The organism is Microbacterium forte (assembly GCF_031885415.1).
Taxonomy (GTDB): domain Bacteria; phylum Actinomycetota; class Actinomycetes; order Actinomycetales; family Microbacteriaceae; genus Microbacterium; species Microbacterium forte.
The window spans coordinates 3,241,637-3,299,026 of the sequence record NZ_CP116871.1; the positions used below are offsets into that span (position 1 = coordinate 3,241,637).

Sequence of the window (57,390 nt, forward strand, 5' to 3'; positions counted from 1 at the left end):
CGGTGCTCTGCCGGCGAAGCGCGTGCCGGCAGCCCGAGGCGGCGCGCTTCACGAGGCGTGGCACCGCGCGAGCGTGCTCGGCTCGAAGGACCGCACCCTCGGCGGCGCTGCTGCTCTCGCCGTGGGGGTGCCTGCGACGGCGCTCCTCGCTGCTCTGCGCCGCGGCCGCGCGTCCGGCGACGGCGGCACCTGGGCCGACGCGACGACCGACATCACCCTCGAGCCGAACCCGTTCCACGACTCGATCCGGCGCTGAGACACCGGCGGGCGATCGGGCTCAGGGGCGGAGCAGTGCGTCGACCTGCGCCCTCACGTCCTGGGCGATCTCATCGATGCTCGCCTCGGCATTGACGCTCGCCGCCATCGTGACGAACATCACCGCTGACACGATCCGGGCGAGTGCGGCAGCCCGATTGTCGTCGATGGTCGGATCGCGCCGCAGGATGTCCGCCAGCGCGTTCTCGGTGTCGCCCACGATGCGCAGAGCCTCGGCATGGTGCGAGTCGGTCGGATTGCCGAACACCATCTCGCGGAGATAGGTGCGGCCGTTCTCGATCTGGGCGCGATTGCACTCGATGATCGGGCGGAGGAGAGCCATCGCGGCGTCGAGCGTGTCCGGTGTCGCCTCGGCGGCCGCACGTCCGGCCTCGAGCGCGACAGCGTAGTGCGCGTTCTGCACGAGCAGCAGCAGCTCGCCCTTCGTCTTGGCGTACAGGAACAGCGTGCCCGTGCCGACATCTGCCTTCTCGGCGATCTGCTGGGTGGTGACGTCGTCGATGCCGTGCTGCGCGAACAGCTCAGTCGCGGCCGCGGTGATGCGCTCGAGCTTCTGCTGCTTGTTGCGCTCGCGGCGCCCGAGGGTCGGTGCTGGGGTCGACATCTCGTCCTCTCGGGAATATAAACTGATTGGGCTCAGTTATGACTGCAGTCGCTTACGTGCGAACTCAGCAGACACCACATTGTCCCAAACATCAAGGAGCATTCCATGCCTTCACTCGACGGCGCAGTCGTCCTCATCACCGGAGCGAACGGGGGCATCGGCACCCGTTTCGTCGAGGAGGCGCTCGCGCGCGGAGCGGCCAAGGTGTACGCCACGGCGCGGACGCCGCGCGAGTGGGCCGACGAGCGGGTGGTGCCCCTGCGACTCGACGTCACGGATGCGGAGTCGATCCGCGCCGTCGTCGAGGCGGCACCTGATGTGACGGTGCTCATCAACAACGCCGGCGCCTCTGTGCCGACCGCGGGGATCCTCACGCATACGGACGATGAGATCCGCCACAACGTCGAGACGAACTTCCTCGGACCGCTCTTCCTGACCAGGGCCTACGCCCCGCTGCAGTCGGGTCGCGACGGAGCGACGGTCATCGACATCCACTCCGCTCTCGCCTGGTTCGCCGTCGGCGGCATCTACAGCGCCACGAAGGCGGCGCTGTGGTCGGCCACCAACTCGCTCCGTCTCGAGCTGGCTCCGTCGGGCGTGCACGTCGTCGGCGTGCACGTCGGCTACGTCGACACGGCGATGGCAGAGCACGTGTCGGACCCCAAGACCGACCCCGCCGAGCTGGTGCGTGCGATCCTCGACGCGACCGAGCGCGGGGAGTACGAGGTGCTCGCCGACGAGATCTCCGTGCAGCTCAAGGCCGGGCTCAGCGCGCCGCTCGAGGCGGTCTACCCGCAGCTCCAGCCCGCGGCCGGCTGATCCCGGTCGAACGAGAACGAACAGGGGAAAGACGATGCGCGCAGTCGTGCTCACCAAGTACAAGCAGCCGCTGGAACTCATCGAGGTCGAAGAGCCGCAGGTGGGGGAGCGAGACGTCCTGGTCGCGGTCGAGGCCGTCGGCCTCAACCAGCTGGACGAGAAGATCCGGGCAGGCGAGTTCGCGCAGATCCTGCCGTACTCTCTGCCCGTCGTGATGGGCAACGACGTGGCGGGCACGGTCATCCGGGTCGGCCGCCTGGTCGAGTCCTTCCGTCCCGGTGACCGGGTGTTCGCCCGGCCGGATCAGAATCGGATGGGGGCGTTCGCGGAACGGATCGCGGTGGCGGAAGCGGATCTGGCACTGATTCCGGACGGCATCTCGATGGCTGAGGCGGCGTCGCTGCCCCTGGTGGCTCTCACGGCGTGGCAGGCGCTGGTGGAGAGAGGCCACGTCGGACCGGGGCAGAGGGTGCTGATCCACGCGGGGTCCGGCGGCGTGGGCTCGATCGCGATCCAGCTCGCGAAGCATCTCGGCGCGATCGTCGCCACCACCGCGAGCGCGGCGAACGCCGACTTCGTCCGCGAGCTGGGCGCCGACGTCGTGATCGACTACCGCGCGGAGGATTTCGAGAAGATCCTCTCGGAGTACGACTTCGTGCTCGACAGCCTCGGCGGCGAGAATCTCGAGAAGTCGCTGCGGGTCCTGAAGCCTGGCGGCCTCGCCGTCGGGATCTCGGGGCCGCCTGACCCGGCGTTCGCGAAGCGGATGGGGCTGGGCGTGATGGTGCGCCTCGCGATCGCCGTGTTGAGCCGACGGATCCGACGTCAGGCGAAGCGGCTCGGAGTCACTTACGAGTTCCTCTTCATGCGCGCGGATGGCGAGCAGCTGAGTCGCATCGCGGCCCTCGTCGACGGAGGTGCGCTCAGGCCCGTCGTCGCGAAGACCTATCCGTTCGGGCAGATACCCGCCGCGCTCGCGGATCTCGCGTCCGGGGGCAGCCGGGGAAAGATCGTCGCCACCCTCGAGCGCTGATCGCGCGACGTCCGCACCGCCCGCCCGGACATCGGGTCGGCGGTGCGGACGTGTCGCGTCAGCTGCTGCGACGGATAGCCCGTACTCCCACCACGAGTCCGACGACCGCCACCGCCAGCGCCGAGACCCACCCCCACAGCACGGTCGGATCGCCCAGGTCGCCCGCGAACAGCGCGCGCTCGGCCTGCACCACCCAGTTGACCGGGTTGACCGATGCGACCGCCCGCATCCAGGCGGGGCCGTCGTCGAGAGGCAGCAGCATGCCCGACAGGATCAGCAACGGGAAGATCAGCGACTGCTGCACTCCCCAGAACAGCCACTCGCGGTCTTTGGTGGCCAACGCCAGCGAGTACGACAGCGAACCGAGTCCGACGCCGAAGACCGCGAGCAGCGCGAGCCCGATGAACAGGCCCGGCAGGTTGATCGCGAACCCGAACGGCCACGCGATCAGCACGATGATCAGAGCCTGTACCACGATCGGCGCGATCTCCTTGAGCGCACGACCCACGAGCAGCGATGAGCGCGCGAGCGGTGCGACCAGCGTGCGCTCGTGCGAGCCGGTCATCATCTCGTACTGCAGGTTCGAGCCCGTGGCGCCGGTGCCGAACAGCACGATCATCACGAGCACGCCGGGCACGAACCAGGCGAGGGTCTCTCCGGCCGGTCGGCCGGACCCGCCGATGAGGAGCGGCGCGAACAGGCCGAGGAACACGAGCGGCTGCAGCAGGCTGAAGATCAGGGTGAACGGGTCGCGCAGCACCGGCTTGAGCTCGCGGGTCAACACGTTCCTGGTGTCGCGCATGAGATTCGCGCGCACGAGGGTGTCGGTCCTGGTGGTCATGAGCGGACTCCTGTCTTGTCGTTCTCGACCCCGGTTGCGGCATCGGACTCGGATGCATCGGCGGTGCCTTCGCCCGCTTCGCGCAGCGTGCGCCCGGTCAGAGCGAGGAAGACGTCGTCGAGGGTGGGTGGGACGCCGGTCGCCCGACGCACCAGGATGCCGGCGGCATCCAGCTCGCGCACGATCACCGGCAGCAGTCGGTCGCCGTCGGGCACGGCCAGCGTCAGCGAGTCGTCGTCGAGCGACACCTCGGCCCCGCTGAGGCGAGCGACGGCCGGGCGTGCGTTCGCGGCATCCGCATCGTTCGCGAAGCCGAAGGTGAGCACGTCGCCGGCGAGCGTCGCCTTCAGCGCTGCCGCGTCGTCGTCGGCGATGATGCGGCCCTTGTCCATGACCATCACCCGCTCGGCGTAGCGGTCGGCCTCTTCGAGATAGTGCGTGGTCAGGAAGACGGTCGTGCCGTGCTGGGTGCGCAGGTCGAGGATGTGCTCCCACAGATTGGCCCTGCTCTGCGGGTCGAGACCGGTCGACGGCTCGTCCAAGAAGATCAGCGGCGGCGCGTGCATGAGACCGAGCGCGATGTCGAGCCGGCGCTTCTGACCTCCGCTGAGCTGCTGCACCGTGCGGGCCGCGAACGAGGAGAGATCGAGGGACTCGATCAGCTCATCGGCGCGACGGATGCTGTCGCGCCGGCTCATGCCGTAGAACGCGCCCTGGCTGAGCAGCTCATCGCGCACCCGCTGCGAGAAGCTGCCGCTCGTGAGCTGACCGACGTAGCCGATGCGTGCGCGAACTCCGGCCGCATCCGTGCGGATGTCGTGGCCGACGACGCGGGCGGTCCCCGACGTCGGCGGGATGAGCGTCGTCAGCATCCGCAGGCTCGTCGACTTGCCCGCGCCGTTCGGGCCGAGGAACGCGACGAGCTCGCCGCGCACCGCAGTGAAGGAGAGGTCGGTGACCGCTTCGACCGACGTCTTCTTGACGGTGAAGACCTTGGTGAGGCCTTCGGTTTCGATGATGGATTCGTTCGACATGCCAGCAGGCTAGAACGCAATCAGGACAGATCCTGTCCGCAATTTCTGTCAATCTTGAGACATGTCCGACACCACCTCCAGAGCCCTCGCCCTGCTCAATCTGCTGCAGACGCACAGGCACTGGCCCGGCACGGAACTGGCGAGCAGGCTCGGCGTCACCGAGCGCACGGTGCGCCGCGACGTCGATCGGCTGCGAGAGCTCGGATACCGCGTGGAGTCGACGCCCGGAGCGGCCGGCGGATACCGCCTCGAGGCCGGCAGTGCCGTGCCCCCGCTGTTGCTCACCGATGACGAGGCGGTGACGATGGCGATCGGTCTTCGCGTCGCCGCGACGCAGCAGCTGGTGGGCGGTGCCGAGGTGACGCTGACGGCACTTGCGAAGCTCGAGCAGGTGCTGCCGTCGGCGCTGCGTCAGCGGGTCAATGCGCTCGCCGCCGCCGTGCAGCCACCGCGCATCGGCGACGCCCCGGTGGTCTCGCCCATCGTGCTGGGGGAGATCGCTCTCGCGACCCGAGACCACGAGCGTGTGCGGATGCGCTACGTCGACGGAGCGGGTGCCGAGAGCGTGCGTCGGGTCGAGCCGCACGCGCTCGCTCCCTCGGGCCGCAAATGGTTCCTGCTGTGCTGGGATCTCGACCGCGATGACTGGAGGACCTTCCGCGTCGACCGGATCGTCTCGGTCGAGCACACCAGGGTGCTGTTCACACGACGCGAGATCTCGACCGAGGAGATCGACGAGCGGGTGCTCATCGCCGCGTCGTGGTCGCCGCAGAAGATCGAGGCGGATGCCGTGATGCAGCTGCCGTTCCCCGAGATGCAGGACATGTTCGGGCCCTGGTCCGAGGGCGCGACTCCCGAGGGTGAGAATCGCACGCGCTGGCCCTTCGGCGGCTCGGACTGGCGCGAGGCGATGTACGCGCTGCTCTGGATCCCCCAGGGCGTCGAGTACACGACCAGCTTCCCCGAGCCGCATCGCGCCGAGCTGCGGGAGTCGGTGCAGCGGCTTCTGCGGGCGCTCGATGCGCCGGCTCCCGATCCGCGCGACTAAGGGCGGGGTGCGGCGATCGAAGGAGGGTTCGGGTCGTTCCACCGTTGAAATGTCTGCACCCACCAGAATGCCGCGAACAGGATCAGGGCGACCGCCTCGCCGATGAGTACGACGGGCGTCTCCCCGAAGGTCTGACGGAAGAGCACCGCGACCACGAGCAGCACGAGGTCGGCGATGAGCAGCCCCGCGATCCAGCGATAGACCGATCGTTGCCGGGGTGTGGGCGGAGTCTCGCCTGGCTCGAGTGGGCCGCCCGCGTAGAGGATCGGGACCGCCGCGAACACTCCGAAGAACAGCAGGGTCACTGCGAAGTGGATGCTGTTCACAGGCCAGAAGTTGAACGGGAAGTACTCGTCGAGCGCCGGGGCGAAGGCGAGTGCCGTGACGACAGCGGCCGTGACGAGCGCGAACAACGACACCAGCACGGCCGCCCGGTTCGGGGTGCGCGTGCGGCGGCGGATCACCGCCATCGTGATCACCACGGCCACCACCACCACGGCATAGACCGCGATCCCCGCCTTGGCGCTGCCGACGTATCCCGCGGGGATGCACTCCGTGGCGATCGGGCACGGAATGTGGCCGACCGCGCGAGTGTCGGCGAGCCCGGTCGGAACGATCGCGATGAGCGGCGCCAAGACGGCGCATACGTCGAGCAGCGTCGTCGCCCGGCTGCGTCCTGAGAGAGCCAGCAGGACGACGGATGTCGCGATCAGCGCTCCGGCGAAGACGTCGCGGGCCGGCGTGTAGATCGCGTGGCTGATCGAGTGGAGCGGATTCCAGCCGAACATCATCGGCTCCCACATCACCACGAAGCTCTGCAGCGCGACGCTCACGAGCAGGGCGAACACGATCAGCACCAGCGACAGACGGAGATAGCGGTGGGTCTTCTGCGGGGTCGTCGCGGGACTGTCTGCGGCTGCCATGTTCGAGACGCTACACCGCTCGGCGGACGCCGCCGTGTGACGCGGCGTGACGCCCCATGTCATGCGGGGACGCACTCTGTCAATCCCCGCAACGATCCTGGCCTTCCCGGTCGCAGCCGGGTAGCGTCATTCCCATCGCGGCGATCCGGGCGGTCCCGGGCCTCAGTTCATACCTGAAGGCGTGGCGGGTTCGACTCCCGCCGTCGCGTCCACTTGTTCGGGCTCTGCCCGCGACCCACCCGCGGTCAGCCCCCTGCGCGGCGACCGCGACGCAGACGCTCGAGGGTCTCGCCCGCTGCGACACCGACGAGAACCGTCGCCGTCGTGATCGACAGCGTGAGCGCGTCGACGGTGAAGCCCGCGAGCCGCACAACGGCGAGCAGAGCGAGAGCCACCAGACCGACGAGTTGCGCTCGCGCCCAGCGCCCTTCGAGCACGCGGCGGAACAGCACGGTGCCGGTGAGGAAGAGGAACGGCGCGCCGACGACCACGACGGCCGCGGCGAGGCCGCGCTGGTCGGGAAGCGCGAGCATCTCCTTGTCGCCCACGCTCATCAGCACGATGCCGGCGATGATCAGAAGATGCACCCATGTGTAGACGGTGCGAGCGAGCCGGGCCGGTTCGCCTGACGCCTCGATCGCCTCGGCGCCGATGCGTTCGCCGTGATCGAAGTAGATCCACCAGGTCGCCGCGGCGGCGACGAACGCCGTCACCAAGGCAGCGATGGATGCGACGGACGATTCCTTGTCGACGAACGCGAAGCCGGTGACCAGCAGGCCTTCACCGAGTGCGATGAGCACGAAGAGGGACGTGCGCTCGGCGATGTGCGGACCGGAGAGATCCCAGGTCTTCAGCTGCACCTTCCCCCGTCCGGGCACCGGAAAACCGAGCACGGTGCCCAGCAGTTCGAGAGCCAGCGCGGCGGCCCACAACGGCAGCTGCCACCCGAGGGGCAGCAGCGCGCCGACGATCCACAACACGCCGCCGGCGACCGCCCAGCAGAGGAGGAGGGAGAAATCGCGGGCCACCCGCCGGTCGTGACGGGCTGTCGCCCACACGATGAAGACCGTGCGTCCCACCTGGAGGACGACGTAGGCGATGGCGAACGCCCATGCGCGATCGCCGAACGCCTCAGCGATCGAGACGCTCATCACGAGCGCCACGAGGGCCAGTGCGATCACCGCCCCGCGCACGGGGAGCGTGACGGGGTCGAGCCAATTGGTGACCCAGGTGGTCGACACCCACGCCCACCACAGGGCGCACACCATGATGACGCCCTCCAGAGCGCCCAAAGGCGTCTGATTCTCGTAGAGGTAGGCAGACAGCTGGGTCAGCGCGAGGACGAACACGAGGTCGAAGAACAGCTCGACATAGGTCACTCGATCCGCGCGCGGAGAGTCTGTGGGGCGCAACACGTCGCGGGCCATCCCGAATGCCATGTCACCAGCTTGGCATCGCTTTTCGTCGGGGGGAGTGGACCCGCGCGCGGCAGGCGCTTCGCCGTGAGACCGCGCAGCTCCAGCGCGGGTCAGTCCGGCGACTCCGTGAGCGCCGCCTCGACCGGAGCCCACCCGTTCTCGAGAACGGTGAAACCGGCGTCGAGGATGCCGAGCTGGTCGTCGTTCTCGTTCACGAGCAGCTGCATCTGCAGCACGAAACGCGAGTAGACGCGGATCTCCGGGGTCGGCTCGGGGACTCCGAGCTCGTCGGCGATCGCATCCGACAGGGCATCCTCGTGGCGGAGCCACATCTTGGCGGCATAGTCGCGCAGTGCGGGCGTCTCGTTGAGAAAGGCGAGGAAGATCCGCGTCACGTCGTTGCCGTGCTCATCGATGTTGGCGCCGACCTCTGCGGTGTAGAAGTCGCGGATCGCCTGATTGATCGTGGTGCCGTCCGGTCGGTCTCGGACGGCGCCGACGAGCCGGTCGCGCTGCTCGTCGTCCTCGTCGAAGACCAGCGCCTCCTTCTGAGGAAAGTGCGCGAACACCGTCGTGGGCGAGACGTCGGCGGCGTCGGCGACCTCGCGGATGCTGACGTTGTCGAAGCCCCGCTCGAGGAACATCATCGTCGCGACATCGGAGATGTTCTTGCGGGTCGCCGCCTTCTTGCGTTCCCGGCGTCCGAGTGGCTCGGTATTCGTCATGCCTCCACCGTATCGCGCATTCGATCCAAAACTGGCTTGACACCAAAACTGGTATTGATACAGTTTCGGAGTGACTTCACTAACGAACCCGCTCGCGCGCAGCGACAAGCGCGCCTGGATCATGCTCATCGTGCTGACGATGCTCACCGTCATCGGGATGACCGTCGTGCTCCCCGTCCTTCCTTTCGTCGTGCTGCAATACGTCTCGCACGAGGGCGATCTCGCGATCTGGGTCGGTGTGCTCGAAGCCGTCAACGGCCTGTGCGCCTTCCTGGTAGCCCCCTTCCTCGGTCGCCTCTCCGACCGCTTCGGTCGACGCCCGGTGATCATCGCCGCCGCGTTCGGAGCGGCGTTCGCGATGACCCTCTTCGGCATCGGCGGTGCGATCTGGGTCCTGGTGCTCGCTCGCGTGATCCAGGGGGTGACCGCCGGTGACCTGCCGGCGCTCTTCGCCTACCTCGCAGACATCACCCCGCCCGAGAAGCGCGCGCAGCGATTCGGCCTGCTCGGCGCTCTCTCGGGGATCGGAATGATGATCGGCCCCGCCATCGGCGGACTCCTCGCGGCAGTGAGCCTGCAGCTGCCGGTCTTCCTCACCGCGGCCGTCGCCCTCACGATCGCGATCCTCAGCATCTTCCTGCTGCCCGAGAGCCTGAAGCCCGAGAACCGCATCGAGCGCATCTCGATCCGTGAGATCCAGCCGTTCGGTGTCTTCACCGAGGCGTTCGGCCGCAAGGAGCTGCGGGGTCTGATGATCGGATTCGGCCTGCTCGCGCTGCCGTTCGGCTTCTTCGTCAACAACTTCAGTGTGCTGGCGCTCGACTCGATCAGCTGGGGGCCGACCCAGATCGGTCTCCTCACCGCGGGCGTCGGCATCATCGACATCCTCATCCAGGGCGTGCTGCTCGGCATCCTGCTGCCTCGCATAGGCGAGCGCGGTGTGATCATCAGCGGCATCGTCGCGCAGACGATCGGACTCGTCGGCCTTGCGGTCGTCGCCTCGGTCTTCGCGCAGCCGTGGGTGTTCATCGTCGGTGCGTTGATGCTCGCCGCAGGGCAGGGAGCCGCCACAGCAGCGCTGGACGGTGCCATGTCGAACGCGGTCGGCGACGACGAGCAGGGCTGGCTCGGAGGGGCGACCCAATCGCTCAACGCCGCGATGAACACCGCGGCGCCGCTGATCGCGGGCGCGCTCTACGTCACCGTCAGCCACGCGGCGCCGTACTGGTTGGGAGCCGCGCTCATGGTCGTCGCTGCGATCGTGGTCGGCCGGGCGCACATCGCGAACATCGCGAAGAGGGATGCCGGAGAGCAGCCGTCAGCGGGCACCGCGAACCGCGTCCCGCTCGAGGCTGTGGACACCGTCGGCTGACACGCGCACCCCACGCCGGGGGGATGATGGATGCATGCCCACCCCTCATCGCCCCGGCCTGCGGGTCTCGGCGGGTCTCACGATCCCGGAGGCCGAGCTGTCGTGGCGCTTCTCCCGGTCGTCCGGCCCTGGTGGGCAGGGTGTGAACACCGCGGATTCCCGGGTGGAGCTGGTCTGGGATGCTGCCGGCAGCGCAGTGCTCTCGCCACACCAGCGCGAGCGTCTGCTCGACCGACTGAGCGGCCGTCTGGTGAACGGGGTGCTGACGATCGCCGCCTCCGAGCACCGCGCGCAGCTGCGCAACCGTGACGCGGCGCGGGAGCGGCTGGTGGCACTCGTCGGCGAGGCGCTGCGTCCGCCCGCACCTCCCCGCCGCGCCACCAAGCCGAGCCGCGGATCGAAAGAGCGTCGGTTGACCGCGAAGAAGCAGCGCACTGACGTCAAGAGACTGCGCAGACCGCCGCGCGACGGCTGACGGGCCGAATCAGTCCTTGCTGCCGCGCACCAGTTCGAGACCGGCGCCCGCGAACTGCCGCAGAGTGGCATCCGGCAGGAAGGCTCGTGTGAGGGCCGTGCCGATGGCCGCGAGATCGGCCTCATCGCGGAACAGCAGGTACATCGTCTCGTAGCGCGGGTGGAACTTCTGCTTGAAGCGGTGCAGCGACGCGAAGCCGTAGACGGGTTCGAGTGCTTCGGCGAGGCGGTCGCTGAGCACCGCGATCATGCCGGCATCCGGCGGATAGTCGTGGGCGAGCGGGGCCCCCGAGAGCGACATGATCTGGGCGCCTTCCTCCGAGAACTGCTTCGCAGACGATCCGATCAGGTACTCCATGACGGGCCCGAAGCCGCCATCCCGGCGCCGCATCAGATCGAGCGTCCATCCGCGCACGGAGCCGCCCTCGCCGTATACCGGCAGCCACGACAGGAATCCGTCGACGTCGCCGTTCTGGGCCAGCGCCAGAGCCAGTCGCACCTCGGGATCCTCGGCCTCGTCGAGCGTGCCGAGAGTGAACCGCATCTCGGGGAGGTCCTTGTCGCCGACCCAAGCCTCCGAGATCGCCCGCAGCTGCTGCCGCACCCCCCACGACTCGTCGCCGAGTCGGGTCAGCCGGAAGTTCATGTCCTCGCGTCCTGCTCGATTGAGCGAACTGCGCACCGAGTTCCAGCGCTTGCCGGTGAACTCCAGGCCCGGCAGGTCGACGATCGTGTCATCCGCGACCACGAGGCTGCGCCAGCCCGCCGGCACGGCATCCCGCGTCGCATCGTCGGCGCTGAAGAAACACGGTACGAGGCCCGCGAGCTCGGCGGTGCGGATGAATTCCGCGACAGCGTCTGCACGCGACGCCGACGGTCCGATCGGGTCGGCCAGCGCGAGCGCGACCCCGGCCCGGCGCTGGTACGCGACGATCCCTGCAGCGCTGCGGGCGTAGCTGTTGCCCTCCCACGTCGTCATCCAGGACAGCGTCCCGCCGCCGTGCGCGCGCAACTCGGTCTTGACCTCATCGACGGTCGGGGCGGGTTGGATTCCGAGCGGTGACCTGCGCTTCGCCCGGAACGCCCGACGCACCGCGACCAGGTAGACGAGCAGGATCACCCAGAGGAAGCCGTTGGCGAGGGCGAGCTCAGTCTCGCCATCCCAGCGCAGGTCGACCTGAGCCTGCGAGAACACGGTGATCAGGATGAGCACGAGCGCCGCGATCAGGATGTTGAAGGGTCCGAGCAGGATCACGAGCACCCACGACCAGCGGCGGCCTCGCAGCAGTCCGTTCACGAGCACGGCGATGACCACGAGGTCGATCGCCAGGTCGATGAATCCGCCCGACACGGGCTCCGTCGGACCGAACGGGCCGTCGGTCGCCACCAGGGTCGTGATGATCTCGACCGCTCCCAGAACCAGCAGGGAGATCACGGCGATCAGGCGCTGTTCCCGCACGGTGGTCCGCTGCACACGCAGGGTGCGGTCGACGACCAGGATCAGCAGCACGGCGAGCAGGTGCTCGAGATCCGCGACCGCGCCCCAGAACAGCATCGCGATGAACACGAATCCGAGCAGCACGAGCCAACCGCGCACCCGCCACGGCGGCCGGAACAGTCCGATCGCCGCGGCGATGCAGGCCATGGTGCCGCCCGAGGCGCCGACATCGAGCGCCTGAGCCTGCTCCTGCGCCCAGGCCCACGGCAGCTGCGAGGCGAAGAACAGCACGAGTGCGGTGGCCAGGATCGCGAAGAGCTGCCCGACCCAGTAATAGGCGAGCGCGACCCTGGTGCCGCGGCGGTACTCGAGGTACGCCATGCCCCAGAATCCCGAGATCGTGAAGACGTACACCCAGGGTGCGTTGACGAAGAACGTGCCGGTGAACGGCGTCCACCACATGCCCTGCGCGAGGTTGGGCAGACCGTACGCGACGGTGCCGAACAGGTCCGTCTTCTCGAACGGGCTCCACAGTCCCTGCCACACCACGCCGACGACGAGGATCACCGAGACCATCGTGAGAGTGGCGGGCATGCGTCGCAGCACGGCGAGAACAGGATGCGATGTGGGGGTTCGCGCCTCGGTCATGCGCTCAGCGTAGCGAGGGCGACGCATCTTCCGGAGTGAGACGCCGCGGGACATAGTGGCTCCATGCCCATCGGAATCCGACGCCGCCGACCGTCATGAACCCCGCGGCGAGAAGCAGGCCCGCGATGACCCCGACCGACGCGGCCCACGCGACGACGCCTGGATCGTCCCTGTCGCTCCGCGCGAAGAACGCGTTGGATGGACTCATGCCTGCGAATCGGATGCCGCGCCCCTCACCGACCCGGCCGCGCACCGCTGCCGCGCTCGCCGCCGCATGCGTCAGCGCAGTTCTCGTGCTGGCGTCCTGCGCCCCCGAACCGAACCCGGTGTCCGCGCCGGCATCCGAGTCGTTCGTCGACGAGCTGGAAGCACCCTGGTCGATCGCCTTCCACGGCGACGCCGCTCTGGTCAGCGAGCGCGACAGCGCCCGCGTGCTCGAGATCGGCGAGACCGGCGAGGTGCACGAGGTCGCTGTCATCGACGGCGTGGAACCCGGTGGCGAGGGCGGACTGCTCGGGCTCGCCGTGAGCGACGGCGAGCTCTTCACGTACTTCACGGCGCAGGGCGAGAACCGTGTCGAGCGGCGGACGATCGTCGGGGACGCAGGAGGACTGTCGCTGGGGCCCGCGACCGTGGTGATCGACGGCATTCCCGCAGCCGGCAACCACAACGGCGGGCGCATCGCGTTCGGGCCCGACGGGATGCTGTACGTCACGACGGGCGACGCGGGCGATCGTGACAGCGCTCAGGACCTCGACGCGCTGTCGGGCAAGATCCTGCGGCTCACACCCGAGGGAGAGATTCCCGCAGACAACCCCTTCGACGACTCACCCGTCTACAGCTACGGGCACCGCAATCCGCAGGGCATCGCCTGGGACGCGGAAGGCGGAATGTACGCGAGCGAGTTCGGGCAGGACACGTGGGATGAACTCAACGTCATCGAGCCCGGCGGCAACTACGGCTGGCCCGAGGTCGAGGGAATCGCCGACGACGGCGACTACATCGACCCCGTGCAGCAGTGGCGGCCGGAGACTGCGAGCCCGAGCGGCATCGCCGTGACGGGCTCGAGCATCGTGATCGCGAACCTCCGGGGCGAGCGCCTGCGCACGGTGCCGCTCGACGATCTGACGGCCGGCACCGAACAGCTCGTCGGCGAGTTCGGCCGCCTGCGCGATGTCGTGGTCGGGCCGGGAGGAGACGCCTGGATCCTCACGAACAACACCGACGGGCGCGGTGATCCGTCAGACGGAGACGACCGCATCCTCCGGCTCTCTCTCGACTGATCGGGCCGCGGCGGTCAGACTCAGGCGAAGGCGTCGACGCCTGTCGCGGCGACCGACAGCGCCCAGAGTCGCTCGGCGGCCTCAGGGTCGATCGCCCACTCCTTCACCCCGCCGGTGGTCATGTCGCTGTGGTCGGGCGCGACGATCCCCTTGATCGAGCAGTCCTCGCAATACGCACCGCTGCGCTCGACCAGCTCCGTGGCGGTCGCTGCCCAGAGCCCTGTCGACGCACCTTCAGCCGGTGTCTTGAACCGCGGGTTCGGGGTGCCGTCCTCATCGATCCAGCCGCGAGAGAGCAGCTCCTCACGGGGAACGTGCCGCTGCAGCTCGGTCATGATCCCGCCGGGATGCACCGAGAAGGCGAGGATGCCGCGCTCGGCGCCGCGTCGCGCAAGGCCCACCGCGAACAGAGCGTTCGCCGTCTTCGACTGCCCATATGCGACCCAGGGGTCGTAGGGCGTCGTCGCGAAGTCGATGTCGTCGAACCGCACGGGGGATCGGAAGTGCCCTCCGGATGAGTACGAGATGACGCGGGCGTGGTCTGACAGCAGGTCCGCCACCCCGCCCACCAGGGCGAAGTGACCCAGGTGGTTGGTGCCGAACTGCGACTCGAAGCCCTGCGCCGTGTGACCGAACGGGGTGGCCATGATGCCGGCGACGTTCAGCACGAGGTCGATCGGCTGACCGTCGCGGCGCACCGATTCCGTGAACGCCGCGACGGAGTCGAGGTCGCTGAGATCGGCGCCCCGTACCGCCGCCTCCGCGATCCCGTCGAGTGCCTGCTGCGCCGCATCCACACGCCGTGCCGGAACGACCACGCGCACTCCGGCATCCGCCAGCGCGCGCACCGTCTCGAGTCCCAGTCCGGAATAGCCGCCGGTGACGATCGCGGTCTTGCCGGCGAGGTCTGTGCCCGCGATCACCTCGGCCGCGGTGGAGCGGTAGCCGAACTCCGACGAGAGCGGCTGCTGGCGGGCGATCATGTCGAGAGGAGCTGTCATGATCCGACCGTACGATCTAGAGTGCACTCGAAGTCAAGGAGGAGTCCTCATGGTTGATGTGGTCGACACGACGCGCACGTTCAGCATCGGCGAGCTCGCTCGCCTGGCGGGCGTGAGCGTGCACACCCTGCGCTGGTACGAGGCCGAGGGGCTGTTCCCTCGTGATGTGCCCCGCACCTCCGGCGGGCGGCGCGTGTACGCCCACGATTCGCTCGTATGGCTCGCCCTGCTGGGGCGGCTCCGCGAGTCCGGGGCGCCGATCGCGCTGCTGCGCGAATACGCCGCCCTCGTGCGAGCGGGCAGCGGCAATGAGGCCGAGCGACTCGCCCTGCTGCGTGCACACGAACGCTCACTCGATGCGCAGATCGAGTCGCTGATCGCCTGTCGACAGGTGATCCACGACAAGGCCGCGGGCTATCAGAAGGCGCTCTTCGCCCGCGGCCTTCTCTGACTCAGCCGTTCACAGCCTCCTCGATCGCCGCCTCGAGGTCATCCCACGCCTCCAGCACGACGGGTTCGCCGTCGATGAAGAAGCTGGGCGTGCTGCGCACTCCGAGCCGCTCGCCGTCGCTCTTGTCGGCCTGCACGCGTTCGAGCGTCGCCGGGTCGGCGACCGCCGCGTCGTAGGCGGCCATGTCGAGTCCGAGGTCGACGGCGAGCGCCCGGAACACCTCCGGAGTCTCCTCCGACTGCTCGCCCCACTGGGCCTGCGTCTCGAACAGCCGGTGGTACATGTCCTCGAAGCGGTCCTGCTCTGCCGCGGCCTCGGCGGCGAGAGCGGCCTGCGTCGAGTTGATGTGCCCCGGCAGCGGGAAGTACCGCACGACGTAGGTGATCTCGCCGTCGTACTGCTCACGCAGGTCTTCGACGATCGGGTAGAACGCGGCACACGCCTCGCACTCGAAGTCGAGGAACTCGACGACCGTGACGGCTCCGGCCCCTCCGTCGTCGAGCACGTGCGAGTCGGTGCGGACGGTCTGCAGCTTCTCACCCTCGGGCGGAGCCGGATCAGCGGCCTGCTGCGACATGGCATAGACGATGCCGACGATCGCGAGGACGATCGCGACGGCGATGGCGATCAGGGTCGCCTTGACAGGGGTCTTCATGGGGTTCTCCAACGGTTCGGATCAGGCAGGGTGATGAGGCCGCGACGAGAGTGCGGCCGGGGGTCGCCGACGAACGGCGTGCCTGATTCAGGTGCGGGAGAGCGACAGCTGCGTGAGGGTGAGCGCGGGGATGCACCGCTGCGGGCCCGCGCGAGGCGGAGCAGACGCACGCACGGGGATGCCGGTGCGGATGAGACCGCCGCGTCTGCCGAACCGGAGGAGGAGCAGCACGAGCACGAAGCAGCACAGCGCGGCGACGACGACGATCCCGGCATCGGACGGGGCCGCATCCATCGCGGTGCCGCCACCGTCATGGTGGCCCGAGAGCGACGCGGCGCTCGCACCCGGCGCGAGGCACAGCGTCGCGTGCGCATCTGCTTTGCCATGCGACGTAGACCACGCGCCGATCACGAGCAGCAGGGCGAGGCCGAGCGCGAGAGCGACCCGGAGGATCAGCATCCGCTCGACGCCCTGGTGTCGCAGTCGCGTCGACGGGGCATGCATGGTGCGCGCAGTCTAACAATCGGGCATCGGCGACCGCTCGACGGCACCCCCACAGGTCCACGTCTCGCAGACCCGCCTACACTGGAGGGGTGGCGAGACTGTTGATCGTGGGCGGCTTCCTGGCCGCCATCTTCTGGGTGTTCAGCATCGTCGACTGCGCAGTGCAGCCGCCGACGCGGCACCGGGGCGTGCCCAAGGCCGCGTGGATCGCGATCGTCGTCTTCATCCCGGTCATCGGCGGGATCCTCTGGTTCACGCTCGGCCGCCGCCGCGCCAACGACAACGGCGGGGCGATCCGCATCATCGCCCCCGACGACGACCCCCAGTTCCTCCGCAGCATCAGCAAGAGCGAACAGGATGCCCGCATCCGCCGCCTCGAAGAGGAGCTCGCGAAGCTCGAGGACGAGACCGACGACGGCACCGCACCGGACGGCACGGCGCCGGACACGCGTCCGTGACAGCATCGCCGGCGACGGATGCCGCGGCATCCCTGATCGCCGACCTCATCGCCCACGGCGTCCGCGATCTCGTGCTCTCGCCGGGTTCTCGATCTCAGTCGCTCGCGCTCGCCGCAGTGCACGCCGCGAACCAGGGGCACCTGCGCCTGCATGTGCGGATCGATGAGCGCGTCGCAGGGTTCACGGCACTGGGTCTCTCGCGTGAGACCGGAGTTCCCGCCGCAGTGCTCTGCACCTCGGGAACCGCCGCCGCGAATCTCCTCCCGGCGGCGATGGAGGCCTTCCACTCAGGAGTGCCGCTGCTGCTGCTGACGGCCGACCGCCCGCCCGAGCTCCGCGGAGTCGGAGCCAACCAGGCGACGATCCAACCGGGCATGTTCGCCTCCTGGGTGCGCGAGCAGATCGACGCACCTGTTCCCGGTGACGGCGACTGGTCAGGTCTGGCGGTGCGAGCCGTCGGGGCCGCGATGGGGGCCGATGCCGAGCACGGCCTCCCCGGAGTCTCAGGCCCCGTGCACCTGAATCTGCCGTCGCGTGAGCCGCTGTCTGGCGACGTTCCCGCTGTCGACATCGCACCGGGCGAGGCTCCGAGGCCGGTCGCCGCAGAGCCGCTCGTGCTCGAGCGCGGGCCGCGTACGGTCGTGATCGCAGGGGCCGATGCCGGGCCGGATGCCGAAGAGGTCGCGCACGCCGGATCCTGGCCGCTGATCGCCGAGATCGTCAGCGGTGCCCGCTTCGGACGCCAGGTCGTGCACGGCTATCGAGCGCTGCTGAGCGACGACGAGTTGGGCGGCCGCATCGAGCGCGCCGTCGTGCTGGGGCATCCGACTCTCAGCCGCGAGGTGGCCCGTCTGCTGTCGCGTGCCGACGTCGAAGTGATCGCCGTCCGCCGCGGTGGGGAGGCTCTCGACCTCAACGGGCGCACGACGCCTGCGGCGTCCGTCGCGGTCGCCGCCGGCCCTGCCGATCGCGAGTGGCTCGGAGCCTGGCTCACGGCATCCGCCGCTCGCGCCGTCGACCTCAGCGAACGCGCCCCCGACCAGGACGGTCTCACCTCCACCGATCCGTCCGCTCGACGTGATGCCGTGAGGGCCGAGCTGGCTGCCGTGCGCCGCCCGCTCGATCGCGAACTCCTCGCCGACGCCGTCTGGCGGGCGACCTGGCCGCACGACCGGCTCGTCTTCGGCTCGTCGCGCCTCGTCAGGGTGGCCGACTCGGTGCTCGGCGGCAAGAAGGTCCCGGTGCACGCCAACCGCGGACTCGCCGGGATCGACGGCACGATCGCGACTGCCACAGGCATCGCTCTCGCGAGTCAGGCCGGGGGAGCCCCGGGGGTCACCCGCGTGCTGCTCGGCGACCTCGCCTTCCTGCACGACGTCGGAGCGCTGCTGCTGCCACCCGATGAGCACGAACCGCGCATTCAGGTCATCGTGGGCAACGACGGCGGCGGCACGATCTTCGACGGCCTGGAGGTCGCGGGCACAGCGCCTCGCGCCGACCTCGACAGAGCGTTCTACACCCCGCACACGGTGCGTCTCGAGCAGCTGGCCCTCGCTTACGGGTGGGAGTATCAGCGCGTCACGACCCGCACGGCGCTCGATCAGGCTCTCACCGCTCCGGCCGGTGGCCGTCAGCTGATCGAAGTGCCGCTCACGCGCTGATCCGGTTCGGCGTGGCGTGCATCCGCAGTGGCAGGATGAACGCATGACAGCGCACGAGTGGGCCAAGACCCTCCAGGTCGGCGACGGATTCCGTCTCTCCGACGTCGATCCGCAGAGCACTCCGGGATACAGCGGCGCGAAGGCCGACGGCAAGCGCGATCTCGCGTCCGGTCTCGACGAGCTCAATCAGCTGCAGGAGCGGCTGTTCGCAGAGAGTCGCGTCGGAGTCGCGAAGGACTCGGTGCTGCTGATCCTGCAGGCGATGGACTCGGCGGGCAAGGGAGGCATCGTGCGGCACGTCGTCGGCGGCGTCGACCCGCAGGGTGTCGCGCTCACGGCGTTCAAGGCGCCGACGGAGGAGGAGCTCGCGCACGACTTCCTGTGGCGTGTCGCCAAGCGGCTGCCGGAGCCGGGGTTCATCGGCGTCTTCGACCGCTCGCACTATGAGGACGTGCTCATCGGCCGGGTGCGGTCGCTGGCCCCGTCCGACGAGATCGAACGGCGGTACGACGCGATCAACGAGTTCGAGGCCGAGGTCGCGGCCTCCGGCACCCGCATCATCAAGGTCATGCTGCACATCTCTCGCGACGAGCAGAAGGAGAGGCTGATGGAGCGGCTCGAGCGGGCCGACAAGCACTGGAAGTACAACCCGGGCGATGTCGACGGGCGACTGCTCTGGGACGACTACATGGCGGCCTATCAGACGGCGTTCGAGCGCACCTCGACCGCTGCGGCGCCCTGGCATGTGATCCCGGCCGACCACAAGTGGTTCGCCCGCCTCGCCGTGCAGGAGCTGCTGCTCGACGCACTGCAGCAGATCGATCCGCAGTGGCCGGCGGCCGACTTCGACGTCGAGGCGGAGAAGAAGCGTCTCGCCGCGAGCTGACCGATCCGAAGGGCGTCGCTCAGGCGAGGGCGTCGACCAGCGGACGGAACTTGACGCGGGTCTCGAGCAGCTCCGACTCGGGGTCCGAGCCGGCGACGATTCCCGCGCCCGCATAGGCGGTGACGGCGATGTCGGTCTCGGCGGGAGTGAACTGCGCGCAGCGCAGCGCGATGGCCCATTCACCGTTGCCGGCTCCGTCGACCCACCCGACCGGGCCGGCATAGCGACCGCGGTCGAACGGTTCGAGTTCGCGGATCGCCGCGATCGCAGCGGATGTGGGGGTTCCTGCCACAGCGGCCGTCGGATGCAGGGCGCCGACCAGATCGAGCGACGAGCCGCCGTCGGCCAGCTCGCCTTCGACATCGGTCGCCAGGTGGAAGAGGTTCGGCAGCTTGAGCAGGAAAGGCTGCTCGCTCGCGGCCAGCGCGCGCGTGTGCGGGCGCAGCGAGGCGAGCACGCTCTGCACCGCATACTCGTGCTCGTCGAGATCCTTGGTGCTCGAGGCCAGGTGAGCGGATGCCGTGGTGTCGGCATCCGCATCGGCCCCTCGGCCGATGGTTCCGGCCAGCACACGGGCGGTGACGGTGCGCTGTTGCACGGTGACGAGCGTCTCGGGGCTCGCGCCGATCAGCCCGTCGACCGCGAAGGCCCAGGTGTCGGGGTATCCGGTCGACAGCGCGCGCACGAGGCGGCGCAGGTCGGATCCGGCGGGGATGCTGCCGGTGAGGTCGCGAGCGAGCACGACCTTGCTGAGGGCGCCACTGGCGATGCGATCGAGCGCCTGGCGGACGGAGTCCTGATAGCCCTGCGGGCTCTGCGCCCCCGGCCCGACCGTGCCGGCCCAATGGGGGCCGTAGCCGATCGTGGACGCATCGGGCTGCGGTTCGGCCGCGGAGTGCGACGCCGAGTGGATGCGGGTGAGCCACGTGCGCCCATGGTGTCGGCCGATCACGAGCGCAGGCACGACGAGAACGCTGTCGGCGGCGGAGTCCTCGTCGAAGGTCAGCGCACCGAACGCGACGAGCCCCGAGCCGGGAAGCCGGAGGTCGTCGTCGATCTCGGCATCCTCCGCCAGGTCTCGCCAGGCGGCGGCGATGGCGGCCGAGCGCATGGACGCAGCGCCTGCGGGAATGCGGACCGTCTCGACCACGCCGTCTCCCACGGCGACGATGCCGTCACCGCGGCGCAGCCAGGCAAGGGGCCGCGACGGGTCGGCGTAGGCCAGGAGATCCTCGACCGGATCGATCTCTCGGGTCTCCACGACCAGCCTGCTGCTCACCCCTCCAGCCTAGTTCGTCGCTCGTCGACCGGGATGTGAGTGACCCCGCCTACGCTGAGTGCATGAGCGACGCCCGACCCGCCCCCGGCACCGAGATGATCTTCCAGTGGCGCAAATGGGACGGCTCGCCGCACTGGCGGCACGAGTGCGTGTATCTCGGTGCAGACGAGTGGGGCGACTGGATCGGTCAGCCGGCCGGCTGGCCCAGCGCTCGACCGGGTGCGGCCTACATCGCAGAGACCCCCAACGTGACGTTGGTGCCGCGACAGCCCGACTTCGCCCTGACCGTGAATCGCGATCATCCGAAGGGCATGCGCGTCTACATCGACATCGGATGGGATGTGCGCTGGTCGGACGACCCGCTGCTGGCGGTCGGCATCGACATGGACCTCGACGTCGTGCGGGTCGATGGGCCGCGGGGCATCTGGGTGGACGACCGTGACGAGTGGGCCGAGCACATCGTGCAGTACGGATATCCCGCCGAGATCATCACCCGGCTCGAGGCACTCGCGCTCGACCTCGAGCAGCGCGTGCGCGATCAGACCGCTCCGTTCGACGATGCGACTCCGGATCTCTGGCTCGATCGCCTCGATGCCCTGCACCTCGCGCCTAGACTGGGCACGTGACCTCGAACGAAGCAAACCGCGCCGATCTCGGCAAGGACCCGGCCCGCGTCAGCGGCATGTTCGACCAGGTCGCCGCGGGCTACGACCGCACGAACACGGCGATGACGGTCGGCAACGACGCCCTCTGGCGCGCAGCCACGACCAGGGCGGTCGCCCCGAAGCCCGGGGAGAAGATCCTCGACCTCGGTGCGGGCACCGCGTCGTCGTCGGCATCCCTCGCCCGCAGCGGAGCGCAGGTCGTCGCCGCAGACTTCTCGCCCGGCATGCTCGCCGAGGGCAAGCGGCGCCACGGCAGCATCCGCAATCTCTCGTTCGTGCAGGCGGATGCCACCGATCTGCCCTTCGAGGACGGCGAGTTCGACGCCGTCACCATGTCGTACGCCCTCCGCAACGTCAACGATCCGAAGAAGGCGCTCCGCGAACTGCTGCGGGTGACGAAGCCGGGCGGTCGCCTCGTGATCAACGAGTTCTCGACCCCGCCCGGCACCCTGTTCCGTGCCGGGTACCGCTTCTACAACTCGCAGGTGCTGCCTCGGGTGGCCCGTATCGCCGGCACGAACGGCGACGCGTACGACTACCTGAACGAGTCGATCCGCGACTGGCCGGATCAGAAGAAGCTCGCTGCGTGGATTCGCGAGGCCGGGTGGACCGAGGTCGAGTACCGCAACCTCTCGTTCGGGATCGTCGCGCTGCACCGGGCGTTCAAGGCCGCGTGAGTACGACGCGCGAACCCGCACGGCTGACGACGGTAGGCTGAGACCGTGACTTCGAGCCGCGTAGCCCCGGGTTCGCGACTGGCGAGCCGTCTCGGTTTCAGCGACCGTGTCTTCATCGGCACTGCAGGTCGACGCATCGCTCAGGCGATCGAAGACGGTCTCGAGCGTGTCGAGACCGGTCTCGCCGACGATGTGCGCGTCGCCGACCCGCTGGCCGACGCCGCGAGCCGCTACCTCTACGAGGCGGGGGGCAAGCGCATCCGCCCCGTGCTCACCCTGCTGGCGGCCCAGCTGGGCGACGGCAACACCGAGCAGGTGATCGACGTCGCGAAGGCGCTGGAGATCACGCACCTCGGATCGCTGTACCACGACGATGTCATGGACGGCGCCGACCGCCGTCGTGGCGTCCCCGCCGCGCACGCGGTGTGGGGAAACAACATCGCGATCCTCACCGGCGACATTCTCTTCTCCCGCGCGAGCCAGCTGATGTCGCGTCTGGGCGAGCGCGCCATCCGCCTGCAGGCCGACACCTTCGAGCGTCTGGTCCTCGGCCAGATGCACGAGACTCTCGGTGCGCAGCCCGGAGACGACCCCATCGAGTTCTACCTCCAGGTGCTCGCCGACAAGACCGGTTCCCTGATCGCCGCGGCGACGCAGGGCGGCGTGATCTTCTCGAACGCACCCTCGGAATACGAAGAGCCGCTGCGTGTGTACGGCGAGAAGATCGGCGTCGCCTTCCAGCTGCTCGACGACGTGATCGACCTGTCGGCCAAGCCCGAGGACACGGGCAAGGTGCCGGGAACCGACCTGCGCGCCGGCGTTCCGACGATGCCGTACCTGCTGCTGAAGGCCGAGACCGACGACGCGTCGATCGACCTCGCCGCCCGCATCGACGACGGGGTCACCCGCATCGCCGAGGGTGAGGACCCCGGGATCCTCGACGGCCCGCTCACCGAGCTCCGCGACCACGTCGGCACTCAGAAGACCCTCGCGCTCGCGCATTCCTGGACCCGGGATGCGATCGATGCGCTCACCGCGCTTCCGCGCGGCACCGTGCGCGATGCGCTCACCCGTTTCGCAGAGACCCTCGTCGAACGCTCCAGCTGACCGCGTCGCGGCCATCGGCCGCATGCGTCGGGCGTGACGGCATACGAAAGGACCCCTTATGACCAAGCTCAGACTGGCCATCGTCGGAGCGGGCCCCGCCGGCATCTACGCTGCCGACATCCTGCTGAAGGCCGAGCGCAAGTTCGACGTCTCGATCGATCTCTTCGAGCAGCTTCCGGCACCCTACGGCCTGGTCCGCTACGGGGTGGCCCCCGACCACCCCCGCATCAAGGGCATCATCAACGCGCTCCGCGATGTGCTCGACCGCGGCGACATCCGTCTGTTCGGCAACGTGCGCTTCGGCGAGGACATCACGCTCGATGATCTGAAGAACCACTACAACGCGGTGATCTTCGCCACGGGCGCGATCCGAGACACCAGCCTCGACATCCCCGGCATCGATGCGGTCGGCGCCTACGGGGCAGCCGACTACGTGAGCTGGTTCGACGGACACCCCGACGTGCCGCGCGAATGGCCGCTGGATGCCGCTTCGGTCGGCGTGCTGGGCAACGGCAACGTCGCTCTCGACGTCGCCCGCATGCTGGCGAAGCACGCGGAAGACCTGCTCGTGACCGAGGTCCCCGAGAACGTCTACGAGGGGCTGAAGGCGAGTGCGGTCACCGACGTGCACGTGTTCGGTCGCCGTGGCCCCGCGCAGGTCAAGTTCACCCCGCTCGAGCTGCGCGAGCTCGGCGAGCTGCGCGATGTCGACATGGTCGTGTACGACGAGGACTTCGACTACGACGAGGCGTCGAAGGACGCCGTGGCCAGCAACAAGCAGGTCATGGTCATCGACCGCATCCTGCAGTCGTGGCGCAAGCGCCCGTCGGTCAATGACGCCAGAGGCGATGCGAACAACGCAGGGGGAACGGCATCCCGTCGCCTGCACCTGCACTTCTGGGCCCGCCCGGTCGAGGTCCGCAAGGACGAAGCCGGCCGCGTGGCGGCCCTCGTCTACGAGCGCACGAAGCCCGACGGACAGGGCGGCGCAGTGGGCACGGGTGAGATGCGCGAAGTGCCGCTGCAGGCGCTCTACCGCGCGATCGGATACTTCGGCTCACCGCTCCCCGGCGTGCCCTTCGACAAGAAGCACGGCGTGATCCCCAACCGCGAGGGCCAGGTGCTCGCCAAGGACTCGAACCAGCAGATGACCGGAATCTACGCCACCGGCTGGATCAAGCGCGGACCGGTCGGGCTCATCGGCCACACGAAATCGGATGCCATGGAGACCGTGCGGCACATCATCAACGACCAGGGGTCGTGGTGGCACCCGGAGGACCCTTCAGAAGAGGCGATCCCCGCGCTGCTGCAGGAACGCGGCGTCAAGTGGACCGACCTCGAGGGCTGGCATCGACTCGACGAGCACGAGGTCGCCCTCGGCGCGCCGCAGGAGCGTGCTCGCGTCAAGGTCGTGCCGCGTGACGAGATGGTGCGCGTCTCTCGCGGAGAGTGACCGACACCGGATCGTTGTCGGCACCTCGCGTGTCGGAGAGTCGGCATCCTTAGGCTGAGTGCATGCGACTGCGCTCTCTGATCGTCTTCGGCACTGCTGCCCTGCTGCTCGTCTCTGGGTGCACCGCCGGGCCGACAGCTGAGCCGAAGCCCTCGGCTTCGCCGTCTGAGTCGCCGTCTCAGACGCCGACGCCGACACCTGCGCCGATCGTCGAGCCGGAGACGGCGTTCGACGTGACGTGCGACGACGTCGCCGCGACGATGGCGGAGCTCCTGGGCGAGCCGTCGACACCCGTCGAGCCGGTGCTCTCAACAGTGTCGGCGATGAGCTGGCTTCCCGGTCCGGCGCAGCACATGTTCCAGCGGGCCGGCGGAATCGCCTGCTCGGTAGGCGACGCGGAGCGCAACTGGGAGGTCACGATCGTCCCGGATGCGCAGGCGGTGATCGCCGGTGCGACCGAGCGTCAGGGCTTCTGGGGCGAAGCGGCGAGCTGTGAGAACGGACGCTGCGGGTTCGAGCTGCCAGACGGAGACGTGCTGCTGTCGGCCACCGTCGTCGACCCCGATCTCGGCGCGGACGACACCTCCCCGATCGAAGAGGCGCTGCGGGGGATCGCGGCGTCGGCGGCGTCGAGCACGCGCGAGGTCGAGTACGTCGACAGCGACATCGTGGGTGCTCCGTGCGAGCGCTTCGTGACGCCGGAGCAGGTGGACGCCGCATTCGGAGTGTCGGACGCGGCTCTCTTCACGGATTTCGGCGGCTGGGGGATCCCTGCTGAGGTGTACGAGGTCGTCAACGGCTCCCGCATCTGCTATTTCAAGTCGGCCGGAAGCGAGTACGAGGGATCGAGCTATCTGATGCTCACGACGCTTCCCGCAGGAGCATGGGCGTTCGAGAAGCTCGATGGCGACCCCGTCGAGGTCGAGGGCGCCGATGCCGCCAAGGCCAGTGAGGGCCAGAACGGCGAGAACATCCTCGACGTGCGCGTCGGCCCCGACTGGATCCGACTGATGACCTACGACAACGGATCCGGTGCCGCCGACCCGGCTCCTCTGGCAGAGAAGGTCGTGCGCAACTTCACGGTCGGACACACCGCTCCCGAGTAGCCCGCACGCCGTCGGCTAGCCTGGCGGCATGCCTGAGTGGATACCGGACGTTCTCGGCGACGAGTTCGACCAGCTCACGCTCGAACTCGGTGAGGACGACGAGGGGCCGTTGGTCGCCACTCTCGTGCGAGCCCTGCCGCGGGAGCAGCCGTGGTGGAATCGCATGCGGGGGCATCGTCTTCCGCTCGATGACGTCGACGTGCTCTACGTGCACGGCTGGTCGGACTACTTCTTCCAGAAGAGACTCGCTCGCTTCTGGACCGCGCGAGGTGCGCGCTTCTTCGCCCTCGACCTGCGCAAGTACGGACGCAGTCTGCGCGACGGTCAGACGCCCGGGTACATCACCGACCTCGGCGCGTACGACGAGGACATCGCTGCGGCGCTGCACGCGATGGGCCGCAGCCCCGAGACGACCGCATCCACGCGGCGCCTGGTGCTTCTCGGACATTCCACGGGCGGGCTCACACTGAGCCTGTGGGCATCGCGGCACCCCGAGACAGCGGATGCAGTGATCCTGAACAGTCCGTGGCTCGAGTTCCAGGTCGCATCGGCCCGCCCGCTGATCGCCCCCGTCGCCGAGCTCCAGGCGCGGTGGGCTCCCCGCGAGGTCGCCCCGCAGGTCGATCTCGGGTTCTACACCCGGGCGCAGCAGGAGGTCGCCGACCCCGAGGATCCTGTCGAGGTGAACCTCACGTGGCGACCCGCGCAGACGATGGCCGTGCACGCGGGGTGGTTCCACGCGATCCTCTCCGGACACGCCAAGGTCGCGGCAGGACTGACGATCGACGCAGCCGTGTGCGTGCTGCTCTCCGCACGCTCGGCGACGCCCACACGATGGTCTGAAGACCTCACCCGAGCAGACTCGGTCTTGGTGGTCGACGACATCGCGCGGGCGGCGCTGAAGCTCGGTCCGTCTGTCACTGTCGAGCGCATCGACGGTGCCCTGCACGACGTCTTCCTCTCTCGCCATGAGGCGAGAGAGGAAGCGTATCGTCGCCTCGACCGGTGGGTCAGAGGCTGGACGGCCGCGCGCTGACAGCGATCAGACGCAGCGGTCAGACGTAGTGCATCAGTCGGGCCTGACGCTCTGCGTCATCGGCATCGCCGCGCAGCACCGCGTCGTGGAAGTCCCGATAGACCTGGAGCATGCGCTCCCGGTCGTTCTCGGGAACGCTCCAGCCGCGGAGGTTGCGGAACAGCGCCATGCTCGCATCGTTGATCAGCACCTGATGCTGTGCGTTCCGGCTGCGCGTGCTCAGAAACGAGAACACCGCCCACCTCGTGTTGGAGATGTGCACGTCGTCATCGAGCGCCGTGTACATCTGCTCGACGAGTTCGGCGAGGCTCTCGCGTTCTTCCTGGCTCATCCGCGCGACGCCCATTCGAGCCGCAATCCCCGCCTGATACCCCGCGAACTCGAGCGTCTGCTCGACGGTCTCGGGTGTGACCGCCGTGACCTCGGTGTATCTGCTCGGGTACATCGTCACGAGCCCGAGACGCTCGAGGCGCTGTAACGCCTCTCGCACCGGAGTCCGCGACACATGCAGTTCTTCGGCGACATCGACATCGCGGATGCGATACCCCGGCTCCAGCACACCGTCCACGATCTGCGCGCCGATGTGCTGAAAAACCTCCTCTGCTAAGAGCTGCTTGCTTTCTCTGACACTCGTCATCGAGCTGTTGGTGTTCATGGACTGCCCCCAGTTGCTTTCCAGATCCGGGCTCCCCATGATGTGCCCGGACGGCCACTACATCACGAAGTGGATCGCGATGCCAATAATCCACAGACGAGTTTTCGGACGAGCATGTCGGGGCTCGCGCTCGGTGCGTCGTCGCGGGATCAAGTACGGGTGATTTCTGTGGCCGACGGGTGTTTGGGACACCCGCCGGCCACAGACGATGGCGTGCACGGAGCTGTACTGCGCCCAGTCCCCACAAGGCGGGAACCGCGATCCGCGAAGCGCGGAGCCGTGGTTCGGCAGCGCGTCATGCATCGCCGCATCGTCTGTCGCATTCGGGACGCGACTGCATCCAGTCTCGGGCACTTCGCCCCATATATCGGAATGCGATCGGCGGGCATAGAGAAGGGGGACGGATGCCTCGGCATCCGTCCCCCTGAGATCTGCGAGGTCAGCGGTAGTTGATGAACTGCAGGTCGAGATCGAGGTCCGAGCCCTTGAGCAGGGAGATCACGGACTGCAGGTCGTCACGGCTCTTGGACTGCACGCGCAGCTCGTCGCCCTGGATCTGGCTCTTCACACCCTTGGGGCCCTCGTCGCGGATGATCTTGTTGATCTTCTTCGCGTTCTCCGACGAGATGCCGTCCTTGAGGGTCGAGACGATTCGGAACTCCTTGCCGCTCGCGAACGGGTCGCCCGACTCGAGGCTCTTGAGCGAGATGCCTCGCTTGATGAGCTTGGACTGGAAGACGTCGAGAACGGCCTTCGCACGCTCTTCGGTGCCGGCGATGATCAGGATCTGCTCGCCGCTCCAGGCGATGGACGAGCCGGTGCCTTTGAAGTCGTAGCGCTGCTCGATCTCCTTGCGCGCCTGGTTCAGGGCGTTCTCGGCCTCCTGGTGATCCACTTTCGAGACGATGTCAAAGGAACTGTCAGCCATAAGCAAAGTGTATCGACACCGTCGTTTTCATGCTCGCTTGGAAGCGCTTCCATCACGCCTCAGCCGACATTCCGCGGTTACAGCTTGATATCGAAGGCTTCTTGCATTGCGATTCCTGCCGATCTCGATGCATACTGTAAGCGCTTGCAGTCCTGCAGGCCACAGCACTTCAGAGAGGGACACACCAATGAAGGTGAACAAGAGGGGCATCGTCGCCGCCGGCGTCATCGCGATCGTTTCGACTCTTACGCTTGCCGGTTGCTCGACCGCGACCGATGGCGGCGACTCGGCCGAGGGCGAGAGCAGCGGATCGCTGACCGTCTGGGTCGACGCCGAGCGTGTCGACGCGCTGCAGAGCGCCGCCGACTCCTACGAGGAGAAGACCGGGGTCAAGGTCGAACTCGTGGGCAAGTCCGTCGACGACATGAAGGACGACTTCATCCAGCAGGTGCCGACCGGCAAGGGCCCCGACGTCGTCATGGGAGCGCACGACTGGCTCGGCGAGCTGTCCACGAACGGTGTCGTCGCACCGCTCGAGCTCGGCGACTCGTCGGCCGACTACCTGCCCGTCGCACTTCAGGCTGCGACCTACGACGGCACCGTCTACATGCTTCCCTACGCGGTCGAGAACATCGCCGTGCTGCGCAACGCCGACATGGTCCCCGCCGCCGCGACGAGCTTCGACGACATGGTCTCGAAGGGCACCTTCGTGGTCGAGCAGGGCACCGAGGGCAACCCGTACCACCTGTACCCGTTCCAGACGGCATTCGGCGCCCCGGTCTTCGGCACCGACGACTCGGGGAGCTACGACTCGAGCGACCTCCAGCTCGGCAGCGAGGGCGGCTTCGCCTTCGCCGACTGGCTCGCCGCTCAGGGCGCAGCGGGCACCTTGAACACCGACATCGACGGCGAGATCGCCAAGCAGCAGTTCCTCGACGGCACCGCGGCCTTCTGGCTGACCGGCCCGTGGAACGTCGGCGCCGCGACCGACGCCGGCATCAACGTCGCGATCGACCCGATCCCGAGCCCCACGGGCGAGACCGCCTCGCCGTTCGCCGGCGTCAAGGGCTTCTTCGTGAGCTCCGAGTCGAAGAACAAGGTCGCCGCGAACGACTTCCTCGTGAACTACATCGGCACCGAAGAGGTGCAGCTCGAGCTGTTCAAGGCAGGAAACGTCCTGCCCGCGCTGACGGCCGCAGCCGATTCCGCAGCATCCGACCCGATCATCGCCGGCTTCCAGGCCGTCGGTGAGGACGCGGTGCCGATGCCGGCCATCCCCGCCATGGGCTCCGTGTGGGAGTTCTGGGGCGTCGCAGAGGCTGCCATCATCAACGGCTCCGACCCGACGACGACGTGGCAGAAGCTCGTCGACGACGTGACCGCAGCAATCAAGTAACGACACCCAGCACCATCCCTGCCGGGGCGGACCTCGTCCGCCCCGGCAGCTCGACGACGGGGACGAGATGACAGAACTCGCTGAGCCCACGGCTCCACTGAACAAGCGCCAGCGCCAGGCGGCGAAGATCGCCGAGGCCGCGTCCGGGCCCATCGGCTGGATGCTGCTGAAGATCCTGCTGCTCGCCGTCGTCGACGCCATCGCGCTGTACGCGGCGTTCGTCCTCTTCGGCCAGCAGGAGTGGCTGGTGCTCGGCCTGGTCGTGGCCGTCACGGTGCTCGTCAACTACATCTACTTCTCGCGCAAGCGAATTCCCGCGAAGTATCTGACCCCCGGCATCATCTTCCTGATCATCTTCCAGGTGTTCACGCTGCTGTACACGGGGTACATCGGCTTCACGAACTACGGCACCGGGCACAACGGCACGAAGGACCAGGCGATCTCGTCGCTCCTCGCCTCCGCCCAGGAGCGTGTCGAGGATTCCGCCACCTATCCGGTCACGGTCGTCGAGCAGTTCGGCACCTATGGTCTGCTCGTGACCGACCCCGAGTCGGGTGACGCGCTGCTCGGCACCGCTGAGCAGCCCCTGCAGGAGGTCGACGCCGAGTTCGAGGGCGATCAGGCCGTGGCCGTCGACGGCTGGACCACGCTCCCGCTCGCGAAGGTGTTCACCCTGTCGGAAGAGCTCGAGCAGCTCTCGGTCCCCTTCAGCGACGACCCCAACGACGGCTCCCTGCGCGCCCCCGACGGACAGAAGGGGTACCTGTACGTCTCGACGCTCGAGTACGACGCAGACGCCGACACCATCACCGACACGACGACCGGCGCGGTGTACTCCGACACCGGTCAGGGGTCGTTCATCGCCGAGGACGGCGCCGAGCTGCTGCCCGGCTGGCAGACCACCGTCGGCTTCGACAACTTCGTGCGTGCGGTGAGCGACGAGAACATCCGCGGTCCGCTCATCTCGGTGACGATCTGGACCTTCGTGTTCGCACTGCTCTCGGTCGCGACCACGTTCTTCCTCGGACTCCTGCTCGCTCTGGTCTTCAACAACACGCGGATGCGGTTCCGCAACGGCTATCGGATCATCCTGATCCTCCCGTATGCGTTCCCGGCGTTCCTGTCGGCCCTCGTCTGGGCGGGCATGATGAACGAGAGTTTCGGATTCATCAACCAGGTGATCTTCGGGGGAGCGGACATCCCGTGGCTCACCGACCCGAACCTCGCGAAGGTGTCGGTGCTCCTGGTCAACCTCTGGCTGGGCTTCCCCTACATGTTCCTCGTCTGCATGGGCGCCCTGCAGGGCATTCCCGAGGACGTCAACGAGGCGGCGGTGATGGACGGCGCGAACCCGTGGCAGGTCTTCCGCCGCATCAAGCTGCCGCTGCTGCTCGTGACGGTCGCGCCGCTGCTGATCTCGTCCTTCGCGTTCAACTTCAACAACTTCAACCTGATCTACATGCTGACCAAGGGCGGGCCGCGGTTCGAGGACGTCAGCATCCCGGTCGGGCACACCGACATCCTGATCTCGATGGTCTACAAGGTGGCGTTCACGGGTCAGTCCCGCGACTACGGCCTCGCCTCCGCGTTCACGATCCTGATCTTCATCGTGGTCGCGACGATCTCGATCATCAGCTTCCGCAAGACCAAGGCCCTCGAGGAGCTGAACTGACATGAGCACCACGGACACCGGCACCGCCCGCCCCGTCGCCGTCGCGCAGAACCTCGCGCCCCGTCGCCGCAGCTTCGGCGCGTGGTTCGCAGACACCGGATGGCGCCATGTGGTCGCCATCGTCGTGAGCGCCTTCGCGCTCTTCCCGCTGCTGTACGTCGTCTCGGCTTCTCTCAATCCGAAGGGCACGCTGACCGGCTCGAACCAGCTCTTCTCCGCGTTCGGCTTCGACAGCTACGTGCGCATCCTCAGCGATCCGCAGAACCCCTACGGCCTGTGGTTCCTGAACACGCTGGTCATCGCCGTGGTGACCGGCGCCGTGACCGTCTTCATCGGGGCTCTCGCGGCATATGCCTTCTCGCGCATGCGCTTCGCCGGTCGTCGCATCGGCCTCGTCACGATCGTCGTCGTGCAGATGTTCCCGCAGCTCCTGGCCGTGGTGGCGATCTTCCTGCTGATGTCGACGCTCGGGGACTGGTTCCCCGCCATCGGCCTGAACACGCACACCGGCCTGATCCTCGTCTACCTCGGTGGCGCGCTCGGCGTGAACACCTACCTGATGTACGGCTTCTTCAACACCCTCCCGATGGAGCTCGACGAGGCCGCCCGCATCGACGGCGCCGGTCACGCCCGCATCTTCTTCACGATGATCCTGCCGCTGGTCGCCCCGATCCTCGCGGTGGTCGCGCTGCTGTCGTTCATCGGCACGGTCAACGAGTACGTGATCGCGAGTGTCATGCTCGTCGACGTCGACCAGCAGACCCTGGTCGTCGGCCTGACGAAGCTCGTCGCGAACCCGCGCTACGCCGACTGGTCGGCGTTCTCGGCCGGCGCGGTGATGGCGGCGATCCCGGTGATGATCCTCTTCCTGTTCCTTCAGCGATACATCGTCGGCGGGCTGACGGCCGGCGCGACGAAGGGCTGACCTGCGGTCGTGGTCGCATCGTTCGCGGCGTTGCGACCGCCGGCGCGGCACCGGCGGTCGTAGCGTGATGGCATGACGCGTGTCGCGGGGCGAAACGCGGTGATCAGCTGGATCGCCGCAGTGCTGTGCATCGGCGTGGTGGGCGCCCTGATCTGGTTCTCGATGCCGATCGTGCCGGTCGTCGCCTCGTTCATCGGCGACGCCCTCCGCGCCACCCTTCGCTGACGGTGCCGTCGCATCTCGTCCCGAGGACGAGATGCGTGATCACGGGCTCAGCGACACGTCGGCACGCCTCCGTCGGGGCGCGGGCGCGCGGCGGTAATCTCGCAGAGCACACATCCGATGAGAGGCGCACCCATGAGTGACCCCGAGGTTCCACAGCCCGAGCGGCCGAAAGACGTCAACGACGTCGTCGACAGCGCGAACGCTGGACTCGACGACGCCGCCGCAGCGAGTGCAGGCGTGCACGGCACGCCCGCGGACCCCACGCACGAGACGTCGGCTCCCGCTCCGACCCAGCCCGCCGTCGACCCCGATGTCGCCGCATTCGAGGCTGCCGAGAACGAACACCCCGGCACCTTCGCGACGCCGGAGCTCAACGACCCGAAGTACCTCGACGACGCAGACGACACGACGAAGTCGTGGAACACGGATGCTGACGCGACGAAGTCCTGGAACACGGATGCCGACGCGACGGCCGCGTACACGCCGCCGGCCGCGCACGAGCAGTCCGCCCTGGCCGGAGCCGCGTACTCGTCGGCCGACCAGACGGAGACCCGGATCGTCCCGTCGGAGCCGGCAGCCGCCGAGCCGGTCGTCGTTCCGATCCAGCAGCAGCCGATCTTCGTCCAGGCTCCCGAACCGCCCCGTGAACGAGGCAACCGCGGCACCGCGGGCGCGATCGGCCTGCTCGCGACCATCGCCTTCGCGATCCTCTACCTGGGCGCGACGCTCGGCCTCCGTGCCGTCGCGGGTGACATCACCGGCGAGAACATCGGCGAAGCCGCTCTCGCTCCGCTGATGACCTGGGGCTACTGGGTTCCAGTCGTCGGGTTCTTCCTCGGCTTCTGGCTGCTCGGCGCCTTCATCAACCGCGGACGCTGGGGACTCTGGGTGGTCTTCGGCATCATCGTCGGTCTCATCGCCTACGGCGGGCACATCCTCGGGGCGCTCTTCGAGGCGCCGTTCTGGCTGCTCACCGCCCGGGAGGGCAGCGAGCTCATCGGAGCGCAGCTCTTCCACCCGCTCGCCATCGCGGCATTCGTCTTCGCCCGTGAGCTGACCATCTGGTTCGGCGCATGGGTCGCCCGCAGCGGGGCACGCAAGACCGAGCTCAACGCCGAAGCGCAGCGCGAGTACGAGCGCACGCTCGAGGCCGGCCCGACGCTGGCGAGGTAGTCACGAACATGTCGTCGCCGAACCCCCGTGGACCCGAGTCCCCGGGGGTTTCGGTCATTCTGGCGCTGGTGCTCGCCACCATCAGCTTCTTCGCGCTGGCGGTGTTCGGCCTCGGCGCGGTGAGCATCGCCACCGACAGTGACATCATCGCCGTCCCCGGTCTCGGTCAGCTGCCCGGCGCGATCGGGATGCTGGCGGCCGTCGTGGCGTTCGCGCTGTCGCTGTGGTCGTCGCTGCGGCGGACGCAGCCGTCGTTCGTGTCGGCGCCGGCGGTCGCATTGGCCACGGCGCTCGCGCACCTGGTCGTCGTGTGGATCGGCGTCATCGCCGCCAGCGGCGACATCATCGTCGCGACGGTCGTCGCGGGTGACCTCGTGCGCGGGGGAGCGAGCGCGGTGCTCCTCGTCGCGTCCGCGATCGCGGCCTGGGGCGGCATCGCGCTCCGGCGCACGCGTGCTCAGCATCCGCAGTGGCCGTGGGAGCGCGAAGAAGACGAGTGACGCCCCGCCGTGGCGTGGAAATCTCCACGTCGGCGGCGGCCGCGCCGTACGCTCTAGGTGTGGAGCGCTCGTTGGAGACGCAGGTCGACCAGGCCGTCGAGGCCTGGTTGCGCTGGGTGCCGCGCTGGGAGCCGGCGACCCATCGCGGTCGGGTCGCGCCCTGTCGACGTTGTCTGGGGTCGCCGATCCTGTCTGCGGCGGGCATCGGCTCGAACACGCCGCACGGTGTGCAGCACGGTCTCTCCACGCGGATCAAGACGATCGTCGACCACGCCGTGGCCGAGTACACCGCCAGGAACCTGCCGATGCTGCAGCGCGAACTCGATCAGCAGGCCGCGCGCAACCGGGCACGCAGCTACCGCCCGGCCGACGGTCTGGATCCCGAGTTCGACGGGCTGCCGCTCGACCCCGAGCCGGTTCCGGGCGCACCGTTCCTCTTCACGATCGCCGGCATGGCCGACGAGGCAGTCGCCGATCTGCCGCCTCTGCCCCCGTTGAGCGACGAGGCGAAGGTCGCCCTGCGTCAAGAGGTCGCCCTCGCCGACGAGTACGCGAACATGGTCGGTCGCGAGATCTGCGGCATCCTGCTGCGCCACCGCATCTACATCCAGGCTGCGATCTCGCAGCATGTCGAGCCGCAGATCGAGGCGCTGCTGGCTGAACTCACCGACTCGCTCGACTCCCCGTTCGACGCGGATCAGTCGTAGATCGCTGCAGCCCTCATTTGACCACCACGTTACGTGGCATTACACTTGATCAGGTGTGTGCACGTCTCGACGTGCGCGCTGGGCGTCGGCACCATGCCGGTCCGCCCCCACGGCATACCCACCACCACAAAGGCACGTCGATTCCGGCGTGCCGGTGGGTCACTGATGTGAAACCCATCACGCTGTCACCGTGCAGCATTATGAGGAGAGAACGTGCCAACCATTCAGCAGTTGGTTCGCAAGGGTCGCTCGCCCAAGGTCACCAAGACCAAGGCGCCCGCACTCAAGTCGAACCCGCAGCAGGCCGGGGTCTGCACCCGCGTCTACACCACCACCCCGAAGAAGCCGAACTCGGCGATGCGCAAGGTCGCTCGTGTGAAGCTCCGCAACGGCACCGAGGTGACCGCCTACATCCCGGGCGAGGGTCACAACCTCCAGGAGCACTCGCTGGTGCTCGTCCGCGGTGGTCGTGTCAAGGACCTCCCCGGTGTTCGCTACAAGATCGTCCGTGGCGCCCTGGACACCCAGGCCGTCAAGAACCGTAAGCAGGCTCGCAGCCTCTACGGCGCAAAGAAGGGCTGAGTCCAATGCCTCGTAAGGGTCCCGCCCCCAAGCGTCCCGTCGTCAACGACCCGGTATACGGCGCTCCGATCGTCAGCCAGCTGGTCAACAAGATCCTGGTCGACGGTAAGAAGTCGCTCGCCGAGTCGATCGTCTACAACGCCCTCAAGGGCGTCGAGGCGAAGAACGGTCAGGATGCCGTCGCCACTCTGAAGAAGGCGCTCGACAACGTGCGCCCGACTCTCGAGGTCAAGAGCCGCCGCGTCGGTGGCTCGACCTACCAGGTTCCGGTCGAGGTCAAGCCGCACCGCGCGAACACCCTCGCGCTGCGCTGGCTCGTCAGCTACGCCAAGGGTCGTCGTGAGAAGACGATGACCGAGCGTCTCCAGAACGAGATCCTCGACGCGTCGAACGGTCTCGGTGCAGCGGTCAAGCGCCGCGAGGACACGCACAAGATGGCCGAGTCGAACCGCGCGTTCGCTCACTACCGCTGGTAAACAGCTTCGCCTGCCCCCGGCCACACGCCGGGGGCAGGCACCCCCTCTTCGCAGTACGACTGCCAAAAAGATAAGGACACTCCTGTGGCACAAGACGTGCTCACCGACCTGAGCAAGGTTCGGAACATCGGCATCATGGCTCACATCGATGCCGGCAAGACCACCACCACCGAGCGCATCCTGTTCTACACGGGCGTCAACCACAAGCTCGGCGAGACCCACGACGGTGCCTCGACCACCGACTGGATGGAGCAGGAGAAGGAGCGCGGCATCACGATCACGTCTGCCGCCGTGACCTGCTACTGGAACAAGAACCAGATCAACATCATCGACACCCCCGGTCACGTGGACTTCACGGTCGAGGTGGAGCGCTCGCTCCGCGTCCTCGACGGTGCTGTCGCAGTGTTCGACGGCAAGGAGGGCGTCGAGCCCCAGTCCGAGACCGTGTGGCGTCAGGCTGACAAGTACAACGTCCCCCGCATCTGCTTCGTCAACAAGATGGACAAGCTCGGCGCGGACTTCTACTTCACCGTCGACACCATCATCAACCGCCTCGGCGCCAAGCCGCTGGTCATCCAGCTGCCCATCGGTGCAGAGAACGACTTCGTCGGCGTCATCGACCTCGTCGAGATGCGTGCTCTCGTCTGGGCTGGTGACTCCAAGGGTGACGTCACCATGGGCGCCTCCTACGAGGTCCAGGAGATCCCGGCCGACCTTAAGGACAAGGCAGACGAGTACCGTCAGCAGCTCCTCGAGACCGTCGCCGAGACCGACGACGCTCTGCTCGAGAAGTTCTTCGGTGGCGAAGACCTGACCGTCGCCGAGATCAAGGGCGCGATCCGCAAGCTCACCGTGGCTTCCGAGATCTACCCGGTCCTCTGCGGCTCGGCGTTCAAGAACCGTGGCGTCCAGCCGATGCTCGACGCGGTCGTCGACTACCTGCCGAACCCGCTCGACGTGGGCTCGATCCAGGCTCACGACCCCAAGGACTACGACACGATCATCGAGCGTCACCCCGACGCGAAGGATCCGTTCGCGGCTCTCGCGTTCAAGGTCGCGGTGCACCCGTTCTTCGGTCGCCTCACCTACGTGCGCGTCTACTCGGGCCAGCTCGACTCCGGAGCCCAGGTCGTCAACTCGACCAAGGGCAAGAAGGAGCGCATCGGAAAGATCTTCCAGATGCACGCCAACAAGGAGATCCCGGTCCCCTCGGTCACTGCGGGCAACATCTACGCGGTCATCGGTCTGAAGGACACCACCACCGGTGACACCCTGACCGACCCGGCCTCGCCGGTCGTACTCGAGTCGATGACGTTCCCCGAGCCCGTCATCGAGGTCGCCATCGAGCCGAAGACCAAGGCCGACCAGGAGAAGCTGGGTGTCGCCATCCAGAAGCTCGCTGAAGAGGACCCGACCTTCCGCACGGAGCTCAACCCCGAGACCGGTCAGACGACCATTAAGGGCATGGGCGAGCTGCACCTCGACATCCTCGTCGACCGCATGAAGCGCGAGTTCAACGTCGAGGCCAACGTCGGCAAGCCGCAGGTCGCGTACCGCGAGACGATCCGCAAGGGCGTCGAGAAGTACGACTACACGCACAAGAAGCAGACCGGTGGTTCGGGTCAGTTCGCGAAGATCCAGTTCAACATCGAGCCGCTCGACCTCGACGACGAGAAGACGTACGAATTCGTCAACTCGGTCACCGGTGGTCGCATCCCGCGTGAGTACATCGGCTCGATCGATGCCGGCTTCCAGGATGCGATGAACGTCGGCGTGCTCGCCGGATACCCGATCGTCGGCGTCAAGGCGACGATCGTCGATGGTGCTGCTCACGACGTCGACTCTTCGGAGATGGCGTTCAAGATAGCAGGATCCATGGGTATGAAGGAAGCTCTTCGTCGGGCCAACCCCACGCTCCTCGAGCCGCTCATGGCGGTCGAGGTGCGTACTCCCGAGGAGTACATGGGCGACGTCATCGGTGACCTGAACTCGCGTCGCGGCCAGATCCAGTCGATGGAAGACGCCGCCGGCGTCAAGGTCGTCCGTGCGCACGTGCCGCTGTCCGAGATGTTCGGCTACATCGGCGACCTGCGCTCGAAGACCTCGGGTCGCGCCGTCTACTCGATGGAGTTCAACAGCTACGCTGAGGTTCCCCGCGCTGTGGCCGACGAGATCGTCCAGAAGCACCAGGGCGGCGAGTAACACTTTCCTGGGAGCCGGGTTTCGGCTCGGCTCCCAGGTCACCTACAACTTCACATTCCCTCTCTACTAAACTGAGATTCACACCCGTAGAGAACCGGTCGCAAACCAGTGCCCGGCACCCTCTACATGACGTCCTGAGGAGGACCCAGTGGCTAAGGCCAAGTTCGAGCGGACCAAGCCGCACGTCAACATCGGAACCATCGGTCACGTTGACCACGGCAAGACCACGCTCTCCGCAGCGATCTCGAAGGTGCTTGCTGACAAGTTCCCGTCTGACACCAACGTGCAGCGCGACTTCGCTTCCATCGACTCGGCGCCGGAAGAGCGCCAGCGTGGAATCACCATCAACATCTCGCACATCGAGTACGAGACCCCGAAGCGCCACTACGCGCACGTTGACGCCCCCGGCCACGCCGACTACGTCAAGAACATGATCACCGGTGCTGCTCAGATGGACGGCGCGATCCTCGTGGTCGCCGCCACCGACGGCCCGATGGCTCAGACGCGTGAGCACGTGCTGCTCGCCAAGCAGGTCGGCGTGCCGTACCTGCTCGTCGCGCTGAACAAGTCCGACATGGTCGACGACGAGGAGATCCTGGAGCTCGTCGAGCTCGAGGTCTCCGAGCTGCTCGCTTCGCAGGGCTTCGCCGAGGACGCTCCTGTCGTCCGCGTCTCCGCTCTCAAGGCCCTCGAGGGCGACGAGAAGTGGGTTCAGTCGATCCTCGACCTCATGGAGGCCGTGGACGAGAACGTTCCGGACCCCGTGCGCGACAAGGACAAGCCGTTCCTGATGCCCGTCGAGGACGTCTTCACGATCACCGGTCGTGGAACCGTCGTCACCGGCCGCGCCGAGCGTGGCACGCTGGCCATCAACTCCGAGGTCGAGATCGTCGGACTCCGTCCGACCGTCAAGACCACGGTCACGGGTATCGAGATGTTCCACAAGCAGCTCGACGAGGCATGGGCCGGCGAGAACTGTGGTCTCCTGCTCCGTGGCACGAAGCGTGAGGACGTCGAGCGCGGTCAGGTCATCGTCAAGCCGGGTTCGGTCACGCCGCACACCGACTTCGCCGGTACCGCGTACATCCTGTCGAAGGATGAGGGTGGGCGTCACAACCCGTTCTACACGAACTACCGCCCGCAGTTCTACTTCCGCACCACCGACGTCACCGGCGTCATCACGCTGCCCGAGGGCACCGAGATGGTCATGCCCGGCGACACCACCGACGTGACGGTCGAGCTGATCCAGCCGATCGCCATGGAAGAGGGCCTCGGCTTCGCCATCCGTGAGGGTGGACGCACCGTCGGCGCCGGTACGGTCACGAAGATCATCAAGTAAGCATCTGCTTTCTCGCACAGGGGTCGGGCCTTCGGGTCCGGCCCCTGTGTCGTACCCGGGTGCGGACATGTCGTGAGCGCGCAGGTTCTCGGCGACTTCGCGGTGAGACGCGACTCGTGACGGATAACATGGCCCGAGCCTGCCTGCGGGCATCGCCGTCGCCCGACCTCGGGCGTGAGAGAGGAACGCGACCATGACACAGATCCAGGTGGGACCCCCGCCGCCGCGAAGCCACGCGCGGCTGTGGATCTCGACGCTGCTGCTGATCGTGTACTCCGCGTTCGTGCTGCTGGTCACGATGTGGCCGCAGCCTGAGCAGCTCGAGTTCGACAGCATCGCGGGGCGTGTGGTCCGTGCGCTGCACAACCTCGGCGTGCCCGAGCGATTCGACTACAACGAACTCGAGTTCGCCGCCAACATCGGCATGTTCGTGCCGCTCGGCTTCCTGCTCGGTCTCGCACTCGCACGCAAAGCGTGGTGGGTCGCGATCTTCCTGCTGCCCGCCTTCTCGGGCGCGATCGAGTTCACGCAGGGCATCGCGCTCGACGAGCGCGTATCGACCGTGCTCGACGTGCTGGCGAACACGATCGGCGGATACACGGGCGTGCTGCTCGCGATGATCCTCAGGGCGATGATTCACGCCAGAGATCGCACCATGATCGAGCGCGAGCTGTGGGAGCGTCGTGCAGCCGCCGCCGAACTGCAGCGGCAGAACGCCGCTCGTGCTGTGGCTCGCGCGACGCAGACGTCGCAGCCGGTGCCGGCGTGGGCCGAGGAGCCCGTTCCGGTGACTCGTGTGCTGGACGCGGACTTCTGGGAGACGGGTGACGCGCCTACGGTGCGGATTCCTGTGTAGATCGGGGTGGTGCTCTGCGCGTCAGATAGTCTGAGCGAACCGGTCGCTTCTCCAATAACGTAGGGCTTCAGAATGACTGTACGAGTACATCTGGACGGAGTCGTGGGCGACTTCCTCAAAGGCTGGGCCGTCGATGACGACGCTCCGAGCGTCCCGGTGGTCGTCGAGGTATTCGCGGAGTCCCGGCGGCTAGGCTCAGTCGTAGCGGACAGAGAGAGAAGAGATCTGGCGACCGAGGAGGGGCGCAGCCCTTCGATCGGGTTTCGATTCGTGCTGCCTGCCTCGCTGCTCACCGGTGATGAGGAGCAGTTCACCGTGCGAGCCGTGGTGGCGACTGAGGGACAGGCGACGGCCACTCGCACTCTCGCGACGACCCGGTTGGCGTTCGCGACACCGGCGGGCAAGCCGTGGGTTCTGGCATCGGATGACATTCCCAGCGTGGAGGGTGATGTCGACGACGAACTCCGGAGCATTCTCGCGTGTGCGAGTGCCGGCGAGATCGACGAAGCGATCGGAATGGCGCGCGCGAAGTTTCGGTTGAACCGTGACCTGTTCGGCGTGGATACCGGACTGGTCGAAGCCGTGTCGCGCCACACCGGCGTGAAGACATTCGAGCAGCTGATGACCGACCGGCGCCATGAGTGGTTCGAAAGCGGCAACCATTCCTTCTGGCAGAGTCGGCTGGAGAAGAAGGACGCGATGCACGCGTTCGCACGTGAGAACCTCGTGGAGATTCCACGACAGATCGCACATTTCTCGGACCCGGAGGAGCTGCTGCAGCTCGACCTTCCGCAGCGCTACGTGGCCAAGCCGGACGGTCTGGCATCGGCGAAGGGAGTCTTCGCCGTATCCCGCGGTGTCAACGTGTTCACCGGCAAGCCCATCTCACCGGATCGCATCGTGGCGAACTGGCAGAAGCTCGCGAGCGAGACGGACCGGGTCGATATGTACATCGTCGAGGAGTTCGTCGCGGACCGTTTCGCTCCGGAAGCGAACGTCATACCCCTTGACTACAAGTTCTACGTGTTCCGCGGCATCGCCGGGTTCCTCGAAGTGTTCGACCGCAACTACCCCGGACCATCCAGACGGCCCTACTCGGTCACGTGGCGCCCTCTGCCGCACCCGCTGGAGTTGGGCCGGACCCTGGGCAACGCGATGCGCGAGCCCGACAATCTGAGCGAAATGATCAGCGTCGCGGAGCGGCTGGGCAGTGAGGTGGGAGCGTTCTGTCGCGTCGATCTCTTCAACACACCGAGAGGCCCGGTCCTCGGGGAGATCACCATCTTGCCGGCGAACGGAAAGAACCGAACCGCCTATGCGAATGTGATCACCCAGCAGGCGTACATCGTGTTCGAGGACCAGGAGCTCTGGTCCACCGACGCGTGATGCACTGAGCGGGCGCATCCCCCGCCGGGCGGACACGAAACACGACCGACACTCAACGTGGTTAGGATTGATCCGACCGTCCAACGGCCTCGATCGGGTGCCGACGCTGAGCTGTGAAGCGAGAGTAATACTGGTATGCAATCCCCTGTTCTCCTGCCGACTCCTCATGTGTCGATCATCATCCCCATGTACAACGACGAGGAATGGATCGCCGCGGCAGTCGAAAGCTGCATGCGTCAGACGCTGAGTGCGATCGAGATCATCTGTGTAGACGATGCTTCCACGGACCGCAGCCGAGAGATCGTCGAGCGTTACCAGGCCGTCGACCCGCGCATCCGCCTCGTTTCCTTCGACCGCAATCGCTCGGCCTTCCAGGCTCGACGAGCGGGCATCATGGCCGCGACGGCTCCGTATGTGCTGTTCCTCGACGGTGACGACGAGCTCGCTCCGGATGCCGCTGAGAAGGCCACGGCTGAGGCGCAGAAGACGAGTGCGGATCTCGTCGGCTTCGGTGTCGAGGTCGTGACTCCAGACGGGCGAAGCGGCGGGGGCTTCGAGAAGCGGCTGCAGCCATACCACGAGCTCGTCGAGAACGATGCCATCCTTCCGAGTCTCTTCCCCGTCGGAGTGCCCGCGCGCGGGCAGATCTGGCGCTACCTCTTTCACGTCGGGCTGCTCCGTGTCGCCTATGCGCAGCTCTCACCCGACCTCGAGCTCTACCGAGCCAATGATCTGCCCATCGCATATCTTGCGATCGCGGGGGCGCAGCGGTACGTCTCACTGCCGGCGAAGCTGTACCGCTACAACTTCGGCCGAGGAATCAGCGGACACCGCGTCGAGGAGGCTTCGCAGTTCGAGTTCTACCTGCGCGCGATCGACTCGATCGACAGCATCGCGCCGGCGGTGCGCGAGCAGGCACGCAAGCGGATCGACCCGGATCCCCTCATGGACAGCTATGCGTCCGCCAGGTTGTCGGTGATCGGCAACCTGCTCAACTACCTGATCAACAACACAGCGGAGGGCGTTCGGGCCGACTGCCTCGGGCTGCTGCGCGAGCGCGTCTCCGAAGAGGATGTGGTTCTGGCGGCGACGGGGTTCTGCCCCGGGGCGCTCGCGCTCCTGGCGCAGAGCAGCGACCGGATCGAGCTCGGCAGCCGCCCGATCCGCAGCGTACTGCTGACGACGAAGTCGCTCACGACAGGCGGGGTGTCCGGCGTTCTCCTGACGCAGGCCAGAGTTCTCCTGGACGCAGGATACGACGTCACGATCGCAGCGCGACGGCCGGGCAGCTCGGCGGACGCAGTCCCGTACGGCGCGAAGTTCGTCGAGATCGGCGAGGGGAGCCTCCTCGCACAGGTCACTCAATGGGGCGAGATCTGTCGTCGGGAGTCCATCGATCTCGTGATCGACCATCAGATCCTCTACAGCAGGGATTGGCCTGCGTACGCGCTCATCGCGCGTTCACTGGGGGCTGCGACCATCGGATGGGTCCACAACTTCGCTGCCAGGCCGGTCTACGACCTCAACGACCTCACCTCGCTGATGACCGATCATCTCGGCGCGCTCGCTCAGCTCATCACCCTCTCACCGCTCGACGTCGCATTCTGGAAGCTTCGTGGCATTCGACATGTGGCGTATCTCCCGAATCCGCCGTCTCCGATGATCCTGGAGGCGCCGATCGAGAACATCGTCAAGACGGCGCCTCAGGGACGCCCGGTGAGACTCCTCTGGTGGGGGCGTCTCGAACAGCACACGAAGCAGGTCCGCCAACTTCTGCTCGTGGCGGCAGAACTCCGGAAGCTCGGCGTCGCCTTCGAGATGAAGATCATCGGGCCGGGGTGGGCGGAGACGGAACCGCACATGCTCGAGGCAGAGGCCCGCAAGCTCGGGCTGGAGGAGGTGTCGGTCCCGGGACCGTTGTACGGCGAGCATCTGCTCTCCGCCATCGATGCCGCGGATATCTTCGTCAACACCAGCGTCATCGAGGGATATCCCCTGACGATTCTCGAGGCTCAGGCGCGCGGCCTTCCCGTGGTCATGTACGACATGCCCTGGCTGGCTCTCGCTGCCGACAACGGGGGGATCGTGAGCGTTCCTCAGGCCACCCCGGCGGCGTTCGCACGTGAGGTCGTCGCGATCGTCGAGAGTCCCGATCGCTACGACGAGCTCTCCCATGAATCCCTGGCCGTGGCCAAGAGGAAGCGCGACTTCGATTTCGGTCAGACGTACCGTCAGCTCGTCGAAGGAGAGCTGCCTGCTGCCTTCTCACCTGAGCCCACGATCGACGATGCACAACGCCTGATCGATCTGCTCATCTTCTTCACCGAGCGCAACGCCGGTCTCAGGGCGAAGAAGACGGCGGCAGTCGCGGCCGCGAGGAAGGCCACCGCAGAAGCGGCGGCGACCAAGAAGGCGGCCGCAGTCGCAGCCAAGGCGGCTGCGAGGAAAGCAGCGAGGATCGCCGCCAAGGCCGCGGAGAAGAGCGCGACGAGACAGGCGGGGGAGCGGACTCAGAGTGCGACACCGACTGCGGCGAGGATCTCACGGCAGTCGACGAGTCCGTCGCCGTCCGCTCAGGCGTCGACGCGAGCGAAGACCGCCCCTCCGGTACAACCGGATCCGCTGCTCGTCGGCATGATCCGGCCGCTCGGGCGCGTGGTCCTGAAGGTCATGCCGGGCTTGCGGCCGACGGCGCACAAGTTCAACAAGATGGTTCGAGAACGCTGACCGCTGCCTGATCGGAGAACCGACCGGTGCTCCGATCAGGACTGGAGCACCTGTCGGCTGGTGGCGCTACGACGATGTGTCGGTCGGTTCCGTCGAGGCAGTGCGGGCGGACTCTCCTGATCGATCGTCGACCGGCAGATCGCGGATGAACCGAGCGGGGACCCCGCCGTAGAGGGTGTTGTCCGGAACGTCCTTGGTCACCATCGCGCCGGCGGCGATGATGCATCCCTCGCCGATCGTGACGCCGCCCAATACCGTCACCGATGCCCCGATCCATGTTCCTGCGCCGATCACGATCGGATCGAATCGGGACTTGCCCGCGCGGCGGGAAGGCGGGCCCACTTCGTGAGTGTCCGAGATGAGGCGAACGAAGGGGCCGATCCGCACCCCGTCGCCGATGGACGTGTTGGGGCGGATGTACGCGTCTCTGTTGATGAAGACGTTGTTCCCGATCGTGACCGGGCCGAGCATTTCGGTGCCTCGGTAGAAGTTCGCCCCGTCGCCGATCGTGATCGGGCGATCGTCGCTGTGGGAGAAAGAGACGCGCTGATGGATCTTGGATCGGTCGCCGACGGTCAACACCATTAGTGCAGTATATTGGCTCGCCACCTGCAGGGCGCCCGTCGCTGTCCTCCTGCCGCTCTCCATCCGGGGCCCGTCGGCGATGGGAACGGTGAGAAGGGCCGTGTCAGTCGGCGTCGATGACGTCGTGGATTCGCTTGGTCAGCGCTGCCAACTCATCGCGCGCGGTGTCGATCGACGGCGCGAGCAGAGGGAGGTGCTCGTCGAGCCGTGCGGAGAACTCATCGATCTGGTCGTAGCGCCCGACGAGCTCGCCGAGACCGGCGGTGGCCAGGAGGCGATGGATCTTCTGCGGGTCGGCGCCCGAGCCGATGGGATATGCTCCCTCGGATGCCGCGATGATGAGGCCGTGCGCTCGATCGCTGACCACGAATCGGGACATCTTGAACGCGCCGCGTGCATGCGCGTCGAGAGTGGCATGGTCCATGCTGGGAGGCATCAGGTACTCGCCGCCGAGTTCCTCGGCGAGACGGACCGCCCGAGGTGCGTCGCGCGAGACCTGAGCGAGAGTGACGATCCGCGTCGACGTGCGCGAAGCCAGATCGCGGACGGATGCGATCCATCGCGACCCCGGCCACGGACGATCGAATCGGAGCGTCACCGCGAGCAGAGGACGCTCATCCGCCGGCGCCCATTGGCTCGTCGGCGTTCCGAGGGAATACGCCCAATCGGGTGCGACGTCGCCGAATCCTGCGGCGTCACGAGAAGGGGTATCGCGCCAGGAGACGATCGCCGCGTTGCGAAGAACATCGTCGAACTCCACTTGCTCGATCGACGAGGGGTCCTTGATCCCGAAACCGGCCGCGATGAACACGCCGCCGGCGTCGACGGTGCGGCGCAGCTCGCGGGTGCGGTGGATGTTCGGGAACAGTCCTGGCGGCGGATTGATCTCTCCCGCGTTGAGGAAGTGAACTCCCCGACGCGCGGCATCACCGGCGGCCAGCCAGGTCGGCCGGTGCGTGTAGATGCGGTCGCGCCTGCCGAGCGCGAAGCCGGAGGTGTAGTCGGGGGTGGCTGCACCGAAGTAGATGTGCAGGCGCCGACCTTCGCCGCGAGCGGCGTTGAGATAAGCGAGCCGGAGGGCCGAGTCGCCGAGGTTGTCGTCCTGCCCCGCCAGGTGGAAGAAGAGATCCTGGGGTCTGTTGGCGCTCATCACGGTCCAGCATATAGTTGTCGAGTGCGTCTCGCGAATCCCGGTAGTCGAATCGATCCCCTCGTGGTGCTGACGGATCACCGCTCACCGCAAGCCAACGTCAGTTACATCGATCAGATCATCGGTGAAGGCGTCGACGGCATCAAGTTCTCCCATTTTGCGCGCGAGCTCAGCGACCTGGACGTGGACGTCGTCCACGTCCACCAGGCGGTCCGGTTGCTCGGCGGAGCGGGCACGACGAACGACGAGCGTGCCGACATCGCACAGGCGGTCGTCGCTGAGCTGCGACGACGCGAGCTTCCCCTCGTCCAGACGCTGTACGGTCCCCACCAGGGTGCGGGCGCCGAGTGGCGTCGCGCGTTCGACGATGCCACAGCGATGTTCATCGTCCTCGACGAGGCGACCTCGACCCCTGCCCCCGGGCGCACGACCGTCATCCCTCATGCGCACTATCGTGATCGTTTCGTCGGGTACCCGCGCAAGGAGCAGATCCCTGGTCGACTCCTCGCCATCTCACCGAATCGCCTCGTCAAGGTGGCGGCCGGCCCGCTGAAGATCTTTCCGCTCACCAATACTCCGGGCCTCTCCCTCCGCGTGATGGGGCAGCCCAATGCGGCCCTCGATGCCTTGCTCGAGAAGGTCCTGGGGCGTCACCCTGAGCGTGTATCGGCGGTGACCGGTCTCGTCTCCGACGCGATGATGGTGAACGAGATCAGCGCTTCCGAGCTGGTCATTCTTCCCGACAACGCAACTTTGGTGGACGAGAGCATGCTCATGCTCGCGCTGAGCCTCGACAGGCCCGTCCTCGTTCCCGAGTCGGCGGCCACCCGCCTGTTGGCGGAAGAAGTCGGGTCCGGCTGGGTGCATCACCACGCGGGGGCAGTGACCGCCGAGCGGCTGGACGAAGTCGTGGATGCGGTCCGTAACACGCCGCGCTCGGAACATCCCGATCTCAGCAGGCGCGACGCGGGCGCGACCGCCGCACGGTATGCCGAGGTGTTCCGGTCTGTGGCGACGAGCGACGTTCCCGCCTGACTCGCATCGCCGGCGACGGGAACGCCGTCCGCGCACCGCTTCCGCTCCTGAGCGACCTCTGTCAGCGGCTCAAGAGCGCATGCTTCACCCGCGCTGCCGTGGGACGCAACCACGGGGCCATGTCGAGCACCACATGGGCAGCCGGCGTCACGCGCGCGACGAGACGCCAGGTGCGCGAACGAGCAGGAGTCGCCCGGCGTCCCGCGGCCGGGCGGCCCCGCCTCGACGGCGCGGATCTTTTCGCCGCCGCGTTGCGGACCTTGGCGTTCTGCTCGGTGAACAGCACCACCAGGTCGACGAGCCGACGGATGTCGTCCGTGGTGGGGGAGGGCGAATGTGAGGCTGGGAGCTCACCATTCACCAGCTGCTCGTAGAGAGAAGCGAAGTCGTACGTGAGCTCGCGGCGACCGGCCTCGATAGAGGCCCGTGAGAGACTGTCGTACATCGTGGGCGTCGCAGCGATCTCGGCGATCCTCATCGCCAGACCTGCGGCATCGCCCTGACCGGACGTGACGATACCGGCATTGTCCTCGGCGACGGCGAGCCACGGCAACTCGTACATCGCGACGGGCAGGCCCCGTGACTGGGCTTCGGGAATCGTGAGCGGGTATCCCTCGATGACACTGGTGTTCACGAAGAGATCGCTGGAATCGATGGCAGCGATCAATTCGTCGCCGTGGAGGGGGCCGACCGCGTGCACGCGGTCGGCGACACCGTGCTCGGACGCGAGGGCCATCAGCTTCTCAGCGCTCATTCCGCTCCAATCCGGGCCGACGATGCGCATCCGGAAGTCGACGCCGAGACGGTCGAGCTCTGCCGCGACCAGGACCAGTTCTGCCACACGCTTCGTGCGCTGCTCGAGTCTGCCCCACCAGATGAGCTCGATCGGACGCCGCTCCGGGGCATGCTTGGGCTCCGCGACCGCCGATGACTCGAGCAGCAGCGGGGAAGGCGGGTTCGGCAGGTAAGAGACTCTGGGCATGCCGCGCAGCTTCCAGAACGCGACATCGAGCGGAGACAGCACGATCAGGTGTGAGAGCGCAGACACATGGCGAGCCTGGAAGTCCAGGCTGTTGAGACCGAGGAGAAGTGACCGGCCCGCGAAGTTGTGGGCCCAGCCGATGGTCGCCGCTCCCTCGGCACTCGCCGCGAGGGCGAACGCCGGCCACGTCCGCGTGTAGAGCCAATGGTGTTCGATCACGACATCGACCTCGCGGGTGCGGCACAGCTCCGCCCACTGATCGAGCTTCGAAGCGAGATCAGGGCCGTCGACCTCGACGAATTCGACTCCGGGCGGAACCATCGCTGCATCGCTCCCGGGCTCTCGCGCCGCGATGGTCACCGAATAGCCCGCCTGGACGAGGAACCTCGCCTGCGAGAGCAGAACCCCCGACACGCCGCCGGTTCGCACGATGTTGGTGGTGAGCAGCACGTTGCGGACAGCTCGTTCGCCCAGGTGCCTGACACCGAGGTGACGGGCCGCCGTGTCGAGGGCTGCTGGCCAGAACCGCGCGGTTCCCTTGACGATATCGCGCGCGGGCGCACGGGTCAGAAGATGCTGGAACGTGGCATCGAGCAGATGCTCGGCCGTGTGCTCGGCGAGGTAGTAGGTCGTGTAGCCGATGATCGATGACCGAGCGGCCTGGTAGGTGTCGACGATGAAATCGGATTCGTCGCTCCGCGCGGAGATCCGATCGACGGCGGGCGCGATGGTGTTGATCGCGTCGATCGCTCCTGCATAGAACTTCGCCCAGCCGAGGTCCGCCACCTTCTGCCCGCTGCCCCCTCGGCCGAAATGATAGCGATACAGGCGGTCCGGCATCGAAGCGTACTTCGTGGCCAGCGCCGCGGCGAGGAAGGTGATGGGCAGGTCGTTCACACGCGGGATCACGAGGTCGTCCGGCATCAGCGCGTACGCGTCGGCGAGGACCCGTGTACGGAAGAGGAAGCGCCAGAGCTGTCCCTGAGCGGGTTGGTCGACCGGGAAGAGGCCCCGAAGAACGTCCGTCCCGGTGAGTCCGTCCTGCGTGGGCTGCAGTCGTGCTTCGAAGCCGCCGCCGGTCGCGCCGTCGTTCCTCACGACGTCGATGCCGAACTGCACGAGGTCAGCACCGGTCGCGACGGCCCTCGTCAGGGACCGCTCCGCAGCGACCTCGGCCAACTCGTCGTCTCCGTCGAGGAAGAGCAGATGCGCGGCCCGTGCCTCGAGGATGCCGATTCTCCGCGCCTGGTACGCAGACAGGTTCTGCCCCTGCCGGATGACCCGGACGCGCGTGTCTCGCATCGCGTACTGCTCGACGATCTCAGCGGTCCCATCGCTGGATCCGTCGTCGACGACGATGACCTCGACCGCCTGCAGAGTCTGGCGAAGACAGCTCTCGACAGCTCCGGCGATCACCTCGGCGTCGTTGTAGACGGGGATGACGATCGATACGAGTGGCGTGGATTCCATTCTGCTTTCACCCTGTTGAGAAACTCGCATGGTCATGACTTCCGCCCTCGGCCCTGGGACGCCCGCCATGTGTCGATACGGAGGAGTGCGGATTTGACGCGTCGCGCAGCGGGGCGGATCCACGGAGCACGATCGATGGCGCGCTGTCCTGGACCGGTGAGCCGCCGTTCGATCGTGGCGGCCAGGGTCTGCGGTCCCGCAGAGTGACGTCTGCCGGCGGTGCTCGCCGTGCGCCCTCGCCTCTTGCTCCCGGAACCTCCGGTCGGCGCGGGTGCGGGCCTGTTCTCGGCGAAGAATATCAGCAGGTCGAGGATCTGCTGTCCTGACTCCATCGAAGGAGCGGGCGAGAACTCGTCGGGGAGGTCGCCGAGGACGAGCTTCTGGTAGAGATCGTCGAAGTCCACCGCTCCGATGCGCTCGGCTGCGTCGATGGACGCGCGAGACAGCTCTTCATAGCGATCCGGATCGTCGATCAACGCGAGTACGGCATTCGCGAGCGCCCGGGCATCCCCTTGCGCCACCGGGATGACGCCCGGATTCTCCTGGACTGGCAGGAGCCAGGGCAGCTCGTACATCACGACCGGGAGGCCGCGTGACTGCGCCTCGGGGATCGTCAGCAGGTATCCCTCGATGATGCTGGTGTTGATGAAGACATCCGAGGAGTCGATGGTGTCGACGAGACTCTGTCCGTGCCGCGCCCCCGTCAACTCGACCACGCCCTCGACACCCCTCTTCCGGGCGAGGGCGGTCAGGCTGGCTGCAGTGGTGTCATTCCAATCCGGACCGACGATCCGCAATCGGAAGTCTGCACCTGCACGCTTGAGCGCGACAGCCACCTCGATGAGATGCGTGACCTTCTTGGTGGTCTCGTCCAGCCGTCCCCACCAGACGAGCTCGATCCGCCGTGAACGCGGCGCGGACCGAGGTGTGACAGCGCCCAGCGAGTCGACGATGAGCGACGAGGGCGGGTTCGGGAGATACGCCACGTGCTCGACACCGCGCAGCTTCCAGAAGGCGACATCGAGCGGCGAGAGCACGACCAGTTGAGCGAGCGCACCGAGGTTGTCCTGCAGCAGCGAGAGCAGATCTGTGCCGTTGTACGTCGGGCGTCCGGAGAACGCATGGATCCACCCGATGGTGGCTGCGTCCAGCGCGTTGGCGACGAGCGCGTATGCGGGCCAGTCCCGTGAGTACATGATGCGGTGGTCGATGACGAGATCGATCTCGAACTCGCGGCAGTGCGCCGTCCACTGACGGAGACGCTCGCTTTTGCCGGAGCCGAGGAGCTCCACGAGCGTCGCGCCCTCGGGGACCAGTGACATGTCGCTCCCGCGACGGTGCGCGAGAATGGTGACGCGGTAGCCTGCGGCGAGCAGGACCTGTGCCTGCGAGATGAGAACGCTCGACACTCCGCCCATCGTCAGGACGTTCGTCGTCAGGAGCACGCTCCGCGCGTTCCGCCCGCGAAGAGGAGGGTGGTCAGCGAACTCGGTGACGGAGGCGAGCGCGTCCGGGGCGAACGCGACGGCCGCCGTGACCACGTCGGCGGAGCTGACGCTGCTGCGCAGGGCACCTCGGACCTCGTCGCGCATCTCCTGCGTCGAGCGCTCCGAAAGGGCCACCGCCTGGCCGATCGCAGCAAGTCGAGTCGACTCGTAGGCATCCACGAGCGGTTCGGGATTGAAGTGGTGGCGTGCCGCGCTCCGCACGAGGGGAGCGACCGCATCGAGGACCGCGATCGTCTCGACCGCCGCGCGCATCCGGTCGTCGGCGGCGACAGGGAGCCCGTCACTCCCGCGTGAGGGGAAATGCCGATAGATCCGAGCGTTGAAGGAGACGTAGGTGTCTGCCTCGGCAGCTGTGAGGAGCACGACGAGCACATCGTCGGCCCACGACTCCGAGAGTCCAGCGGGAGGCAACGCGGCGCACGCTGCTCGCAACCTCTCGGCGCGAAACGCGAGCCTCCACAGTCGGGTGTCGGTGGGGGAAGACGGGGGGAACAGCCGACGGAGGATCTCGACCCCGTTGAGGCGGGCATGCTCCGGGACCAGCGTTGCAGAGGACGGACCGCTACCGGCTGGCGACTCCGCGGTCTCGATGCCGAACTCCACGATATCCGCGTCGAAACGAGTGGCGTGTCCGTGGACCTTGACGGCAGCGTCCGGGTGCAGCTCGTCGCCGAGTCGGAGGAACATCACATACGGCGCGCTCGCGGCGGCGACCCCTGCGCGCAGCGCCTCTCTCGTCGTCCCGTCGCCCTCATGCTCGATGACGCGGACACGGTCGTCTCGCGGGATCAGGTCCCGTGTCGCCTGCGCAGACGCGCGGTCGACCACACAGAGGATCTCGAGGGGAGCAAGAGTCTGATCGAGGCATGACTGGAGCGTCTCTGAGGTCCATCGAGTGTCCGAGCGGATGAGGACGACGATGGTGACGAGTGGCGACGGCGATGACATGGCGATTCCGACTTCTCAAGAGGCGTCGACTACCGCGACGCGGCGGCAGACCGGTACACGGCGGTGAACTGCTGCGAGACGGTGTCAGGATCGCGCGCGTCCAGATCCGGTGTGCCGGTGGGGGGCGACTTCGCGAACGATGCGAGGGCCTTCTCCAGCTCGACGGCTGTGAGGCGCCCTGGGTGCAGCCGTACCCACGAGTCTCCGACCTCTGCAGCGAGATCCCTCGTGAACGGTGTGTCCTCGACCAGCACAGGGCGGTCCAGAGACAGCGCCAGCAGCATCGTGCTCATCGATTCGTCCGTCTCCGGGGCCTCGACGATCACGAGCGCAGCTCTGCTGATCTCATCGACCCGAGCGGCGTCTGAGACTGTGTCGTCCAGCAGCGTGATGGTCTTGCTGTTCACGCTGATCGTGCGTGCGAACGACGAGGCGAGCCGCGAGGGAATCTTGCCCACGATGCGCAGCGTGTGCGCAGGAAGATCTGCGTAGGCGAAGACCTTCACCGCCGCCTCGTAGGCGCTGTGGAAGCTGTCCGGAGTGACGAAGAGCAGACGGCCGGACTCAGCGACGCCGCGGGGGTAGCCCAGGAACCGGAAGCGCAGATGACCATGCGGGATGAGTGTCGCCTCGCGCCCCTGCGGGACCGTGCGATGCGCGCTGTGGGTGATGTAGGTCGACGTCGCTCTGTCGAGGATGGCTTCGGCTCGGGATCCTCGTGAATCTCGGTCGACGTCGGCGGTCACGGTTCGCACGAGTGAGACTCGCCGTCGCTTGAGAGCCCGTGTGAATGCAGTCGCTCGGGCGACCTTCTCGGATTCGGGCACGCGGCGGTTCCCCAAGACGGCGGCCGAGTCGGTGAGATGAACGACGTCCACCGAGTCGCGGCCACTCGGGGCGTCTCGGTACTCGAAATCGATCCCGAAGGGAGGGCTGGAAACCGAGCTGTCTCCCAGAATCTGATCCACATAACGGAGACGATGCGAGGGAGGACGTCCGGATACGAGTACTTTGAGACTCACGTCTCGCTCGTCCCCGCTGGGACTCACACGGCCCAAACGGGTCCGCGTGCGGGCGACGAGAGACCTGAACGCGAACGACACACTCCTAACAATAGACTTTGACCTCGGTGAACATGGAAACTACTCAGAATGTCTTCGCGCAGTTGAGCGGCCAGGACGACAACCTCGGCGATTCCGAGCTTCGCGTTGCGTACCTCGATGCCCTTCGCGGTCAGGGAAGGCACGTGCACGTCTTCCTCGCGACGCCCACGACCGACTACTCCGCGCGGTTCTCGACCACATCGGATGTCACCTTCTACGAGGACCGGGTGTCATGGGCTCGTGCGATGAACGCGACGACGCGCCCCGTCTACGCGTTCAACGCGGGCGAGATCAACCCGCGTCCGGGGGTCTTCCCTGGACCGCGCCTGGTCAAGGAAGCCACGCGCGCGGTGTCGAACGGCGGCATCGTGCTCGCCACGGGCATCGGCATCCGCAACGCTCAGGATGTGAGCTCCGTGAAGTTCGACCCGGCGTTCCGCGACGCCGCGGTCATGTCGTGGCGCGACCAGGGCTCACGGGATGCCGTGGGCTTCGGCGGATTCGCACCGGACTGGGCGTACTCGCTCGGTCGGGCGACCGCTGACTGGGCCAAGCCCGACGAGCGGCCGCTCCTCGCGGTCACGTTCCGTTTCGACCGGCCGTGGCCGGGCGATGAGTGGCTCTCGGCGGTGAAGGCGTTCGCTCGTGCTACGTCGACCCGCATAGTGACGGTGACGCAGGTGGCGCGCGATTCTCCCCGTGCCGTGCGTCTCGCTGAAGCGCTGGGAGGCGACTACCTGGAGCCCCCGAGCATGCGCCACGACATTCTCGATGAGTACGTGCGCGCGGTGTACAGTCGGTCGCTCGCTGTCATCAGCGATCGTGCGCACGGCCTCATCATGGGCGCGACCGAGGGGGCGTACCCGATCGGCTCGGGAAGCGACCCGCATAAGATCTCCCGCCTGCTGGCGGCGGTGGGTCTCGGCGACCTCGTCGGTCGGTACGACCAGTTCGGCGACTTCGCCCTTCGATTCGAGACACACCTTCCGACGCTCGCACCAGCGGTGAACGTCGCCCGCGCCGAGATCGCAGACCTCACCGCACGAATCCGTGCGGCGATGGACGCAGTGGCGTAACGCCCGCGGTCGGGCCTCAGCGCGCGCCGAGCCACCCCTTCGCGCGGTGTGCGAGCGGCTGGAGTCCGGGGAGGCGCCGCAGGGTTGCGCGCCCGAGTGGTGCCGCGGACTGCCACATGCGCTTGCCCCATGTCGCCGAGTCCGTGGACGCGACGGTGCGACCCTCCGCGCGCTCGGCGAAGAACACCAGAAGGCCGAGCAGCTGCCGCGCATCATCGAGAGCCGGCTGCGGTGCGAACTTCGGTGGAAGACCGCCGGTGACCAGGTCGACATACAGCTGAGAGAAATCATCCTCGCGAGCCCGTGACGCAGCATCCAACGACGCCAGCGACAGCTGCGCATAGCGTTCGGGATCCGCGAGCGTCTCGGCGAGCCGGGAGGCGAGCCCCCGTGCGTCGCCCTGAGGTACGGCGACGACGCCCTGGTTCTCCTGCACGAGGGTGAGCCACGGCAGCTCGTACATGAAGACCGGAAGCCCCCGAGCCTGTGCCTCGGCGATCGTGAGCTGGTACCCCTCGATGATGCTCGTCGAGATGAACGCATCCGCAGCGTCGATCGCGGCGACAAGGGCAGCTCCTCGCCGCGGCCCGACGGCGGTGACGGCGTCGCCGACGCCCCGCCGCCGTGCGAGCGTGTTGAGCTTCTTCGCGGTGACGTCATCCCAGTCGGGGCCGATGATCGTGAGGTTGAACGGCACACCGAGAGCGCGCAGCTGCACGCCCACCTCGACGAGCTCCCGCACCTGCTTGGTGCGCTGCTCGAGTCGTCCCCACCACACCAGCTCGAGCCGACCCGACGGCGCGGGCTTCGCACCCGAGTGAGCCGCCGACTCGAGCATCAGCGGCGACGGGGGATTCGGCAGGTACGCGACGTGGTCGATGCCGCGCAGCCGGAAGTAGGCGACATCGAGTGGCGACAGCGTGATGAGCTGGGCGAGAGTGGGGCTGCACCGCTCGATGAGCGTCAGTCGATCGTTGCCGTCGTATACGGGGCGCGCGACGAAGTTGTGCAGCCAGCCGATGGTCGCCGCGCCCTCGGCTCGCGCCACGAGGGCGAACTCCGGCCAGGTGTCCATGTAGAGCACCTGGTGGTCGATGATCACATCGACCTCCTGCGCTCGGCAGATCTCAGCCCACTGCGTGAGCTGAGCGGGGAGCTGACGTGAGGCCAGCTCGATGAACGGGATGCCGACCGGCAGCACGCTCGCGTCGCTCCCGCCGTTGCGCGCCACGACGGTCACGCGATAACCCGCTTCGTGCAGATATCGCGCCTGCGAGGTGAGCACGGCCGAGACGCCCCCGGTGCGCAGCGTCGACGTGACGAGCAGGATGCTGCGCGCAGAACCCTCGGGCGGGCCCTGCCACGTCGTGTGGAACTTCAGGGCTTTCAGCGTCCCCGGATAGAACTGCGCGGCTGCATGCACGATGTCCTTTCCGCTCGCGACGGTGTGCAGATGCGCGAGAGCGCTGTCGAGCACGGCGTCGTCGCTGTGCTCGACGAGCTGAAAGCACACGTACCCGATGATCGACAGGCGCACGGACTCGTAGGTGTCGCGGACGAGGGCCGGGTCGGCATGTGACGCGGCGAGTGCCTCGACAGCCGGCCCGATCGCATCGACCGAGGTGATCGCCCCCGTATAGAACTGCGCGCGTCCGACGGTGTCGACGCGATGGCCGCTGCCGCCGCGCCCGAAATGGTAGCGGTAGAGCTTGTCGGGAACGGCGGTGTAGCTGGTCGCGATCGCCGCCGCGAGGAAGAGCAGCGGGAGGTCGTTGACGCGGGCGAGCGAGAGGTCGTCGGCCACCAGGGAGTATGCCTCGCGCAGCACGCTCGTGCGGAACAGGAATCGCCAGAGTTGGCCCTGTGCCGGCTTGCCGACCGGGAAGAGCCCGCTCAGAACGTCTTTGCCGATCAGCGGATGCTGCGGCGGCTGCAGTCGCACCTCGTAGGGACTGCCGGTGCGGCCGTCTCGTTCGACGACCGTGACGCCGAACCCGACGATGTCGGAATCCGTCGCCTCGACCTGCGCGACCGCGGTCGCTGCGGCATCCGGCGTCAGCTCGTCGTCGCCGTCGAGGAACATCACGCGTTCGGCGCTCGCCGTCAGGACCCCGGTGCGGCGTGCCTGGAACGCCGAGAGGTTGTGCTCATGGCGCACGACGCGCACGCGCGGGTCGCGCTGCCGGAACCGCTCGAGCACGGCGGCGGTGCCGTCGGTCGACGCATCGTCGACGCAGATGATCTCGATGTCGACGAGGGTCTGCGCGAGGGCGCTCTCGAGAGCGGTCGCGACGGTCGCATCGTCACCCGAGACCGGCATGACGATGGTGAGCAGAGGGCGCAGTGTCATCGCGGACGAGTCTATCCGCGGGCCGGGATAGCCTGAGGGCATGAAGATCGCCATCGCAGGGACCGGATACGTCGGCCTGTCCAACGCCGTCATCCTCGCCCAGCACCACGAGGTGTTCGCCGTCGACATCGACCCTGCGAAGGTGGAGATGCTCAGTCGTCGGGTCTCGCCGATCGCCGACGTCGAGCTCGAGGACTACCTCGCCACGCACGAACTCGACCTCACGGCGACGGTCGATGCTGACGCGGCCTATCGGGGTGCCGAGTTCGTCGTCGTCGCTACGCCGACGAACTACGACGAGGTCACCAACTATTTCGACACCTCGTCGGTCGAGAACGTCATCGACACCGTGCTCGCGGTGAACCCCGACGCCGCGATCGTGATCAAGTCGACCGTGCCGGTCGGGTTCACGGCGCGTATGAAAGCCGAACATCCGGAGTCGAAGATCGTCTTCTCGCCGGAGTTCCTGCGAGAGGGTCGCGCGCTGCACGACAACCTCTATCCCTCGCGGATCGTCGTCGGAGACCGAGGCCCCGTCGGAGAGCGTTTCGCCGAACTT

Annotated in this window: 53 protein-coding genes and 1 tRNA gene (2 of these 54 only partly in view); 35 read left to right on the top strand and 19 right to left on the bottom strand. The window is 67.4% G+C overall.

Features of this window, described 5'->3' with window-relative positions:
* Positions 1-256: the end of a DUF6716 putative glycosyltransferase gene (locus OB895_RS15635; protein WP_311878089.1), read on the top strand. 1,151 nt of this gene lie to the left of the window's left edge; 256 of the gene's 1,407 nt are visible here — the last part of the coding sequence; the start codon falls outside the window, past its left edge; its stop codon occupies positions 254-256.
* Between the two features lie 21 nt (positions 257-277).
* Here OB895_RS15635 and OB895_RS15640 read toward each other — a convergent pair whose 3' ends face one another.
* Positions 278-880 (bottom strand): TetR/AcrR family transcriptional regulator, encoded by a 603-nt coding sequence (locus OB895_RS15640; RefSeq protein WP_042538648.1) that lies wholly within the window; start codon positions 878-880, stop codon positions 278-280.
* A gap of 105 nt (positions 881-985) precedes the next feature.
* Between OB895_RS15640 and OB895_RS15645 the strand changes: the two genes are divergently transcribed.
* Both OB895_RS15645 and OB895_RS15650 read left to right on the top strand, forming a co-directional pair.
* Complete coding sequence (locus tag OB895_RS15645) at positions 986-1,699, top strand: SDR family oxidoreductase (protein WP_042538650.1); 714 nt, start codon at positions 986-988, stop codon at positions 1,697-1,699.
* Between the two features lie 34 nt (positions 1,700-1,733).
* Positions 1,734-2,732 (top strand): NADP-dependent oxidoreductase, encoded by a 999-nt coding sequence (locus tag OB895_RS15650; RefSeq protein ID WP_042538652.1) that lies wholly within the window; start codon positions 1,734-1,736, stop codon positions 2,730-2,732.
* 58 nt (positions 2,733-2,790) lie between these two features.
* Here OB895_RS15650 and OB895_RS15655 read toward each other — a convergent pair whose 3' ends face one another.
* Together OB895_RS15655 and OB895_RS15660 are read right to left on the bottom strand one after the other, a co-directional pair.
* Positions 2,791-3,573 carry an ABC transporter permease gene (locus OB895_RS15655; protein WP_042538654.1) on the bottom strand — a complete coding sequence of 261 codons (783 nt, stop codon included), beginning with the start codon at positions 3,571-3,573 and terminating at the stop codon, positions 2,791-2,793.
* A complete protein-coding gene (locus tag OB895_RS15660; protein ID WP_311878093.1) occupies positions 3,570-4,607 on the bottom strand; it encodes an ATP-binding cassette domain-containing protein in 1,038 nt (345 codons plus the stop codon). The genes OB895_RS15655 and OB895_RS15660 overlap by 4 nt, the downstream gene beginning before the upstream one ends.
* 61 nt (positions 4,608-4,668) lie before the next feature.
* On the opposite strand from OB895_RS15660, the gene OB895_RS15665 reads away from it, so the two are divergent.
* Positions 4,669-5,655 carry a helix-turn-helix transcriptional regulator gene (locus OB895_RS15665; RefSeq protein WP_311878094.1) on the top strand — a complete coding sequence of 329 codons (987 nt, stop codon included), beginning with the start codon at positions 4,669-4,671 and terminating at the stop codon, positions 5,653-5,655.
* Here the strand turns inward: OB895_RS15665 and OB895_RS15670 are convergent.
* Positions 5,652-6,578, bottom strand: coding sequence for a hypothetical protein (locus OB895_RS15670; RefSeq protein ID WP_079113424.1), 927 nt, complete (start codon positions 6,576-6,578; stop codon positions 5,652-5,654). The genes OB895_RS15665 and OB895_RS15670 overlap by 4 nt on opposite strands.
* A 136-nt stretch (positions 6,579-6,714) precedes the next feature.
* On the opposite strand from OB895_RS15670, the gene OB895_RS15675 reads away from it, so the two are divergent.
* A tRNA-Met gene (locus OB895_RS15675) sits at positions 6,715-6,790 on the top strand.
* 33 nt (positions 6,791-6,823) lie between these two features.
* Here the strand turns inward: OB895_RS15675 and OB895_RS15680 are convergent.
* Both OB895_RS15680 and OB895_RS15685 read right to left on the bottom strand, forming a co-directional pair.
* Positions 6,824-8,017, bottom strand: a complete 1,194-nt coding sequence (locus OB895_RS15680) for a low temperature requirement protein A (protein WP_056373928.1) — start codon at positions 8,015-8,017, stop codon at positions 6,824-6,826.
* Between the two features lie 89 nt (positions 8,018-8,106).
* Positions 8,107-8,721: a TetR/AcrR family transcriptional regulator gene (locus OB895_RS15685; protein ID WP_311878095.1), complete on the bottom strand. Its 615-nt coding sequence runs from the start codon at positions 8,719-8,721 to the stop codon at positions 8,107-8,109.
* A 70-nt stretch (positions 8,722-8,791) separates the two neighbouring features.
* On the opposite strand from OB895_RS15685, the gene OB895_RS15690 reads away from it, so the two are divergent.
* Positions 8,792-10,093 carry an MFS transporter gene (locus OB895_RS15690; protein ID WP_311878096.1) on the top strand — a complete coding sequence of 434 codons (1,302 nt, stop codon included), beginning with the start codon at positions 8,792-8,794 and terminating at the stop codon, positions 10,091-10,093.
* 34 nt (positions 10,094-10,127) lie between these two features.
* Positions 10,128-10,568, top strand: a complete 441-nt coding sequence (gene arfB, locus OB895_RS15695; RefSeq protein WP_079113420.1) for an alternative ribosome rescue aminoacyl-tRNA hydrolase ArfB — start codon at positions 10,128-10,130, stop codon at positions 10,566-10,568.
* A gap of 9 nt (positions 10,569-10,577) precedes the next feature.
* Here the strand turns inward: arfB and OB895_RS15700 are convergent, their stop codons facing one another.
* Positions 10,578-12,653 (bottom strand): MprF family protein, encoded by a 2,076-nt coding sequence (locus tag OB895_RS15700; protein WP_311878097.1) that lies wholly within the window; start codon positions 12,651-12,653, stop codon positions 10,578-10,580.
* 221 nt (positions 12,654-12,874) lie between these two features.
* On the opposite strand from OB895_RS15700, the gene OB895_RS15705 reads away from it, so the two are divergent.
* Positions 12,875-13,936: a PQQ-dependent sugar dehydrogenase gene (locus tag OB895_RS15705; protein WP_376708841.1), complete on the top strand. Its 1,062-nt coding sequence runs from the start codon at positions 12,875-12,877 to the stop codon at positions 13,934-13,936.
* A gap of 20 nt (positions 13,937-13,956) precedes the next feature.
* Here the strand turns inward: OB895_RS15705 and OB895_RS15710 are convergent, their stop codons facing one another.
* Complete coding sequence (locus tag OB895_RS15710) at positions 13,957-14,937, bottom strand: oxidoreductase (protein ID WP_153302241.1); 981 nt, start codon at positions 14,935-14,937, stop codon at positions 13,957-13,959.
* Between the two features lie 49 nt (positions 14,938-14,986).
* On the opposite strand from OB895_RS15710, the gene OB895_RS15715 reads away from it, so the two are divergent.
* Positions 14,987-15,388, top strand: a complete 402-nt coding sequence (locus OB895_RS15715) for a MerR family transcriptional regulator (protein WP_311878099.1) — start codon at positions 14,987-14,989, stop codon at positions 15,386-15,388.
* A gap of 1 nt (position 15,389) precedes the next feature.
* On the opposite strand, the gene OB895_RS15720 is transcribed toward OB895_RS15715, so the two are convergent.
* Complete coding sequence (locus OB895_RS15720) at positions 15,390-16,043, bottom strand: DsbA family protein (RefSeq protein WP_042538668.1); 654 nt, start codon at positions 16,041-16,043, stop codon at positions 15,390-15,392.
* Between the two features lie 87 nt (positions 16,044-16,130).
* Positions 16,131-16,547 carry a hypothetical protein gene (locus OB895_RS15725; RefSeq protein WP_079113418.1) on the bottom strand — a complete coding sequence of 139 codons (417 nt, stop codon included), beginning with the start codon at positions 16,545-16,547 and terminating at the stop codon, positions 16,131-16,133.
* Between the two features lie 89 nt (positions 16,548-16,636).
* Here OB895_RS15725 and OB895_RS15730 point away from each other — a divergent pair, with 89 nt between their 5' ends.
* From OB895_RS15730 to OB895_RS15740, 3 genes are read left to right on the top strand one after another with little or no spacing between them, the layout of a single operon-like run.
* Positions 16,637-17,005 (top strand): PLD nuclease N-terminal domain-containing protein, encoded by a 369-nt coding sequence (locus OB895_RS15730; RefSeq protein ID WP_042538672.1) that lies wholly within the window; start codon positions 16,637-16,639, stop codon positions 17,003-17,005.
* The gene (gene menD / locus OB895_RS15735) at positions 17,002-18,666 is read left to right on the top strand and encodes a 2-succinyl-5-enolpyruvyl-6-hydroxy-3-cyclohexene-1-carboxylic-acid synthase (RefSeq protein ID WP_311878101.1); all 1,665 of its coding nucleotides are present in this window, start codon (positions 17,002-17,004) and stop codon (positions 18,664-18,666) included. The genes OB895_RS15730 and menD overlap by 4 nt, the downstream gene beginning before the upstream one ends.
* 43 nt (positions 18,667-18,709) lie before the next feature.
* On the top strand, positions 18,710-19,552 hold the full coding sequence (locus OB895_RS15740; protein ID WP_311878102.1) for a polyphosphate kinase 2 family protein: 843 nt from the start codon (positions 18,710-18,712) through the stop codon (positions 19,550-19,552).
* A gap of 19 nt (positions 19,553-19,571) precedes the next feature.
* Here OB895_RS15740 and OB895_RS15745 read toward each other — a convergent pair whose 3' ends face one another.
* Complete coding sequence (locus tag OB895_RS15745) at positions 19,572-20,831, bottom strand: isochorismate synthase (RefSeq protein WP_311878104.1); 1,260 nt, start codon at positions 20,829-20,831, stop codon at positions 19,572-19,574.
* 62 nt (positions 20,832-20,893) lie between these two features.
* Between OB895_RS15745 and OB895_RS15750 the strand changes: the two genes are divergently transcribed.
* The 6 genes from OB895_RS15750 to OB895_RS15775 all read left to right on the top strand — a co-directional run bounded on the left by OB895_RS15750 (position 20,894) and on the right by OB895_RS15775 (position 26,875).
* Entirely contained in the window at positions 20,894-21,457 is a 564-nt protein-coding gene (locus OB895_RS15750) for a DUF402 domain-containing protein (protein ID WP_309690950.1), read from the top strand.
* Positions 21,454-22,173: a class I SAM-dependent methyltransferase gene (locus OB895_RS15755; protein ID WP_042538682.1), complete on the top strand. Its 720-nt coding sequence runs from the start codon at positions 21,454-21,456 to the stop codon at positions 22,171-22,173. Before OB895_RS15750 ends, OB895_RS15755 begins: the two co-directional genes overlap by 4 nt.
* A 45-nt stretch (positions 22,174-22,218) precedes the next feature.
* Positions 22,219-23,280 carry a polyprenyl synthetase family protein gene (locus OB895_RS15760; RefSeq protein WP_042538684.1) on the top strand — a complete coding sequence of 354 codons (1,062 nt, stop codon included), beginning with the start codon at positions 22,219-22,221 and terminating at the stop codon, positions 23,278-23,280.
* A 58-nt stretch (positions 23,281-23,338) separates the two neighbouring features.
* Positions 23,339-24,733, top strand: a complete 1,395-nt coding sequence (locus tag OB895_RS15765; RefSeq protein WP_311878108.1) for an FAD-dependent oxidoreductase — start codon at positions 23,339-23,341, stop codon at positions 24,731-24,733.
* Positions 24,734-24,795: 62 nt separating this feature from the next.
* On the top strand, positions 24,796-25,839 hold the full coding sequence (locus OB895_RS15770; protein ID WP_311878109.1) for a hypothetical protein: 1,044 nt from the start codon (positions 24,796-24,798) through the stop codon (positions 25,837-25,839).
* A gap of 28 nt (positions 25,840-25,867) precedes the next feature.
* The gene (locus tag OB895_RS15775; RefSeq protein ID WP_042538690.1) at positions 25,868-26,875 is read left to right on the top strand and encodes an alpha/beta hydrolase; all 1,008 of its coding nucleotides are present in this window, start codon (positions 25,868-25,870) and stop codon (positions 26,873-26,875) included.
* Between the two features lie 19 nt (positions 26,876-26,894).
* On the opposite strand, the gene OB895_RS15780 is transcribed toward OB895_RS15775, so the two are convergent.
* Both OB895_RS15780 and OB895_RS15785 read right to left on the bottom strand, forming a co-directional pair.
* Positions 26,895-27,530, bottom strand: coding sequence for a GntR family transcriptional regulator (locus tag OB895_RS15780; protein ID WP_228385561.1), 636 nt, complete (start codon positions 27,528-27,530; stop codon positions 26,895-26,897).
* 439 nt (positions 27,531-27,969) lie between these two features.
* On the bottom strand, positions 27,970-28,458 hold the full coding sequence (locus tag OB895_RS15785) for a YajQ family cyclic di-GMP-binding protein (RefSeq protein ID WP_042538692.1): 489 nt from the start codon (positions 28,456-28,458) through the stop codon (positions 27,970-27,972).
* Positions 28,459-28,645: 187 nt separating this feature from the next.
* Here OB895_RS15785 and OB895_RS15790 point away from each other — a divergent pair, with 187 nt between their 5' ends.
* From OB895_RS15790 to OB895_RS15855, 14 genes are all read left to right on the top strand, one after another.
* Entirely contained in the window at positions 28,646-29,854 is a 1,209-nt protein-coding gene (locus OB895_RS15790; protein ID WP_042538694.1) for a sugar ABC transporter substrate-binding protein, read from the top strand.
* 67 nt (positions 29,855-29,921) lie between these two features.
* Positions 29,922-31,526 (top strand): ABC transporter permease subunit, encoded by a 1,605-nt coding sequence (locus OB895_RS15795; RefSeq protein WP_042538696.1) that lies wholly within the window; start codon positions 29,922-29,924, stop codon positions 31,524-31,526.
* Position 31,527: 1 nt separating this feature from the next.
* Entirely contained in the window at positions 31,528-32,451 is a 924-nt protein-coding gene (locus OB895_RS15800) for a sugar ABC transporter permease (protein WP_079113413.1), read from the top strand.
* Between the two features lie 72 nt (positions 32,452-32,523).
* The gene (locus OB895_RS15805; RefSeq protein ID WP_153302240.1) at positions 32,524-32,676 is read left to right on the top strand and encodes a hypothetical protein; all 153 of its coding nucleotides are present in this window, start codon (positions 32,524-32,526) and stop codon (positions 32,674-32,676) included.
* 132 nt (positions 32,677-32,808) lie between these two features.
* Positions 32,809-33,849 (top strand): acyltransferase family protein, encoded by a 1,041-nt coding sequence (locus tag OB895_RS15810; RefSeq protein WP_042538699.1) that lies wholly within the window; start codon positions 32,809-32,811, stop codon positions 33,847-33,849.
* A gap of 68 nt (positions 33,850-33,917) precedes the next feature.
* Positions 33,918-34,349, top strand: coding sequence for a DUF6121 family protein (locus OB895_RS15815; RefSeq protein ID WP_079114038.1), 432 nt, complete (start codon positions 33,918-33,920; stop codon positions 34,347-34,349).
* A gap of 59 nt (positions 34,350-34,408) precedes the next feature.
* The gene (locus tag OB895_RS15820) at positions 34,409-35,056 is read left to right on the top strand and encodes a hypothetical protein (protein WP_042538702.1); all 648 of its coding nucleotides are present in this window, start codon (positions 34,409-34,411) and stop codon (positions 35,054-35,056) included.
* Between the two features lie 213 nt (positions 35,057-35,269).
* Positions 35,270-35,638, top strand: a complete 369-nt coding sequence (rpsL, locus tag OB895_RS15825; RefSeq protein ID WP_042538704.1) for a 30S ribosomal protein S12 — start codon at positions 35,270-35,272, stop codon at positions 35,636-35,638.
* Between the two features lie 5 nt (positions 35,639-35,643).
* A complete protein-coding gene (rpsG, locus tag OB895_RS15830) occupies positions 35,644-36,114 on the top strand; it encodes a 30S ribosomal protein S7 (protein ID WP_042538706.1) in 471 nt (156 codons plus the stop codon).
* An 84-nt stretch (positions 36,115-36,198) separates the two neighbouring features.
* Positions 36,199-38,316 (top strand): elongation factor G, encoded by a 2,118-nt coding sequence (gene fusA / locus OB895_RS15835; protein ID WP_042538708.1) that lies wholly within the window; start codon positions 36,199-36,201, stop codon positions 38,314-38,316.
* A 148-nt stretch (positions 38,317-38,464) separates the two neighbouring features.
* A complete protein-coding gene (gene tuf / locus OB895_RS15840; protein WP_042538710.1) occupies positions 38,465-39,655 on the top strand; it encodes an elongation factor Tu in 1,191 nt (396 codons plus the stop codon).
* A 193-nt stretch (positions 39,656-39,848) separates the two neighbouring features.
* A complete protein-coding gene (locus OB895_RS15845) occupies positions 39,849-40,511 on the top strand; it encodes a VanZ family protein (protein WP_311878117.1) in 663 nt (220 codons plus the stop codon).
* Positions 40,512-40,613: 102 nt separating this feature from the next.
* Positions 40,614-41,897 (top strand): ATP-grasp fold amidoligase family protein, encoded by a 1,284-nt coding sequence (locus OB895_RS15850; protein WP_311878118.1) that lies wholly within the window; start codon positions 40,614-40,616, stop codon positions 41,895-41,897.
* Positions 41,898-42,065: 168 nt separating this feature from the next.
* Positions 42,066-44,624, top strand: coding sequence for a glycosyltransferase (locus OB895_RS15855; RefSeq protein WP_311878121.1), 2,559 nt, complete (start codon positions 42,066-42,068; stop codon positions 44,622-44,624).
* 66 nt (positions 44,625-44,690) lie between these two features.
* On the opposite strand, the gene OB895_RS15860 is transcribed toward OB895_RS15855, so the two are convergent.
* Both OB895_RS15860 and OB895_RS15865 read right to left on the bottom strand, forming a co-directional pair.
* Positions 44,691-45,209 carry an acyltransferase gene (locus OB895_RS15860; protein ID WP_311878123.1) on the bottom strand — a complete coding sequence of 173 codons (519 nt, stop codon included), beginning with the start codon at positions 45,207-45,209 and terminating at the stop codon, positions 44,691-44,693.
* A 103-nt stretch (positions 45,210-45,312) separates the two neighbouring features.
* The gene (locus tag OB895_RS15865; protein WP_311878124.1) at positions 45,313-46,359 is read right to left on the bottom strand and encodes a polysaccharide pyruvyl transferase family protein; all 1,047 of its coding nucleotides are present in this window, start codon (positions 46,357-46,359) and stop codon (positions 45,313-45,315) included.
* A 24-nt stretch (positions 46,360-46,383) separates the two neighbouring features.
* On the opposite strand from OB895_RS15865, the gene OB895_RS15870 reads away from it, so the two are divergent.
* Positions 46,384-47,394 (top strand): hypothetical protein, encoded by a 1,011-nt coding sequence (locus tag OB895_RS15870; protein ID WP_311878125.1) that lies wholly within the window; start codon positions 46,384-46,386, stop codon positions 47,392-47,394.
* 61 nt (positions 47,395-47,455) lie between these two features.
* On the opposite strand, the gene OB895_RS15875 is transcribed toward OB895_RS15870, so the two are convergent.
* From OB895_RS15875 to OB895_RS15885, 3 genes are read right to left on the bottom strand one after another with little or no spacing between them, the layout of a single operon-like run.
* A complete protein-coding gene (locus OB895_RS15875) occupies positions 47,456-49,846 on the bottom strand; it encodes a glycosyltransferase (protein WP_311878126.1) in 2,391 nt (796 codons plus the stop codon).
* A gap of 32 nt (positions 49,847-49,878) precedes the next feature.
* Positions 49,879-52,302: a glycosyltransferase gene (locus OB895_RS15880; protein WP_311878127.1), complete on the bottom strand. Its 2,424-nt coding sequence runs from the start codon at positions 52,300-52,302 to the stop codon at positions 49,879-49,881.
* A 29-nt stretch (positions 52,303-52,331) separates the two neighbouring features.
* Positions 52,332-53,057: a hypothetical protein gene (locus tag OB895_RS15885; protein WP_311878129.1), complete on the bottom strand. Its 726-nt coding sequence runs from the start codon at positions 53,055-53,057 to the stop codon at positions 52,332-52,334.
* A 380-nt stretch (positions 53,058-53,437) separates the two neighbouring features.
* On the opposite strand from OB895_RS15885, the gene OB895_RS15890 reads away from it, so the two are divergent.
* The gene (locus OB895_RS15890) at positions 53,438-54,481 is read left to right on the top strand and encodes a hypothetical protein (RefSeq protein ID WP_311879934.1); all 1,044 of its coding nucleotides are present in this window, start codon (positions 53,438-53,440) and stop codon (positions 54,479-54,481) included.
* Positions 54,482-54,497: 16 nt separating this feature from the next.
* Here the strand turns inward: OB895_RS15890 and OB895_RS15895 are convergent, their stop codons facing one another.
* Positions 54,498-56,831 (bottom strand): glycosyltransferase, encoded by a 2,334-nt coding sequence (locus tag OB895_RS15895; RefSeq protein WP_311878130.1) that lies wholly within the window; start codon positions 56,829-56,831, stop codon positions 54,498-54,500.
* A 40-nt stretch (positions 56,832-56,871) separates the two neighbouring features.
* Here OB895_RS15895 and OB895_RS15900 point away from each other — a divergent pair, with 40 nt between their 5' ends.
* Positions 56,872-57,390, top strand: partial view of a nucleotide sugar dehydrogenase gene (locus tag OB895_RS15900; RefSeq protein WP_309690876.1) — the beginning only. 648 nt of this gene lie beyond the right edge of the window; the window shows 519 of its 1,167 coding nt (coding positions 1-519); it begins with the start codon at positions 56,872-56,874; its stop codon lies beyond the right edge, outside the window.

Coding starts and splice junctions, on each gene's coding strand:
- OB895_RS15740 (WP_311878102.1), top strand. CDS start 18,710: ATGACAGCGCACGAGTGGGCCAAGACCCTCCAGGTCGGCGACGGATTC.
- OB895_RS15685 (WP_311878095.1), bottom strand. CDS start 8,721: ATGACGAATACCGAGCCACTCGGACGCCGGGAACGCAAGAAGGCGGCG.
- OB895_RS15765 (WP_311878108.1), top strand. CDS start 23,339: ATGACCAAGCTCAGACTGGCCATCGTCGGAGCGGGCCCCGCCGGCATC.
- rpsG (WP_042538706.1), top strand. CDS start 35,644: ATGCCTCGTAAGGGTCCCGCCCCCAAGCGTCCCGTCGTCAACGACCCG.
- OB895_RS15810 (WP_042538699.1), top strand. CDS start 32,809: ATGAGTGACCCCGAGGTTCCACAGCCCGAGCGGCCGAAAGACGTCAAC.
- OB895_RS15780 (WP_228385561.1), bottom strand. CDS start 27,530: ATGAACACCAACAGCTCGATGACGAGTGTCAGAGAAAGCAAGCAGCTC.
- OB895_RS15640 (WP_042538648.1), bottom strand. CDS start 880: ATGTCGACCCCAGCACCGACCCTCGGGCGCCGCGAGCGCAACAAGCAG.
- OB895_RS15725 (WP_079113418.1), bottom strand. CDS start 16,547: ATGCATGCCCCGTCGACGCGACTGCGACACCAGGGCGTCGAGCGGATG.
- OB895_RS15650 (WP_042538652.1), top strand. CDS start 1,734: ATGCGCGCAGTCGTGCTCACCAAGTACAAGCAGCCGCTGGAACTCATC.
- OB895_RS15865 (WP_311878124.1), bottom strand. CDS start 46,359: ATGAGCGCCAACAGACCCCAGGATCTCTTCTTCCACCTGGCGGGGCAG.
- OB895_RS15805 (WP_153302240.1), top strand. CDS start 32,524: ATGACGCGTGTCGCGGGGCGAAACGCGGTGATCAGCTGGATCGCCGCA.
- OB895_RS15750 (WP_309690950.1), top strand. CDS start 20,894: ATGAGCGACGCCCGACCCGCCCCCGGCACCGAGATGATCTTCCAGTGG.
- OB895_RS15790 (WP_042538694.1), top strand. CDS start 28,646: ATGAAGGTGAACAAGAGGGGCATCGTCGCCGCCGGCGTCATCGCGATC.
- OB895_RS15680 (WP_056373928.1), bottom strand. CDS start 8,017: ATGGCATTCGGGATGGCCCGCGACGTGTTGCGCCCCACAGACTCTCCG.
- OB895_RS15845 (WP_311878117.1), top strand. CDS start 39,849: ATGACACAGATCCAGGTGGGACCCCCGCCGCCGCGAAGCCACGCGCGG.
- arfB (WP_079113420.1), top strand. CDS start 10,128: ATGCCCACCCCTCATCGCCCCGGCCTGCGGGTCTCGGCGGGTCTCACG.
- OB895_RS15670 (WP_079113424.1), bottom strand. CDS start 6,578: ATGGCAGCCGCAGACAGTCCCGCGACGACCCCGCAGAAGACCCACCGC.
- OB895_RS15655 (WP_042538654.1), bottom strand. CDS start 3,573: ATGACCACCAGGACCGACACCCTCGTGCGCGCGAATCTCATGCGCGAC.
- OB895_RS15705 (WP_376708841.1), top strand. CDS start 12,875: ATGCCGCGCCCCTCACCGACCCGGCCGCGCACCGCTGCCGCGCTCGCC.
- OB895_RS15895 (WP_311878130.1), bottom strand. CDS start 56,831: ATGACACTGCGCCCTCTGCTCACCATCGTCATGCCGGTCTCGGGTGAC.
- OB895_RS15700 (WP_311878097.1), bottom strand. CDS start 12,653: ATGACCGAGGCGCGAACCCCCACATCGCATCCTGTTCTCGCCGTGCTG.
- OB895_RS15785 (WP_042538692.1), bottom strand. CDS start 28,458: ATGGCTGACAGTTCCTTTGACATCGTCTCGAAAGTGGATCACCAGGAG.
- OB895_RS15660 (WP_311878093.1), bottom strand. CDS start 4,607: ATGTCGAACGAATCCATCATCGAAACCGAAGGCCTCACCAAGGTCTTC.
- OB895_RS15875 (WP_311878126.1), bottom strand. CDS start 49,846: ATGGAATCCACGCCACTCGTATCGATCGTCATCCCCGTCTACAACGAC.
- OB895_RS15645 (WP_042538650.1), top strand. CDS start 986: ATGCCTTCACTCGACGGCGCAGTCGTCCTCATCACCGGAGCGAACGGG.
- OB895_RS15770 (WP_311878109.1), top strand. CDS start 24,796: ATGCGACTGCGCTCTCTGATCGTCTTCGGCACTGCTGCCCTGCTGCTC.
- OB895_RS15800 (WP_079113413.1), top strand. CDS start 31,528: ATGAGCACCACGGACACCGGCACCGCCCGCCCCGTCGCCGTCGCGCAG.
- OB895_RS15720 (WP_042538668.1), bottom strand. CDS start 16,043: ATGAAGACCCCTGTCAAGGCGACCCTGATCGCCATCGCCGTCGCGATC.
- OB895_RS15715 (WP_311878099.1), top strand. CDS start 14,987: ATGGTTGATGTGGTCGACACGACGCGCACGTTCAGCATCGGCGAGCTC.
- OB895_RS15795 (WP_042538696.1), top strand. CDS start 29,922: ATGACAGAACTCGCTGAGCCCACGGCTCCACTGAACAAGCGCCAGCGC.
- OB895_RS15710 (WP_153302241.1), bottom strand. CDS start 14,937: ATGACAGCTCCTCTCGACATGATCGCCCGCCAGCAGCCGCTCTCGTCG.
- OB895_RS15890 (WP_311879934.1), top strand. CDS start 53,438: ATGGAAACTACTCAGAATGTCTTCGCGCAGTTGAGCGGCCAGGACGAC.
- OB895_RS15665 (WP_311878094.1), top strand. CDS start 4,669: ATGTCCGACACCACCTCCAGAGCCCTCGCCCTGCTCAATCTGCTGCAG.
- OB895_RS15880 (WP_311878127.1), bottom strand. CDS start 52,302: ATGTCATCGCCGTCGCCACTCGTCACCATCGTCGTCCTCATCCGCTCG.
- OB895_RS15775 (WP_042538690.1), top strand. CDS start 25,868: ATGCCTGAGTGGATACCGGACGTTCTCGGCGACGAGTTCGACCAGCTC.
- OB895_RS15860 (WP_311878123.1), bottom strand. CDS start 45,209: ATGGTGTTGACCGTCGGCGACCGATCCAAGATCCATCAGCGCGTCTCT.